The organism is Streptomyces sp. NPDC127177 (genome assembly GCF_042672475.1).
Taxonomy (GTDB): Bacteria; Actinomycetota; Actinomycetes; order Streptomycetales; family Streptomycetaceae; genus Streptomyces.
Window position 1 is genome coordinate 1 of record NZ_JBHXUW010000030.1, and the last position, 56,448, is coordinate 56,448.

General features: G+C 70.3%; 50 protein-coding genes. 24 read left to right on the forward strand and 26 right to left on the reverse strand.

Annotated elements, in window-relative coordinates:
- Positions 1-70 precede the first annotated feature (70 nt).
- From ACFVJX_RS19650 to ACFVJX_RS19665, 4 genes are all read right to left on the reverse strand, one after another.
- A complete protein-coding gene (locus ACFVJX_RS19650) occupies positions 71-661 on the reverse strand; it encodes a malonic semialdehyde reductase (RefSeq protein WP_384126468.1) in 591 nt (196 codons plus the stop codon).
- Between the two features lie 512 nt (positions 662-1,173).
- Positions 1,174-1,440: an exodeoxyribonuclease VII small subunit gene (locus ACFVJX_RS19655; protein ID WP_384126467.1), complete on the reverse strand. Its 267-nt coding sequence runs from the start codon at positions 1,438-1,440 to the stop codon at positions 1,174-1,176.
- Positions 1,441-1,546: 106 nt separating this feature from the next.
- Complete coding sequence (gene xseA, locus ACFVJX_RS19660; RefSeq protein ID WP_384126466.1) at positions 1,547-2,758, reverse strand: exodeoxyribonuclease VII large subunit; 1,212 nt, start codon at positions 2,756-2,758, stop codon at positions 1,547-1,549.
- A 212-nt stretch (positions 2,759-2,970) separates the two neighbouring features.
- Positions 2,971-4,380, reverse strand: a complete 1,410-nt coding sequence (locus ACFVJX_RS19665; protein WP_384126465.1) for an APC family permease — start codon at positions 4,378-4,380, stop codon at positions 2,971-2,973.
- A gap of 111 nt (positions 4,381-4,491) precedes the next feature.
- On the opposite strand from ACFVJX_RS19665, the gene ACFVJX_RS19670 reads away from it, so the two are divergent.
- Positions 4,492-5,481 carry a 4-hydroxy-3-methylbut-2-enyl diphosphate reductase gene (locus ACFVJX_RS19670; protein ID WP_384126464.1) on the forward strand — a complete coding sequence of 330 codons (990 nt, stop codon included), beginning with the start codon at positions 4,492-4,494 and terminating at the stop codon, positions 5,479-5,481.
- A 107-nt stretch (positions 5,482-5,588) separates the two neighbouring features.
- Complete coding sequence (gene ppgK, locus ACFVJX_RS19675) at positions 5,589-6,326, forward strand: polyphosphate--glucose phosphotransferase (RefSeq protein WP_384126463.1); 738 nt, start codon at positions 5,589-5,591, stop codon at positions 6,324-6,326.
- Positions 6,327-6,443: 117 nt separating this feature from the next.
- On the opposite strand, the gene ACFVJX_RS19680 is transcribed toward ppgK, so the two are convergent.
- A complete protein-coding gene (locus ACFVJX_RS19680) occupies positions 6,444-6,995 on the reverse strand; it encodes a DUF6542 domain-containing protein (RefSeq protein ID WP_384126516.1) in 552 nt (183 codons plus the stop codon).
- A gap of 360 nt (positions 6,996-7,355) precedes the next feature.
- Between ACFVJX_RS19680 and ychF the strand changes: the two genes are divergently transcribed.
- Positions 7,356-8,444, forward strand: a complete 1,089-nt coding sequence (gene ychF / locus ACFVJX_RS19685) for a redox-regulated ATPase YchF (RefSeq protein WP_384126461.1) — start codon at positions 7,356-7,358, stop codon at positions 8,442-8,444.
- A 92-nt stretch (positions 8,445-8,536) separates the two neighbouring features.
- Here ychF and ACFVJX_RS19690 read toward each other — a convergent pair whose 3' ends face one another.
- Positions 8,537-11,131, reverse strand: a complete 2,595-nt coding sequence (locus ACFVJX_RS19690) for an ATP-binding protein (RefSeq protein ID WP_384126460.1) — start codon at positions 11,129-11,131, stop codon at positions 8,537-8,539.
- A gap of 1,664 nt (positions 11,132-12,795) precedes the next feature.
- On the opposite strand from ACFVJX_RS19690, the gene ACFVJX_RS19695 reads away from it, so the two are divergent.
- Positions 12,796-13,212 (forward strand): hypothetical protein, encoded by a 417-nt coding sequence (locus ACFVJX_RS19695; RefSeq protein WP_097910642.1) that lies wholly within the window; start codon positions 12,796-12,798, stop codon positions 13,210-13,212.
- Positions 13,213-13,235: 23 nt separating this feature from the next.
- Complete coding sequence (locus ACFVJX_RS19700; protein ID WP_384126459.1) at positions 13,236-13,766, forward strand: hypothetical protein; 531 nt, start codon at positions 13,236-13,238, stop codon at positions 13,764-13,766.
- 134 nt (positions 13,767-13,900) lie between these two features.
- On the opposite strand, the gene ACFVJX_RS19705 is transcribed toward ACFVJX_RS19700, so the two are convergent.
- A complete protein-coding gene (locus ACFVJX_RS19705; RefSeq protein ID WP_384126457.1) occupies positions 13,901-14,623 on the reverse strand; it encodes a HEAT repeat domain-containing protein in 723 nt (240 codons plus the stop codon).
- A complete protein-coding gene (locus ACFVJX_RS19710; protein ID WP_384126456.1) occupies positions 14,620-15,006 on the reverse strand; it encodes a CPCC family cysteine-rich protein in 387 nt (128 codons plus the stop codon). The genes ACFVJX_RS19705 and ACFVJX_RS19710 overlap by 4 nt, the downstream gene beginning before the upstream one ends.
- A 429-nt stretch (positions 15,007-15,435) precedes the next feature.
- Here ACFVJX_RS19710 and ACFVJX_RS19715 point away from each other — a divergent pair, with 429 nt between their 5' ends.
- Complete coding sequence (locus tag ACFVJX_RS19715) at positions 15,436-15,873, forward strand: NfeD family protein (RefSeq protein ID WP_384126455.1); 438 nt, start codon at positions 15,436-15,438, stop codon at positions 15,871-15,873.
- A 40-nt stretch (positions 15,874-15,913) separates the two neighbouring features.
- A complete protein-coding gene (locus ACFVJX_RS19720) occupies positions 15,914-17,017 on the forward strand; it encodes an SPFH domain-containing protein (protein WP_384126453.1) in 1,104 nt (367 codons plus the stop codon).
- Between the two features lie 262 nt (positions 17,018-17,279).
- On the opposite strand, the gene ACFVJX_RS19725 is transcribed toward ACFVJX_RS19720, so the two are convergent.
- From ACFVJX_RS19725 to ACFVJX_RS19735, 3 genes are all read right to left on the reverse strand, one after another.
- Positions 17,280-18,095, reverse strand: a complete 816-nt coding sequence (locus ACFVJX_RS19725) for an SAM-dependent methyltransferase (RefSeq protein WP_384126452.1) — start codon at positions 18,093-18,095, stop codon at positions 17,280-17,282.
- A gap of 83 nt (positions 18,096-18,178) precedes the next feature.
- Entirely contained in the window at positions 18,179-18,430 is a 252-nt protein-coding gene (locus ACFVJX_RS19730; RefSeq protein ID WP_384126451.1) for a DUF397 domain-containing protein, read from the reverse strand.
- Complete coding sequence (locus ACFVJX_RS19735) at positions 18,427-19,293, reverse strand: helix-turn-helix domain-containing protein (protein ID WP_384126449.1); 867 nt, start codon at positions 19,291-19,293, stop codon at positions 18,427-18,429. Before ACFVJX_RS19735 ends, ACFVJX_RS19730 begins: the two co-directional genes overlap by 4 nt.
- 323 nt (positions 19,294-19,616) lie before the next feature.
- On the opposite strand from ACFVJX_RS19735, the gene ACFVJX_RS19740 reads away from it, so the two are divergent.
- Complete coding sequence (locus ACFVJX_RS19740) at positions 19,617-20,075, forward strand: ATP-binding protein (RefSeq protein ID WP_384126448.1); 459 nt, start codon at positions 19,617-19,619, stop codon at positions 20,073-20,075.
- Positions 20,076-20,173: 98 nt separating this feature from the next.
- Entirely contained in the window at positions 20,174-20,542 is a 369-nt protein-coding gene (locus tag ACFVJX_RS19745) for a hypothetical protein (RefSeq protein ID WP_384126447.1), read from the forward strand.
- 111 nt (positions 20,543-20,653) lie between these two features.
- Here the strand turns inward: ACFVJX_RS19745 and ACFVJX_RS19750 are convergent, their stop codons facing one another.
- The gene (locus tag ACFVJX_RS19750; protein ID WP_384126446.1) at positions 20,654-21,232 is read right to left on the reverse strand and encodes a hypothetical protein; all 579 of its coding nucleotides are present in this window, start codon (positions 21,230-21,232) and stop codon (positions 20,654-20,656) included.
- Positions 21,233-21,356: 124 nt separating this feature from the next.
- Here ACFVJX_RS19750 and ACFVJX_RS19755 point away from each other — a divergent pair, with 124 nt between their 5' ends.
- The 4 genes from ACFVJX_RS19755 (at position 21,357) to ACFVJX_RS19770 (ending at position 25,827) form a co-directional block, all read left to right on the forward strand.
- On the forward strand, positions 21,357-21,944 hold the full coding sequence (locus tag ACFVJX_RS19755; protein WP_384126445.1) for a TetR/AcrR family transcriptional regulator: 588 nt from the start codon (positions 21,357-21,359) through the stop codon (positions 21,942-21,944).
- Positions 21,945-22,329: 385 nt separating this feature from the next.
- Positions 22,330-23,535 (forward strand): hypothetical protein, encoded by a 1,206-nt coding sequence (locus ACFVJX_RS19760; RefSeq protein ID WP_384126443.1) that lies wholly within the window; start codon positions 22,330-22,332, stop codon positions 23,533-23,535.
- Between the two features lie 80 nt (positions 23,536-23,615).
- Entirely contained in the window at positions 23,616-25,169 is a 1,554-nt protein-coding gene (locus ACFVJX_RS19765) for a sensor histidine kinase (RefSeq protein ID WP_384126442.1), read from the forward strand.
- 4 nt (positions 25,170-25,173) lie between these two features.
- Entirely contained in the window at positions 25,174-25,827 is a 654-nt protein-coding gene (locus tag ACFVJX_RS19770; RefSeq protein ID WP_384126441.1) for a response regulator, read from the forward strand.
- 20 nt (positions 25,828-25,847) lie between these two features.
- Here ACFVJX_RS19770 and ACFVJX_RS19775 read toward each other — a convergent pair whose 3' ends face one another.
- The 3 genes from ACFVJX_RS19775 to ACFVJX_RS19785 form a co-directional block, all read right to left on the reverse strand.
- Positions 25,848-26,483, reverse strand: a complete 636-nt coding sequence (locus ACFVJX_RS19775) for an ABC transporter permease (RefSeq protein WP_384126440.1) — start codon at positions 26,481-26,483, stop codon at positions 25,848-25,850.
- Positions 26,484-26,601: 118 nt separating this feature from the next.
- Positions 26,602-27,618, reverse strand: coding sequence for a TetR/AcrR family transcriptional regulator (locus tag ACFVJX_RS19780; RefSeq protein WP_385745217.1), 1,017 nt, complete (start codon positions 27,616-27,618; stop codon positions 26,602-26,604).
- A 52-nt stretch (positions 27,619-27,670) separates the two neighbouring features.
- A complete protein-coding gene (locus ACFVJX_RS19785; protein WP_384126437.1) occupies positions 27,671-28,717 on the reverse strand; it encodes a medium chain dehydrogenase/reductase family protein in 1,047 nt (348 codons plus the stop codon).
- Positions 28,718-28,830: 113 nt separating this feature from the next.
- On the opposite strand from ACFVJX_RS19785, the gene ACFVJX_RS19790 reads away from it, so the two are divergent.
- Complete coding sequence (locus ACFVJX_RS19790) at positions 28,831-29,493, forward strand: TetR/AcrR family transcriptional regulator (RefSeq protein WP_384126436.1); 663 nt, start codon at positions 28,831-28,833, stop codon at positions 29,491-29,493.
- A 90-nt stretch (positions 29,494-29,583) separates the two neighbouring features.
- Here ACFVJX_RS19790 and ACFVJX_RS19795 read toward each other — a convergent pair whose 3' ends face one another.
- Entirely contained in the window at positions 29,584-30,120 is a 537-nt protein-coding gene (locus tag ACFVJX_RS19795) for a MarR family winged helix-turn-helix transcriptional regulator (protein ID WP_384126434.1), read from the reverse strand.
- Positions 30,121-30,159: 39 nt separating this feature from the next.
- On the opposite strand from ACFVJX_RS19795, the gene ACFVJX_RS19800 reads away from it, so the two are divergent.
- Complete coding sequence (locus tag ACFVJX_RS19800; RefSeq protein ID WP_384126433.1) at positions 30,160-31,062, forward strand: DMT family transporter; 903 nt, start codon at positions 30,160-30,162, stop codon at positions 31,060-31,062.
- On the opposite strand, the gene ACFVJX_RS19805 is transcribed toward ACFVJX_RS19800, so the two are convergent.
- Together ACFVJX_RS19805 and ACFVJX_RS19810 are read right to left on the reverse strand one after the other, a co-directional pair.
- The gene (locus tag ACFVJX_RS19805) at positions 31,049-33,733 is read right to left on the reverse strand and encodes a discoidin domain-containing protein (RefSeq protein ID WP_384126432.1); all 2,685 of its coding nucleotides are present in this window, start codon (positions 33,731-33,733) and stop codon (positions 31,049-31,051) included. The genes ACFVJX_RS19800 and ACFVJX_RS19805 overlap by 14 nt on opposite strands.
- Before the next feature lie 386 nt (positions 33,734-34,119).
- On the reverse strand, positions 34,120-35,223 hold the full coding sequence (locus ACFVJX_RS19810) for a threonine synthase (protein WP_384126430.1): 1,104 nt from the start codon (positions 35,221-35,223) through the stop codon (positions 34,120-34,122).
- A 210-nt stretch (positions 35,224-35,433) separates the two neighbouring features.
- Between ACFVJX_RS19810 and ACFVJX_RS19815 the strand changes: the two genes are divergently transcribed.
- From ACFVJX_RS19815 to ACFVJX_RS19840, 6 genes are all read left to right on the forward strand, one after another.
- Positions 35,434-36,186 (forward strand): GntR family transcriptional regulator, encoded by a 753-nt coding sequence (locus ACFVJX_RS19815; RefSeq protein WP_384126429.1) that lies wholly within the window; start codon positions 35,434-35,436, stop codon positions 36,184-36,186.
- A gap of 259 nt (positions 36,187-36,445) precedes the next feature.
- Positions 36,446-38,197, forward strand: a complete 1,752-nt coding sequence (locus tag ACFVJX_RS19820) for a purine-cytosine permease family protein (protein WP_384126428.1) — start codon at positions 36,446-36,448, stop codon at positions 38,195-38,197.
- A 294-nt stretch (positions 38,198-38,491) separates the two neighbouring features.
- Positions 38,492-38,674, forward strand: a complete 183-nt coding sequence (locus ACFVJX_RS19825) for an SPOR domain-containing protein (RefSeq protein WP_384126426.1) — start codon at positions 38,492-38,494, stop codon at positions 38,672-38,674.
- A gap of 103 nt (positions 38,675-38,777) precedes the next feature.
- Positions 38,778-39,182, forward strand: coding sequence for a (deoxy)nucleoside triphosphate pyrophosphohydrolase (locus ACFVJX_RS19830; RefSeq protein ID WP_384126425.1), 405 nt, complete (start codon positions 38,778-38,780; stop codon positions 39,180-39,182).
- A 188-nt stretch (positions 39,183-39,370) separates the two neighbouring features.
- On the forward strand, positions 39,371-39,799 hold the full coding sequence (locus ACFVJX_RS19835) for an ATP-binding protein (protein ID WP_384126424.1): 429 nt from the start codon (positions 39,371-39,373) through the stop codon (positions 39,797-39,799).
- A 193-nt stretch (positions 39,800-39,992) separates the two neighbouring features.
- Positions 39,993-42,563, forward strand: a complete 2,571-nt coding sequence (locus tag ACFVJX_RS19840) for a SpoIIE family protein phosphatase (RefSeq protein WP_384126515.1) — start codon at positions 39,993-39,995, stop codon at positions 42,561-42,563.
- Between the two features lie 24 nt (positions 42,564-42,587).
- Here ACFVJX_RS19840 and ACFVJX_RS19845 read toward each other — a convergent pair whose 3' ends face one another.
- The 7 genes from ACFVJX_RS19845 to ACFVJX_RS19875 all read right to left on the reverse strand — a co-directional run bounded on the left by ACFVJX_RS19845 (position 42,588) and on the right by ACFVJX_RS19875 (position 51,923).
- Entirely contained in the window at positions 42,588-43,301 is a 714-nt protein-coding gene (locus tag ACFVJX_RS19845; protein WP_384126423.1) for a PspA/IM30 family protein, read from the reverse strand.
- Between the two features lie 110 nt (positions 43,302-43,411).
- Positions 43,412-45,520: a TPM domain-containing protein gene (locus ACFVJX_RS19850; protein WP_384126421.1), complete on the reverse strand. Its 2,109-nt coding sequence runs from the start codon at positions 45,518-45,520 to the stop codon at positions 43,412-43,414.
- Between the two features lie 161 nt (positions 45,521-45,681).
- Entirely contained in the window at positions 45,682-47,190 is a 1,509-nt protein-coding gene (locus ACFVJX_RS19855) for a glucoamylase family protein (protein ID WP_384126420.1), read from the reverse strand.
- Between the two features lie 266 nt (positions 47,191-47,456).
- A complete protein-coding gene (locus ACFVJX_RS19860) occupies positions 47,457-48,659 on the reverse strand; it encodes a glycoside hydrolase family 1 protein (RefSeq protein WP_384126418.1) in 1,203 nt (400 codons plus the stop codon).
- Between the two features lie 113 nt (positions 48,660-48,772).
- Positions 48,773-49,684: a carbohydrate ABC transporter permease gene (locus ACFVJX_RS19865; protein WP_384126417.1), complete on the reverse strand. Its 912-nt coding sequence runs from the start codon at positions 49,682-49,684 to the stop codon at positions 48,773-48,775.
- Entirely contained in the window at positions 49,681-50,673 is a 993-nt protein-coding gene (locus tag ACFVJX_RS19870) for a carbohydrate ABC transporter permease (RefSeq protein ID WP_384126415.1), read from the reverse strand. The genes ACFVJX_RS19865 and ACFVJX_RS19870 overlap by 4 nt, the downstream gene beginning before the upstream one ends.
- 5 nt (positions 50,674-50,678) lie before the next feature.
- Positions 50,679-51,923: a sugar ABC transporter substrate-binding protein gene (locus tag ACFVJX_RS19875; RefSeq protein ID WP_384126414.1), complete on the reverse strand. Its 1,245-nt coding sequence runs from the start codon at positions 51,921-51,923 to the stop codon at positions 50,679-50,681.
- Between the two features lie 268 nt (positions 51,924-52,191).
- Between ACFVJX_RS19875 and ACFVJX_RS19880 the strand changes: the two genes are divergently transcribed.
- Positions 52,192-53,187 carry an acetylxylan esterase gene (locus ACFVJX_RS19880; RefSeq protein ID WP_384126412.1) on the forward strand — a complete coding sequence of 332 codons (996 nt, stop codon included), beginning with the start codon at positions 52,192-52,194 and terminating at the stop codon, positions 53,185-53,187.
- A gap of 18 nt (positions 53,188-53,205) precedes the next feature.
- On the opposite strand, the gene ACFVJX_RS19885 is transcribed toward ACFVJX_RS19880, so the two are convergent.
- Positions 53,206-54,285 (reverse strand): LacI family DNA-binding transcriptional regulator, encoded by a 1,080-nt coding sequence (locus tag ACFVJX_RS19885; RefSeq protein ID WP_384126410.1) that lies wholly within the window; start codon positions 54,283-54,285, stop codon positions 53,206-53,208.
- A 158-nt stretch (positions 54,286-54,443) separates the two neighbouring features.
- Here ACFVJX_RS19885 and ACFVJX_RS19890 point away from each other — a divergent pair, with 158 nt between their 5' ends.
- Both ACFVJX_RS19890 and ACFVJX_RS19895 read left to right on the forward strand, forming a co-directional pair.
- A complete protein-coding gene (locus ACFVJX_RS19890) occupies positions 54,444-54,920 on the forward strand; it encodes a MarR family winged helix-turn-helix transcriptional regulator (RefSeq protein WP_384126408.1) in 477 nt (158 codons plus the stop codon).
- Positions 54,921-55,123: 203 nt separating this feature from the next.
- Positions 55,124-56,446, forward strand: coding sequence for an MFS transporter (locus tag ACFVJX_RS19895; RefSeq protein WP_384126407.1), 1,323 nt, complete (start codon positions 55,124-55,126; stop codon positions 56,444-56,446).
- The last annotated feature ends 2 nt before the right edge of the window (positions 56,447-56,448 follow it).

Consider the following 56,448-nt stretch of genomic DNA (forward strand, 5'->3'; position numbering starts at 1 on the left):
GCCCTGGAGCGCGTGCTCCAGGGCCTTTCGCATGGGCCTCGGCCCGCCCGGCCGGAGCCGGGGCGGGGGCTCAGACGCTCTTGATGACCTCGTCGTAGGCCAGGCGCGGCAGACGCGGGAACCAGGCGTCCTCGCCCGGCTTGCCGATGTTGACGACCATCAGCACGTTGTGGTCGCCGTCCAGGAACTCCTTCTCGATGCCCGCGGCGTCGAAGCCGGTCATCGGGCCGGCGGCCAGGCCGGCGGCACGGACGCCGATGATGAAGTAGGCGGCCTGCAGCGCGCCGTTCAGTGCGGCGGCGGACTCGCGGACCGGGCGCTCGGAGAAGAACGCGTCCTTGGCCTGCGGGAAGTGCGGGAGCAGGGCCGGGAGCTCCTCGTGGAACTCGTTGTCGGTGGCCAGGATCGCGACCAACGGGGCGGTCGAGGTCTTGGGCCGGTTGCCCTCGGCCATGTGCGGGACGAGGCGGGCGCGGGCCTCGTCCGAACGGACCAGGATGACGCGCAGCGGCGACTGGTTGAACGCGGTCGGGCCGTACTTGACCAGGTCGTAGATCGCCTGGACCTGCTCCTCGGTCACCGGCTCGTCGGTGAAGGTGTTGGCGGTGCGGGCCTCACGGAAGAGGAGGTCCTGGGCGGCGGGGTCAAGAACGAGGGACATCTTGCGTATTACCTTCCGGACGAACGCGGGGGATCATGCAACACGGCCACGGTACGGGAGAGGTAGGTTAACTTTCAACTAAAATCAGATCCGAGTGATTCACTCCACAACGAGCACGCCCTGCCTCCGGCCCAACGGCCCCGGCCCCGGTTTCTGTTCCCACGGCCTCCGGCCCCGGTCCGGCTCTGCTCCGGGCCTGGCGCTGTGCAGGGCCCGGTGTCCGGCCGGCGGGGACGACTCGGGCCGACTTAGGACATTCATCCGGTGCTGGAGTCACCCACCGGACTCACCCACCGGACTCATCCACTGGACGCGGCCGACGCTGTTGGACGCGGCCGGCCTCGGGCTCATCATGCGTCGGTTCATGCGGCCTAGGCTCATGCCTCGGCTCACGCGGCCTCGGGCTTTCCCGACACCGGCCTCGGCTCACGCGGCCTCGGGCTCTCCCGACACGGACACCGGCCTCGGCTCACGCGGCCTCGGGCTCTCCCGACACGGACACCGGCCTCGGCTCATCCGGCGTCGGTAGCCGTGCCCTCATCGCTGTCGTCCCCGGGAGCGGCCGGTCCCGCAAGGGCCGCGTCCAGCCGGGCGCGTGCGCCCTCCAGCCAGTGCCGGCACACCTTCGCCAGCTCCTCGCCACGCTCCCACAGCGCGAGGGACTCCTCGAGGCTCGTCCCGCCCGCCTCCAGCCGGCGCACCACCTCGATCAGCTCGTCGCGTGCCTGCTCGTACCCGAGCGTGCCCGTGGCCGCAGCCGTCGTCCCGTCGTCCGTCATGTGATCCACCTTATTGCGTGAGCAGGTCCGTCAATACGGGCATGGGTGGCCGCGCCGATACCGCGTGAGCACGCCGGCCGGTTGTCCGGTCCGCCGGTGGCCGCCCTCACTCGGAGACCCGGACCACGAACTCGCCCCCCGACACCCGGGCCCGGAGGGCGTCCCCGGCCGCCCCCGCGTCGGCGGGATCGCGCACCACGTGTCCGTCCGCCCGCTGGAGCACCGCGTAACCGCGCTCCAGCGTCGCCGCGGGCGACAGCGCGACCACCCGGGCGCGGGTGTGGGCGAGCTCCGAGTCGGCGCGGTCCAGGAGGTGCCCCAGCACCCGCCGGCCTCGCCCGATCAGCGCGTCGACCTCCGCCGCGCGCTCGTCCACCATCCGCTGGGGATGCTCCATCGAGGGCCGACCCAGCGCGTGGGCCAGGCCCCGCTCCTCCCGGTCGAGCAGCCCCCGTACGGTCCGCAGCGCCCGGTCCCGCAGCTGCTGCACGCGGTCCAGCTCCTCGCCCACGTCGGGCACGACCTTCTTCGCGGCGTCCGTCGGCGTGGACGCCCGTACGTCGGCGACCAGATCGAGGAGCGGGGAGTCGGGCTCGTGCCCGATCGCCGAGACCACGGGGGTGCGGCACGCCGCGACCGTACGGATCAGCTGCTCGTCCGAGAACGGCAGCAGGTCCTCCACGCTGCCGCCGCCGCGCGCCACGACGATCACGTCGACGTCCGGGAGGTCGTCCAGCTCCTTCACGGCCTGGACCACCTGATTCACCGCGTGCACGCCCTGCACCGCGGTGTTGCGCACCTCGAAGCGGACCGCGGGCCATCTGCGCCGGGCGTTCTCCAGAACGTCGCGCTCGGCCGCCGAGGCGCGGCCGCAGACCAGCCCGATCAACTGTGGCAGGAAGGGCAGCGGCTTCTTGCGGTCGAGGGCGAACAGGCCCTCACCGGCGAGCGACTTCTTGAGCAGCTCCAACCGGACCAGCAGCTCACCGATGCCGACCGGCCGTATCTCGGTGGCCCGCAGCGAGAGCTGGCCGCGCGGTGCGTACCACTCCGGCTTGGCGAGGACCACGACCCGCGCCCCCTCCGTGACCACGTCAGCGATCCGGTCGAAGACCTGCCGGAAACACGTCACGCTCACCGAGATGTCGTGGGAGGGGTCGCGCAGCGTCAGGAACACCACTCCGGCACCCGGGCGCCGCGACAGCTGGGTGATCTGCCCCTCGACCCAGACGGCACCGAGCCGGTCGATCCAGCCGCCGATGAGCCGTGACACGTCACCGACGGGCAGCGGAGCTTCCGCGGATGTTTGGAGAGCCATGCGAGCGAGCGTATCCGCCAGGACCGACAACGAGCCGCTCCATGACGCCGGTACCCACCGAGGCACTTGACCGCCGAGGCTCACCGGCGATCCTCACCGCCAGGACGCACCGAGCGCACTCCGCTGCGGGGCCCTGACACCATCCCGTTCCCGGCCAGTCCGCTGCCGTGCGCTGAAACCCTCCAGCGCCCGGCGAGTCCGCTGCCGTGCGCTCACGCCGTCCCGCGCCGGCGACTCCGCTGGAGTGCCAGCACGACCAGTCCCACCACGAGCCAGCACGCTCCCACCACCTGGGCGCTCGTTGTCGCCTCCACGATCACCGCGATCAGCACCCCCGCGCCCACCACCGGGATCAGGACGTGCCGCCACCAGCTCGGCTGCCCCTCCATCCGGCGTACCGCGAACCAGCCGACCACCGAGGCGTGCAGCAGGACGAACGCGGTCAGCGCGCCCACGTCCACGACCGACACCAGGTGGTCCAGGCCGTCGTCGCGCCGGGCCGCCCAGACCGCCGCCACCAGCGTCACGACCGCCGCGATCAGGATCGCGATCCGCGGCACGCCCGAGCGCGGGTCGACCTTGGACAGCACCGCGGGCAGGCGGCGCTCCCGGGCCATCGCGAACAGCAGCCGGCCCGCGGCCGCCTGCCCCGCCAGGGCCGCGAACGCCGCCCCGATCGCCTTGCTCACCGCCACCAGGTCATGCAGCCAGGACCCGACCGCGGAGTCCACCGTGTCGTAGAAGGCGGAGCCCTGAGCGACCGGATCGGCGACCAGCTCCGCCGACGTCATCGGCTCCAGCAGAGCCGCCAGGTACGACTGCGCCACGAACAGCACACCCGCCAGCACCAGGCAGAACAGCAGTGCCCGCGCCACCTTCGCCGAACCGCCGGTCACCTCTTCCGCGAACGTGGCGATGGCGTCGAAGCCCAGGTACGACAGGACGGCCACGGACACCGCGCCCAGCACCGCCGTCGTCGAGAACCCCGAATCGCCGGTGAGCGGGGTCAGCCAGCCGCGCTGCGCGCCGTCCCGCACGAGCACCACCACAGCTGCCACCAGGAACACCAGCAGCACCACGATCTCCATGGCGAGCACCGCGAAGCCGACCCGGGCCGCAGCACGTACGCCCCAGAGGTTGAGCAGCGTCGTGAGGACCACCGCCAGTGCGGTCCACACCCACCGCGAGACCTCCGGGACCAGCGAGTTCATCGCGATCCCGGAGAAGAGGTAGGCGACCGCCGGGATCAGCAGATAGTCGAGCATCGCCATCCATCCGGCGATGAACCCCGGCCCTTCCCCGAGACCCTTGCGCGCGTAGGCGAAGACCGACCCGGCCAGGGGGGCGACCCGCACCATCTGGGCGTAACTGAAGGCGGTGAACGCCATCACGACGGTCGCGACGACGTACACCAGCGCCACCGCGCCGTCCGATTTCGCGTCGAGCGTGCCGAAGACACCGACGGGGGCCATCGGGGCGATGAACAGCAGTCCGTAGACCACCAGATCCCGGAAGCCCAGTGTCCTGCGCAGCCCCGCCCGGTCGGTGGTGCTGCCGGAACCCCCGGTGGTGCTGCCGGAATCCGTGCTCTTGCCGGAATCGCCGATGCCGCTGCCGGCCATGAGTCCTCCGTTTGTCGCGTGGTGATCAGTCGTACGGTGATCACTCCCCGATCGCGTGGTGATCAGTCTCCCGACCCCGTCGGCCCCGCGCCTGTTCGGTACGGCCTTACGATGGGACGCATGACTGCTACGACACCCCGACGCGTCCTGCTCGCCGCTCCCCGTGGCTACTGCGCGGGCGTGGACCGTGCCGTGATCGCCGTGGAGAAGGCCCTGGAGCAGTACGGCTCACCGGTCTACGTGCGCCATGAGATCGTCCACAACAAATACGTCGTACAGACCCTGGAGAAGAAGGGCGCGATCTTCGTCGAGGAGACCGCGGAGGTCCCCGAGGGCTCGATCGTGATGTTCTCCGCGCACGGCGTCGCGCCGACCGTGCACGAGGAGGCGGCCGAGCGGAAGCTCGCCACGATCGACGCGACCTGCCCCCTGGTCACCAAGGTCCACAAGGAAGCCGTCCGCTTCGCGCAGGACGACTTCGACATCCTCCTCATCGGCCACGAGGGCCACGAGGAGGTCATCGGCACCTCCGGCGAGGCTCCCGAGCACATCACCCTGGTCGACGGCCCCGAGGACGTCGAGAACGTCGAGGTGCGCGACCCCTCCAGGGTCGTGTGGCTCTCCCAGACCACGCTGTCGGTCGACGAGACGATGGAGACCGTCGGCGCGCTCAAGGAGAAGTTCCCGCTCCTGATCTCGCCGCCCAGCGACGACATCTGCTACGCCACGCAGAACCGCCAGATCGCGGTGAAGCAGATGGGCGCGGACGCCGACCTCGTGATCGTCGTCGGCTCCAAGAACTCCTCCAACTCGGTCCGCCTGGTCGAGGTCGCCCTCGGTGCGGGTGCCGGCGACTCGCACCTGGTCGACTCCGCGGACGAGATCGAGGAGGCCTGGCTGGAAGGCGTCTCCACGGTCGGCGTCACCTCGGGCGCGTCCGTACCCGAGGTCCTGGTCGACGGTGTGCTGGCCTGGCTCTCCGAGCGTGGCTTCGAGGACGTCGAGATCGTGAAGGCGGCCGAGGAGTCCATCGTCTTCTCGCTCCCCAAGGAGCTGCGCCGGGACCTGCGCGCGGAGGCGGCGGCACTGTCCGCCGAATGACGCCCCCGCGCCGGGCCCCGGAGGCGCGCACCGCTTCCCGCAGGCTTTCTCGTACGGTTTTCCGCTCCGGGAAGTGAGCCGGGCCGCCTGCCCGTACCGTGGATCACATGGAGATCTTCGGCGTGGACATCGGCGGATCCGGGATCAAGGGTGCTCCCGTGGACCTGGACCGCGGAGACCTGGCGCAGGAGCGCCACAAAGTACTCACACCGCACCCGGCCACACCCGAGGACGTGGCCGGGTGCGTGGCGGAGGTGGTCGGCCATTTCGACTGGTCGGGGCCCGTGGGCATTACGTTCCCGGGCGTGGTCACCGGTGGTGTCACCCGATCCGCGGCCAATGTCGACAAGGGCTGGATCGACCTGGACGCCCGCACCCTGCTCGGCGACAAGCTGGGCCTGCCGGTCACCGTGCTGAACGACGCGGACGCGGCCGGTATCGCCGAGATGACCTTCGGCGCCGGGCGCGACCGCAAGGGCACGGTCATCGTGCTGACACTCGGTACGGGCATCGGCAGCGCGCTCTTCATCGACGGCAGGCTCGTGCCGAACACCGAGCTCGGCCACCTGGAGCTCAACGGCCACGACGCGGAGAAGCACGCCTCGACCAAGGCCAAGGAGGACGAGGACCTGAGCTGGCACCACTGGGCGCACCGGGTGCAGAAATACCTGGCCCACGTGGAGATGCTGTTCTCGCCCGAGCTGTTCATCATCGGCGGCGGTGTCAGCCGCAAGTCGGACAAGTTCCTGCCGCTGATCGAGCACGTACGGGCCGAGATGGTGCCTGCGGAACTGCAGAACAACGCCGGCATCGTGGGCGCGGCCATGGCGGCGGCCGGCCACTGACACCTGGGACCGGACACGCCGCAGGTGGAGTCCTGATGCCGGGACGGCCGGGACGACGTGGGGTGCGTGGTGTCCTGATACCCGAGGGACGGGACCACGTGGCGCGGGAGCGGCGCCCTAACGCTGGGACGGGCGCCGCGGTGCCCGTCCGGCGGTCCGGGCAGCCTGCGGCTGTCCTGCCCCCGCCCCGGCGCCTGCCCCGGCCGCACGCGCGGTCTGCGCGGCCAGCAGCATCCGCCGCTGCCGGGCCCGCATGAGCCGGACCTTGCGCACGGTCGCGATGAGACCGGCGATGAGCGTTCCGCCGTACAGCCAGCCGGCGTGGACGGCGAGCGCGGTGACGACGGCCATGGCCTGCCCGCCGAAGCCGCCCGCGCCGCCCGAGATCGGGAAGATGCCGACGGCGAACGCGATCGGCACACTGATCGGCGCGGTCACCAGGTCGGCGGGCCGCACCCAGAACGCGGTCAGCGCACTGACGGGCAGGAACAGCACGCCGAACACGATGGCGGAGCCGTCGAACAGCAGCCAGTCCGCACAGGCCAGTACGAACATGGTGACGGCCGCGAAGAGCCCGGCGCCGATACCGGTCAGCCGAGGGTTCGGCAGCCGTCGCAGGGCGAGCACGGCAGGTGCGACCGGGCGGCCCCGGCCCGAGGGCGCGCTCATCACCCGATAGACGGCGGCGCCTGCACCACCGGTGCCCTTGGCTCCCTTGACTCCCTTGGTCCCGAGCGGGGACACCGGGGCCTGCCGGGTCTGGCTGCGCTGCTGGGGACGTGTCCTGTGCTGCTCCACCGGGACAACGTAGGTCGCCGGGCGGCAGGAATCACGTGCGGGACACGCGTTTTGGCCGACCTTGGGGATGAGTTCGATGCCACACGGCCCAATGGGAACCGGATCGGGGGCCCACGGGACGCCCGGCGGGACCCGTGACCGGGCGCTCGCCCCCGCCCGTAAACTGGAGAATCGGCCCACCGGGGCCGGAACGTCATTGCGAGCCCGCCCACCCCTCAGGAAGTCGCCAACGTGTCGCTCACGATCGGAATCGTCGGCCTGCCGAATGTCGGCAAGTCGACCCTGTTCAACGCCCTGACCAAGAACGACGTGCTGGCGGCCAACTACCCGTTCGCCACGATCGAGCCGAACGTCGGCGTCGTCGGCGTCCCCGACGCACGACTGAACACGCTCGCGAAGATCTTCGGCTCCCAGAAGCTGCTCCCGGCGACGGTCGACTTCGTCGACATCGCGGGCATCGTGCGCGGCGCGAGCGAAGGTGAGGGCCTGGGAAACAAGTTCCTCGCGAACATCCGTGAGTCGGACGCGATCTGCCAGGTCATCCGCGCCTTCAAGGACGAGAACGTCGTCCACGTCGACGGCAAGGTCTCGCCCAAGGACGACATCGAGACGATCAACACGGAGCTGATCCTCGCCGACCTCCAGTCCGTCGAGAAGGCCGTCCCGCGCCTCACGAAGGAGGCCCGCCTCCAGAAGGAGAAGGTCGCGGTCCTGGCCGCCGTCGAGGAGGCCCAGAAGATCCTCGAAGCGGGCGACACCCTCTTCCACGCGGGAATCACGGCCTCCACCGAGAAGGGCCGCCTCCTCCACGAGCTGCACCTCCTCACCACGAAGCCCTTCCTCTACGTCTTCAACGTCGACGAGGACGAGCTGGTCGACGAGGACTTCAAGAACGAGCAGCGCGCCCTGGTGGCCCCCGCCGAGGCGATCTTCCTCAACGCCAAGATCGAGTCCGAGCTGATCGAGCTCGACGACGACGAGGCCCTGGAACTCCTCCAGTCCATGGGCCAGGAAGAGCCCGGCCTCGCCACCCTCGGCCGCGTCGGCTTCGACACCCTGGGCCTGCAGACGTACCTCACGGCAGGCCCGAAGGAAACCCGCGCCTGGACGATCAAGAAGGGCGCCACGGCCCCCGAGGCAGCCGGTGTCATCCACACCGACTTCCAGAAGGGCTTCATCAAGGCTGAGATCATCTCCTTCGACGACCTGGTCGAGACCGGCTCGGTCGCCGAGGCCCGCGCCAAGGGCAAGGCCCGCATGGAGGGCAAGGACTACGTCATGCAGGACGGGGACGTGGTGGAGTTCCGCTTCAACGTGTGATCGCCTTCCCGGAGGGGCCTTGACCTGCGACGACGCAGGTCAGGGCCCCTTCCTGTCCGCAGCAGTCCGCAACTCAGCGCCGGATGCCTTATTCACCCCTGCGGATTGGTAGCGGCTGCCAGGGTGGCCGAGGTGGCGAGTGCCCGCGCGAATTTGGCTATCGCCGCCTCGTCCAAGCGCGCGAGCACCCCACTGAGGCGCTCCTCCCAGTCGAGGCGGAACTCGTACGCGAGCAGATGTCCCTCTCGATGCGTGGCGGGTCTGAAACCGAGCAGAGAGCCCAACCCGGGCGCCGGTAGAACGGCAGGGGCCCGGAAGATCTCATGCTCTGCGGCGCCAGGGCCGAATCGGCTCTGGCCAAGGAGCAGCGCTGGGTCCACCAGTCGACCGGCGTCTTCGCACCAGACGACCATGTGCCCCAGGATCTCCCCATTCGCCGTGACCGTCGGAGGGAGCCCCCACTCGGGTAGGGGCAGGGACTCGCCGTTGCCGCGGGTCACTCGCAACATCGACGGGATTACGCGACCCTCCAGACCCATGGAGCGCAGGGCGGTGGCGAAGGCGTGGCAAAGGAAGGCGGGGGAGGGAGCCTCTTGGCCACCCAGGTGGTAGGCGGTGGCTCCGATCAGGCCGTACAGCAGGCGCGCCTCCGGTGGAACAGCCTGAGTGAGCGTCACTGCTCTGGGCCATGGGAAGTCGGAGATTCGGTACGTGCCGCCCCCACCCGAGGACGGCAGCGGGAAAATTGCCGGGGCATCAGCGCTGATGGTCTCGGAAGGCTTCTCCTGGGTTTCCTGTTCCATCAGCTCCAGGTACCGGCGTGCCGTGGTCGCGAGTGCTACGTGGCCCTGCCCTGCCGCTTCGAACAGGTCAAGGCTCTGTCGCATCAAGGTGCGGCACCTCTCGGTCCCCCCACCTGAGTGTCCTACCAGATGCCGGGTCATTTCCAGAACTGCGCGTCGCTGCAAGACAGGGGCCAACATGTCTGGCCCAGCTTCGGTATGTGCTCGCAGTAGGGCCTCACCCCGGTCGACCATTGACTCTGCGGCCTGAAGGATCCAGCCCTCCGTAGTGAGCCCCTTCTCGTGACGGGCCAGACTGCCGACCATCACGGCATGCGCCGCCTCAATCACGTGGTCCGCATGTTGCCGCATGACGCTCACGGCCGTCCGCTCGGTGGGCTCGGGAATGGCAGCGGTGATGCTGAGGGACTCTTCCACGCGGCCCGTGGAAGCTTTGATGGTGGCGTCCAGGAAATGCAGGTCCGTGTTCGTCTCGGCCTCTGTCGGAGCCTCGGCTCTGGCCTGGCTGATGACCATTGCCGCGCTGTCCCAGTACTGGATCCACACCAGCACCTGCGCTTGTTGCAGCCGAGTTCGCAGGACGGTCGCAGGCGGCACTTCCTCGCGCCGCAGCACCTCTTCGATCCGAGTGCTGGCGCGAGCGACATCGGCAAACCGGTCCTGAGCAACGGCCGCGCGCATGTCGGACTCGTGGGCCAAGAGGAGATGCTCCACTCCCTCCGCGCCGAGTGAATCCATGCCTTCCAGGAGGGTCCAGCTGGTCCGCGCGGCCTTCGCCGCCTCCTCAAACCTTGACTGATTTAGCAGGCATTGAGCTAGCGTGCCTGTTGTCGCGGCTCGGCGGTAGACCGGATTGTCCACGTCTCTTTCCTCCGCGATCTCCAACGCTTCGCGCAACAATCCCTCACTGCGCAGGAGATCGCTCTGTACGTTCATGATGGCTCCAGCCACATTGGCCAACAGAGCGACGGTGTTGCCGTTCCCGGAGCCGCTGTTCCGGACGTTGTGCGCGACATGAACTGCGTGCTCGATCAGGACCGCGGCCTCCGTCCAGGTGTGCTGCTTCTGGCACTCCACTAGCTGCCTCACCAGCTCGTACTGGAAGCGACCCTGCATATCGTTCACGGCATCGCCGTCCAGCATCGCGCGGATGACCTCCTGGACTATGCGGTGGATCGCCAGTACGCCGTCTCGAGGGTCGACCAAGGAGAATCTGCGCAGCTCTGCCACGGCACCGTAGACGGCAGATCCGGCCGGAAGGTCGAGTGTCGCGAGATGGAGCGGAATGGAGTCCGGTGCGAGCAGGGAGCATCGGGCGAGCAGTTCCGCGGCGAGATGCTGTCCCGTTCCCTCGGATGCCCGCAGCGCCTGATCGAGCACCTTCCTCACGCTCAGGGCCACCGCCGCTGTCAGCGTCACACCCTGCCGATAGTCGAGCGGCACGAATCCGGAATCATCGAGCAACCGGGTTCGGGATTGAGCGAGTTCCGCCAGGTAGGTGTCGACCGGGCACTGGGTCGCCGCGATGTAGCCGGTGGCCTGGGCGATGGCGAGCGGGATACCTTCCACTGCGTCGACCAGCGTGGTCACCTCAGTGTCGGAGATCGCAGGCAGCCGCTCCCCGGCCCAGGCGGTGGCCTCGTCGGCCGTCATCCGTTCGACAGCCAGTCCGCCGTCCGCCGCGCCCCAGGCTGAGTCACGGGTGGTGACAAGTACATGCGCGCCGTCGCAGGAGGGCAGCAGCCCATGCAGATGCTGCCGGTCCGCGACGTTGTCGTAGACCAGCAGCAGACGGGGGCCGAGGTTCGCCAGGCGAACGCCGACCTGGGCGATGATCTCCTCCTCGGCCCCCGTCCCGACCTCCTGCTGCTCCTCGGTGACCATTCGTCGGTATGCGGCAAGGACGTACTCCCGGGTGTCGGATGGGATCCACCAAACGAACTCGTACGTGTGTCGGTACCGATGGGCGTACAGCCGGGCGATGCTCGACTTGCCAATCCCCCGAGGCCGGACACCACAGCTCGGACCATTCCCGCATCGGGCTCCCCCAGGAACCGCTCCCTGAGAGCCGTCAGCTCGCGGTCTCGGCCACGCACGCCGGCGGCCGAGGGGACGTCGCGGAACAGCGCTCGGCTAGGCCCGGGCGGCGCGTCCGCGCCTGCCTCGAGTGTGCCCCGGCGGCCTCGCAGGATCCGGGGAAGCTCGTCCAGCTGGACCGTGCGCTGGGCGAGCCGACGGTCCCCGGACCACTGGAACATCTTCACGAACAGTGCATCGACGGTGCCGTCGACCTCGGCTGCCGCTACGGCAACGGGGGACAGTCGCAGCAGCTCCAGCCGGGCCTGGTCGAGGATCTGCTCCCATGGGCCGATCCGGGTCTCGATCTCCAGTCGTCGCAGCAACTTGTGGTCCTCGAAGGTGAGTCCCACCGAGGCCGGCACCTCATCCTCGCACTCAGCCAGCCACCGGTTGGGGTCCGGCACTGCCCGGGCCCTCGTTACCGCGTCCCGCAGGGCTTGGCCCGACGGGTGCACGGGGGCGTCCGAGAGAAACCGCAGCACTGCCGTGGCGCCGGGATCGGCGGCCCCCCACCGGCGGGCCAGCCGCACCAGCTCCGGGCCGGACCATGATCCCGGCTCGACGCGGGTCTTCGCCTGCGCGAGCAGCAGCGGCCGCCCCTGCGCGTCGCGTACCTCGAAGTCGATGGCCTCGTCGGCGCCCTCCACCCGGAAGATCTCGGCTTCCGGGTACTCCTCGGTGGTGCGGATGAGCTGCAGAATGGCGCACGCTGTCTGGAACCCCATTCCCCGTGCCGTATCGACTCCACCCATGTGGTGCATCCCCCTTGGTCTCGGCTCGCCCTAGCATGCAGCGCGCCACTGACAGCCCCCTGCCGCAACCATTCATAAAGTGCCGTGCAGGCGCCGTCTGGACATGACAGAAGATGTGTTGTGACTGCCTGAGTTGCGCGCCCCGTGCGCGCGGCGAGGCGCGGGGCGTGTCGTCGGCTCAGCGCCGGGGGTGAGCAGGTTCGGGCGGCTCGGTGAGACCGTGGCTTCGAAGCGGTCGGCGGCCTCGGCCTCGCCCGCAGTGCGCAGGTGCTTCAGCAGGTTCGTGTGCGTCATCACCTTGCCCAGGTCCGGGTGCTCGGGGGCTGGCTCGATCAGAGGCCTGTGCGTGGGCGTCCAAGTCGTGCGCGCGCAGAATCCGCAGCAGATCGAGGAACGACGAACCTGTCAGCGAATTCGCGGTGGCGATCGCGCGGACGGCGTGCCGGTCGAGTGCTTCCAGCTGGTCGTGCAGCCGCGACGAGCGGGCCATGAAGCACCCTCGGGGATATGGGAGAGCGGGACCTCCTCGGGGGGATCACGGTCCAGCATCCGGGTTCTCCAGAACGGCCTGGGGCACGGCCCGCTCCGCGTGACGGCGACAACAGGCCTGTAGCGAGTCGTCAACTGTGTGCTATAGCTGATGGCTTGCTGTACGTGCCCCTAGGTCACGACAGCAAGAGGACTCACGAGATCATCCCGCGTCTTCAGGGGGAATGTGTGGACCCGCAGATCGTCGCAGTCGCCGGTGCGGCTGGCACCGCCATCGTTTCGGCGATGGCCACGGATGGCTGGCAGCGCGCGAGGGACGGCGTCGTAGCGCTCTGGCAACGGTTTCGGCCCGAGTCCGCCGAAGCGATCCATGAGGACTTCGAGGAGAACCGTAGGGTTCTCGTCGGCGCTCTACAAGCGGGTGATGAACACACGCGCGCCGCACTCGTCGCTGCATGGAACGGGTACTTGCTCGGATTACTCGTAGCACAGCCGCATGCCATTGACGACCTCAGGCAGCTCAACGCAGTGCTCGAGCAACAGAACACCAGCGGTCCCCGCCCCTCACTGAATATGACTGCCCATGCGAGCGGCAACGGGCAGGTGTTCCAGGCCGGGCGCGACCAGAAGATCACCCAGTCGTGACTCCGCCCCGTCATGACGGAGAGATGAACGAGCCCTGGTCGATGTGGGCCGATGCCTCCGATGCCGCCCAAGTGCATCAGGCGGGTAGAGATCAGCACTTCGTTCAGAACCACTACCACTTTGACCCCGCGGCATCTCGCCTTCGGGAGGCGGTTCAGGGTGATGACGAGGACGACGATGGCGAGTATGTCTTCTATATGGGGCCGTGGCACATCCCGATCACGGTTCTGCTCTATCTACTTGCCCCGGTGCCCTTGCTTGTAGGTGGCACTAGTCTGCAACTTGTGTTCGAGGCTGAGCCTGGACCTTCAATATGGTGGGTGATGGTCTACACGGCATGCGCCACGATCGTTGGCGTGGCCATTGAGGTCTTCATGCTGAACAAGGCACTTCTCCGCAGCCCATGGAGCTTCAACACTGACACGTACGTCAGGGTTCTTCACGGGTTGGTCGCCGCTGGGCTCTTCATCTATTCCTTGATCCGATCCCCTGGTGAAGCCGGAAGCATCGGACGCCTCGCCCTTGATTGTGCGGAGGTTCTGGGGCCGTTGTAGCTCCAGCTTTCCGGGGCGATCGGCAGTAACGGCGTGCGCGGTTGGTTGCAGCCGTTGCGACGAAGTCCTGCAGGCTTTGGTTCCTTGCCGCCGCTGCCGTAGCCGGTCTCCTCGGGGTGCTGGGATGGCATCGGTCACCTCTCGGGGCACAAGTCGGTACGGTCTATCCAGGTGGGGGCAACGAAGATATTGTCGGCGGCGGGGGCTTCGGTGGCTTCCAGGAGGGACCAGGCGCGGGCTTCCTCGACCAGGTGCTCCCAGGGCGCGGTCCAGTCGAGCTGCCAGTCGAGGCCGGTGCCGGAGACGCCGTACGTCTGGCTGGCGTCCACTCGCCAGAACTGGGAGTAGAGGACCAGTTGGGAGTGGTCGGCCAGGTCGTCGATGATCTCCGCGAAGTGGGCCGAGGGCCAGCCGGGGCTGTCCGGTCCGGTACCGGCTTGCAGGCGGGCGGTCAGGGAGGGGACGACGGGGCTGCGGGCGCCGAGATCAGTTAGGGCCCAGCGGATGGCGACGGGTTCGGACTCGTCGGGTGGAGTCCGCCGCTCCAGGCAGACGCGGTAGGCGCGGCGCAGGGGCTCAATCGCGTCCTCGATCTCCAAGCTCGCCAGGGCCGAGGCCGCCCAGTGCCGGACGGTGGGGTTGTCGCCGTCGAGCAGGGTGATCAGGGCGGGGCCGCAGCGGGGGTCGGCGACTTCCTCGAAGACCTCGATGGCGGTCAGCTGCCCGAAGCCCCCGAGGGAGGGGAGGGCGTCGAGGATGGCGGGGGTGGCGACGGATCCGATGTGGATCAGTTCAGCGCGGGCGTCGTAGGACTCGCCGTCGAGCTGCTGGGCGAGCCTCTCGATGTGGGTGGTCATGACGCCGGGTGGTCGCGGCGCCAGAAGCTGGGGAGCCACCAGCAGAGCACTGAGTGGTCATCAGGCCACGGAACGCGGTCCTCGGCTCCCCAGTCCTCGAAGGAGTCGCGCGTCAGGTCGGTGGGGCGCCAGGCGGGGTCGAGCAGTTCGTCCTCGCTCGGCGGGCGGACGTACCGCCGGCCGTGCTGGTCGCAGGCGCCGAAGTCCTGGTAGTTGCGCTGGGCCTCGATCAGGGAGACCTTGTTCGCCCCGCCGGCCATGGTCGGCCAGCGGAACTGGACCCCGTCGTCCTCCCAGAAGCAGACGGGGCAGATCTCGTACGAGCCGGGCATCGCGTCCAGCACGCGGTGTCCGCAGCACGGGCAGGGGTAGGAGTTGCTCACCTGCGCAGTCTCCTTGGAGGCCCCGCCGGTGAGCCATGCATTTCTCTGCCTGGGGTGCCCGGCCAGTCCGCAGCCAGTCCGCAGGACACCCGTAAACGGCCGCCGGGAGCCAACACGTGCCAACCAGTAAATCCCAGTTCAGAGCCCTGGAGGGGGCTCCGCCGCAGGTCAGGATCTGGCTTCAGACATTCCGCTTCAACGTGTAGGCGGTGGCTGAGCGCTGCTTCGCTGACCTGGCAAACATGCTGATCAGAAGGGGTCTGGCCTTCCGAGGTCGGGCCCCTTCTCGTATGCGACAGCCTCATCCATATGCACAGGGGTCGTGGACCCGCGAATGCGTACCGAGCGCGGCTCAGTGGCGGGGCTCGTGGTTCCGGCCCTGCCTCGGGGGGTAGGAAACGGGTAGACCCCATTGGGGAGGCTGATTCGATGTCGTGGCTCGCATGGTTGCTCGCCGCCGCGGCACTCGGTGTCGCGGAGTTCTTCACCCTGACGTTGGTTCTCGGGTTGCTGGCCGGCGCCGCGCTGGTCGCGGCCGTCGTGGCCGGTTTGGGCGTTGGTGTCGTGGGTCAGCTTGTGGCGCTCGGAGTGGCGGCGGTCGCGGGCCTCGTGCTCGTGCGGCCTGTCGCGCTGCGGAGTATGGCGCAGTCACCCCTCACTCATGAGGGCAGCGATGCGCTGCTCGGCAAGCGGGCCGAGGTCATGCAGGAGGTCACGGCGACACACGGTCTGATCAAGATCTCCGGCGAGGAATGGTCCGCTCGCGCTCTCGACGAAAGCCATGTGATCCCGGTGGGAGCGCTGGTGGACGTCATGGAGATCGAGGGAGCTACAGCTGTCGTGTACCCCCGCGAGCTTCTGCCGTGATCGACTTGTGATCGGCTGAACACGTAGCGAGGGAGGAAGCGTGGATCCGTTTGTCATCCCGATTCTTGTGGCGGCCATCGTCGTCGTCTTTCTCGTGGCCGCCACTGTGCGGATCGTTCCGCAGGCGCGCCGCTACAACATCGAGCGCTTCGGCCGATACCGACGCACGCTGCAACCAGGGCTGAATTTCGTCCTGCCGGTTGCGGACCGCGTCAACACCAAACTCGACGTGCGTGAGCAGGTGTACTCGTCCGACCCCAAACCGGTGATCACCGCGGACAACCTCGTCGTGAACATCGACACCGTGCTCTATTACCAGATCACCGATCCGCGGGCGGCGGCCTACGAGGTCGCCGACTATCTGCAGGCGATCGACCAGCTCACCGTGACCACACTGCGTAACGTCATCGGCAGTATGGATCTGGAGGGCACGCTCACCTCGCGTGAGGAGATCAACGCCCGGCTTCGCGCCGTCCTCGACGACGCGACCGGAAAGTGGGGTATCCGGGTCAACCGGGTCGAGATCAAGGCCATTGATCCACCGAACACCATCAAAGAGGCGATGGAGAAGCAGATGCGGGCCGAGCGTGACAAGCGCGCGGCCATCCTGCACGCCGAAGGTGATCGGCAGGCCAAGATCCTCACCGCCGAGGGCACGAAGCAGAAGGACATCCTGGAAGCGCAGGGCAGGCAGCAGGCCATGATCCTGCGGGCTGACGGCGAGGCGAAGTCGGTCGAGCTCGTCTTCCAGTCCGTGCATCGCAACAACGCCGACCCGAAGGTCCTGGCCTACAAGTACCTGGAGACGCTCCCGCATCTGGCGAGCAGCGAGAACAACACGTTCTGGGTGATCCCCGGTGAGCTGACCGAGGCGATTCGTACCGTCACCGGCGCGTTCGGTGATGATTCGAAGACGGGGGCTCCTCCGTCCGCGGAGGGCGAGGAAGCACCACCCGCCGCCGACACGTCGGGCGAGGCCGGGGTGTCGGAGCTCGAGGCGGGTTCGGCTCTTTCGCTGAATGCGTCCGCGGCTGCCGACGAGGTTGCCAAGCAGGCCGCCGCCGCGGTGAGCGACGCGAAGGCCGAGGCCGAAGCCGCCGGGACGGCCCAGCTGCCGGATCGACAGCAGACGTCCGGCGATTGAATGAATTGACGGCGGAGGTAGAGGGATTAGGGATGAGGGATTAGGGATGAGGGATTAGGGACTAGCGCTTCGGGAGTGACTCTGGGTGCTTTGTGCTTTGTGCTTCGTGCTCGTGCTTCGTGCGTTGTGCTTCGGGGGTGCCTCGGTTGCGGGCCCGTTCCGGGGGCCACGGTGTGCGGTGCTACCCGGGCACTGCCGGGTAGCCGCTTCGGGTGCGGCCGCCCGTTGCGCCCCCCTCGACAGGCGCCCTCCATGCGGGGCGCTAGCGCTTTATTCCTACGCCCGCCAGCAGGCTGATCTGCGCGTCCGCGATGTCCTCCGCGCCCGGCGTCGGCTCGGAGCGCCAGCGGTGGCAGCAGCAGATGCCGGGGTCGACCAGGTCCAGTCCGTCGAAGAAGCGGCGGACGTCGCTGTGTGAACGGAACTGCACGGGAGAGCCGGACTTCGTGTAGACCTCCGCGACCTTGTTCCAGGTGACGGGGTCGAAGTCGGGCGTGCAGTGGTTCATGGCGAGGGCGCTGCCCGCCGGGAGCGGGTCGAGCAGTCGGCGGACGATGGCGTACGGGTCGTGCGGGTCGGTGATGAAGTGCATGAGCGCGTTGAGGGAGAGGGCGATGGGCTGGTCGAAGTCCAGGACCCCCGCGTCCTCCACGGCGCTCATCAGCGCATCGGGGTCGGTGACGCTGGCCTGGACGTACGCCGTGCGTCCCTGGGTGGTGCTGCGCATGAGGCGTTCGGCGTACTTGAGGACGAGCGGGTCGTTGTCCGCGTACACGACGCGGGCGTCGCGCGTGACGGACTGGGCGACCTGGTGCAGGTTGGGCTCGGTCGGGATGCCCGTGCCGATGTCGAGCCACTGGCGGATGCCGTGCTCCTGCGCCAGGACCCGGGTGGCCCGGTGCATGAACGCCCGGTTCTCGCGCGCGGTCACGTAGATGCCGGGGTGGGCCTGGGCGGCGACCAGGGCCGCCTCCTTGTCGATCTCGAAGTGGTCCTTCCCGCCGAGGAAGTAGTCGTACATCCGGGCCGAGTGCGCCTTGCTCGTGTCGAGGTCCTGGCCGGCCTGCCTGGTGGTCATGTTCTCCCTTTCGTATGTGTGTCTGACGGCCCGCGGGCCAGGGACGGGACGGGTTGCCGTCGTCCCTTCTGCTCACCGTCGGATCACCCGGTGGCCAGGTGATCGGCCAGGCCCTCCTTGACCCCCCGGACGAACGCGGCGATCTCCTCCGGTGTGTAGATCAGTGCCGGCCCTGCCGGGTCGGTGGACTGCCTCATGGCCACGCGGCCGTCGGCGAGTTGCTTCGTCTCGACGCACTGACCGCCGTTGGGCCCGCTCCAGGGACGCTCCCATCCCTGGTCCCCGAGATTGCGGGCCGGCATACCGTTGTAGACGCCCTCGTCGGTGATCGTCATGAGTACTCCTTGCGCATGCGGTTCAAGAGCGCCTTGCTGTCGTCGGACGACGTCAGCAGCGCCATGCGGGAATGTGCCTCGAGATGGGAGACGACGTCGGCGCGCTGGTCCAGGTAGACGGAGGCGGACAGGAGTTCGCTGTAGACGATGTCGGGCAGCTCGGGTTCCTCGAACCGGAAGTAGGTGAACGGGGCGCACGCTCCGACATGGGCGCCCGCGGTGAACGGCACGATGTCGAGGCTGATGTGCGCGCGCTCCGAGACGTCCAGGAGTCGTTCGATCTGCTCTCGCATCACCTGGGGGCCGCCCACCACCCGGTGCAGGACGGCTTCCTCCATGACCACCCACAACGTGGGGGCGTCCTCCCGCTCCAGCAGGCTCTGGCGGCGCAGCCGCAGCTCCACGCGTCGGGTGAGCTCTTCCTCGCTGCCGTTCGGCAGCCCGCCGCGCAGCACGGCATGCGCGTAGTCAGGGGTCTGCAGAAGCCCGGAGACGTACTGGGGCTCGTACGTGCGCAGGGTCTTGGCGTCGGTCTCCAGGCTGACGTAGGCGGTGAACCAACTGGGAACGGCATCGCGATAGGAGTGCCACCAGCCGGGCTCGTTGGCCTGCTCGGCCAGTTCGACGAACTCGTCGATCTCCTGGCGGTCCGCTCCGAAGGTCTCCAGGAGCTTCTCCACGTAGAGAGGCTTCAGCGGGACCTCGGCCTTCTCCAGCCGGCGGATCGTCAGCGACTTCACGCGCAGTGCCTTCGCCGCGTCCTCCAGTGAGGCACCGGCGCCGAGCCGCATGTCCTGCAGCCGACGGCCGAGGATCATGCGCAGGACCGTCGGCGCGCTGGCGCTGGAACGGGCTTCGCTCACGCCCAACCTCCTGAAGAACCGTCAACAACAGCATTCTTACAGTGATTTGATGTTGGCGCCAGGGTGATACCAGAGCTGCTGAAATTATCAGGGAGTCGGTTGCAGCGTGTGCTCTATCGCGCGCATAGTGGATGTGTGAGAGGTCAAGTCGCAGCAGTGACAGCAGGATCCGGTCCGGAGAGGTGCGTGATGTCGATGCCGTCGTCGGTACAGCACCCCGCCGCCGGGCGCTGCCTCGGCGTACGCATCTCACCGCTCGAGTTGCAGTCCCTCACCCCCCACACACCGCGCCCCGCCCCGAATGGCGCTGGAAGGCGACATCCGTGACTCTGTCCACGCCATCGGCTACGGCCGCGACTCCCGTCTTAGCCGGGGACGCGTCGCGCCGGGAGTACTGGTTCGGCCTGCCCGCCCTGCGCACCAGCGCGAGAGCGGCCCGCGACACCGTGCGTGAGCGGCTCCAGGCCTGGAAGGTGCCCGGCGACACGTGCTGCGACGCGGTGCTGCTGGTCTCCGAGCTGACCACGAACGCGGTGCTCCACACCGGCAGCGGCCGTGTCCTGTGCGGACTCACGCTGACCGGTGACGAGCGGCGCCTGCGTATCGAACTGCACGACGAGGGCAGTACCCCGGTCCGCCCGCCCGAGCACCGAGCCGGCCCCGGCGAGGAGAACGGGCGAGGGCTGTTCCTCGTCTCGCAACTGGCGGACAGCTGGGGCTCCGCACGCTCTACGTGGGCCGAAGGCAAGGTCGTCTGGGCGGAGTTGACGGCACACCCCTGAAGCCGCGGAAGCCGGACGACGCCGAACAAGGCCCGCCGTATCCCCTTCGCGCGGCGGACCCCTTCCTCTCCTCCCCGATCCGTTCACAGAAGGCGGCCATGACTCCCCACGTTGAAACCGCTTCTCCAGTCGTGCTGTACGTGTGTGCCGACCGAACCCCGGGCGCGTCCCGGGAAGCCTCGCAGCGTGCGCAGACAGAAGGCCGGACGTTCGCCGAGGAACGAGGGCTGACGATCGCCGAGGTCGTCACCGATACGTTCGGTGAGCCCGACCCGGCCCGGCGCAGGGGGTGGCGGCGGGTGCGGCAGCTGGTGCAGACGGGGCACGTCGCCGCGGTACTCGTCCGCTGGCCCAGCGCCATCGCCCCGGAGTCCGCGCGCGAACTCCGGCACCGCGAGGCCGCCTGGCTCCACGACCAGGGCGTGCGCGTCCGGTACACCTGGGCGCCCCTGTCGTCGAGGAGCTGAGGGGACCGCTGATCGGAGCCGCCCCGGGGGCGTCGGCCGGACCCGGCGGCACACGCTCGGGTCCGGCCGGCGGTCCTGGGACGGCTCCGCCGGCACTCCGGGGGTCATACGTCAGGCGTCCGTGCCGGTGCGCTTGAGGCGGAGGGCGGAGACGAGGAAGAAGACGCCTCCGAGGAAGGCGTAACCGGCCAGATTGCTCAGGGTGGCGCCGTCCTTGCCCGCCTGTGCGAAGAAGGACGCGCCGGCGAGCGTGGAGATGCCGCCGCTGATGATCATCGCCCACTGGCCGCCGAGCCGGCGTCGGACGGCGCCGACGACGAGCTGGACGATGCCCGCGGTGACGGCCCAGATGCCCCAGACGCGCAGGACCGCCGGGATGCCGGACGTGGCGGCGACGGCGAGGCCGATGCCGGTGAGGGTGCTCAGTGCGATGTTCGCGTACAGGCCGCGGACGGGGCCGCCGAGCGTGCGGGCCGACCGGACGTCGACGACGGCGCACGCCACGTCGAACAGGGGATAGATCACCAGCAGGGTCGCGCTCAGCGGTCCCAGCGTGTCGGCGGTCGCGAACAGCAGTCCGGCCCATACGGCGGCGAACGCGAAGCGCAGGAAATACAGCTTCCGCAGGGCGGCGGGAGCGCCGCCGGAGGTGGTGCGGGCGGCGTGGGAGGTGTCGACGAGGGCGTCCATGGGAGTGCCTTCCGGTCTGGAATGAGGTGAGGGAGAACGTTCGGTCTCCTATCTATCTAAAGGGGCTCCGCGACCGCTGTCAAGACCGAACGTTCTCCCTCATCGGTTTGGTAGCCTCGGGCCCATGAGTCGGGACACAGATGGCGGCAGCACGTCCGAGGCGCGAGCCAGGCTGCTCGGTACGGCGACGAGGATCTTCTACTCCGAGGGAATCCACTCCGTCGGCGTCGACCGGATCATCACGGAGGCGCAGGTGACCCGGGCGACGCTGTACCGGCACTTCGCGGGCAAGGAAGAGCTCGTCCTCGCCTATCTCGACCAGGCCGACCAGGGGATCCGGGCGCAGGTCGGGGCCGCCGTCGCGAGCGGTGAGCCTGTGGCCGACAGGGTCCGGGCCGTCAGCCGGTCCATCGCCGAGGGCATCAGGTCGCCCGGGTTCCGTGGATGCGCCTTTCTGAACGCGGCGGCCGAGTACCCCGATCCCGCCCACCCGATCCACCAGGCCGTGCTGGCCCACCGGCAGTGGTTCCTGGACACGGTCACGGAGCTGATGGCGGAGGCCGGATTCGTCCCGGCGGACGCGGCCGGCCGGCACCTCGTCATGCTCCGGGACGGCGCCATGGCAGCCGGCTGTCTCGCCGACGCGGACCTGGTCTGCGAAACCTTCCTGCAAGGTGTCGAGGGCATCCTGCGGTCGCGTGGGCCCGAGTGACTGGGGCCCGGGTGGGCGCGGCAGGGGTGGGCGCGACCTGGGTGACTGCGGCCTGAGCGGGCGCGGGCCGGAAGCGTGCGTACGGCCTGGACGAGCAGGTATGACCGCCTGAGGTTTCTTCCTGCGCGGTGAACCACCGGGGGCCTCCCGCGTCGACCGTCCGCCGATCTCGGATGGAGAGTCCGGCCGATCGGATGGAGAGTCCGGCCGATCGGACGGGGAGTCCGGCCGATCGGCAGACGCGGCGGCGTGATGTGCACGCCTAGCGTCGTTCGGACCAGGCCACCACGCAGTGAGGGGAACGTTCATGGGACCGCGAGGGACGACCAAGCCAGCCGGCCGAACAGCTGACCGCGCATCCGTCCGTACCGCCGGCCGGACAGCCGTGACCGGGGCGACCACCGAGTTCGAGCCGGATGTCGTGGAGCTCCTCGTGGCAGCCCTGCGCCACGCGGAACGGCGGGAGTTGGCCGTCGTGGGGACGGACACGCTCTTGGCCGAGCTCGTGATGGGGGACACGGACGCCGGTGCCTCGATCGCCCCGGGCATGCGGAAGGCCGGATCGCTCAGCGGTCTGGTCTCCGGCCGGTCGGGCTGCGGCTGGGTGAGCGGTGACGAGGCACCCGGCACGCCGGACGGACCAGGCGCCGCCGCGGAAGCCCAGGACGCCGACGTGTGCGAGGTGGATGCCGCCTGGCGTGAGGCCCGGTGGCGTACTGCCACGGCCTCGGACGGTTCGGCGGCGGACAGCGGCTCGGCGCGGATCGAGATGAGCGCTGCCCTGCGGGCGTGCCTCCTGCTCGCGCTCGGGTCGGCCCGCGCCGAAGGGACGATCTCCGTGCGCTGCCGCCACGTGGCCCGTGCGCTGCTGGACCTGCCGGACACCAGGGCACGGGAAGCGCTGCTGCTGCGACGGCTGGATGTGGCGTCCGCGTCGTCCGCGCTCGACCGCCTGGACGCGGGCGCCGCCGCCGAGACCGAGGGGCCGGAATCCCGCGGCGTCACTCTTCTGCGCCGGGCCGGTCTGCTGGGCAGGAGCGGTAACCGCCTCACCCGCGCGCTGACTTCATGGACGTCCGGAAGCGCCGTGAACGGCTCACCGGTTCTGTTCGCGGTGTCCGTCGAGGCCATGCGGCAAGCGGCCCGGTGCGGGCGTGCCGTGGTCGAGCCGGTGGATCTCCTGCTGGGGACGCTGGCGCTCGACCGGGCGCTGTCCGTGGCCGGCCGCTCGCTTCCCGGGACTCTGGAGCACGCCAACTCCGCTCCGGACCTGCTGCGCCGGCACGGCGTACGGCAGACGGCACTGGTCCGGGGGGCCTCGGCGGAGCTGTCCCCCGACGCGCCCCTCAGCAGCCGCGTGCGACGGTCCGCCGCCGCCGAGCGGGCCATGGCGGCGGCTCAGCTGTCCGCCGCCGAGCACGGGTCGCCCACGGTCGGCACGGTCCACCTGCTGTCCGCACTGCTCGACGAGCCGGCGACGGGTGCGGGTGCCGGAGTGGGGGCCGGTGCCGTGCTCGCCCAGCTGCCGGCCGCCGACCAGGTGGACGTGGCCGGGTTGCGGGCGGAGCTGGACCTCCGGCTGGGTGCATGATCCCCCGGGCCCGAGGGGTGGCGACCACCACGGCTACCGTTCGCACCGGGGAGGATCCCGAGGCGGAGCGGAGGGGGACCATGAGTCGTGCGACCGGAGACACCCGACTCCCGGGCCGCGGAGCCGGCGTACGCCTGAAGCGCGCGGCGGCCGATGCGGCGGGGCGGTCGCGCCGTGAAGTGGCGGAGACATGGTCCGCGGTACAGGCCGCCGGGCGTCGCACGGTCGTGGCCGAGACGCTCCTGTGCGCCCTGGTGGCAGCCGTTGGCCTGGTTCCGCTGCTGCTGGCGCCCCCGCACCGGGTGGCCCCTGCCGTCCTGGAGGCGTTGTGGGCGGCGCTGATCGTTCCCGCCCGCCGCGGCCGTCCGGGCGTCGCCGTCCTGGCCTCCTCGGTCCTGGTCGTGGGGGACAACGTGTGGACCCTGGCCGTGGCGCCGTTGGTCGTCCTGTCCGCCGCCCGCCGTATCGAACCGTCGCGGCGTGTGTGGCGGTTCGTCGGGGCGGCCTGCGCGGGTGTCGTCGTCCTGACCCTGGCCCGCGCCCTGGTCCGGCCCGGGGGGCTGCTGCCGCTCCTGGCCGAGAGTGCGGTCTCGGCGGTGCTGCTCCTGCTGCTTCCTGCTCTGGCCGGCACCCTGCTGGGGCGGCGGCGGCCCCTCGTCCGTCTGTTGCGGGAACGCAACGCCTATCTGGAACAGGCCCGTGCGCTGACCGCCGCGACGGCCCGGCTGGAGGAACGGACCAGGATCGCGGGAGAGATGCACGACCTCCTGGGCCACCGGCTGAGCCTGATCTCGGTGCACGCCGGGGCGCTCGAACTCGGCGCCGCACGGCAGGCACCCGCCCTCGCCGGACAGGCCGAGCTGCTCCGTACGACGGCGGGTACGGCCATGGAGGAACTGCGAGAGATCCTCGGTGTCCTGCGGCACAAGGACCTCGCCGACCGGGCGCATCGGACCGATTGGGCGGATGGGACGGACGGGGCGCGCAGTTCGGGCCGGTCCGGCGACGAGAGGGGAACGCGTGAGGACATCGCCGCCCTCGTGGAGGAGTCCAGACGGACAGGCGGCTCAGTCGAGTTGGACTGGTCCGTTCCCGACACCGCCGACGTCGTTCCGCGCACGCGACAGGCGATCCACCGGGTGGTCCGCGAGGGCCTGACGAACGTACTGAAACACGCGTCCGGCGCGCCCACCACCGTGGTGGTCCGGAGCACGGACAGCGCTGTCGAAGTGTCCGTCACCAACGGGGCACCCGACATCGGTGGCCACTCCCGCGGCGGGACTCACAGCGGTCTGGCCGCCTGTCAGGAGCGGATCTCGTTGCTCGGTGGCACGTTCCGGTCGGGCACCCTGACGGACGGTGGCTTCCGCGTCGCGGCCTGGCTGCCCCTCCGGGGGAGTGAGCCCCCGGGATTCGTCGAGCCGGCGGAAACGCTCCCCGCTGAGCCCCTCCCTGTTCCTGGACCGGGACGGCGGCAGGCCGACGGTGGTGAACAGAGAGGGGCCCGAGCTCCTCTGCCGGACGAGATCCTGACCTGGCCGCGAGTCCTCGGATCGGGCTGCGTGACACTGCTCGTCATCCTCCCCACGGCCGTCTTCCTCGGCGCCCTGCTTGTCTACGCGGCCCTAAGATGAGCTGATGATCCGAGTCCTGGTCGCCGACGACGAGGCGCTGATGCGCGCGGGAATCCGGCTGATCCTGGAGAACGCCGAGGACATCCGGGTGGTCGCCGAGGCGGGCGACGGTCGTGAGGCCGCCGCGGCCTGCCGTGCCCAGGACATCGACGTGGCCCTGCTCGACATCCAGATGCCGGGCCGGGACGGGATCGCCGCCGCCGAGGACATCACCCGGCTCTCACCCCGCACCTGCGTCGTGATGCTGACGGCGTTCGGTGAGGAAGAGAGCGTGACGCGAGCCCTGCGGGCCGGAGCGAGCGGATTCCTGCTGAAGGACACCGGTCCCGCCGAACTGATCCGCGCCGTGCAACGCGCCGCCGAAGGCGAACCGGTACTGGCACCCAGGATCACCCGGCAGCTGCTGGAACGACACGTGAAGTCCGGCCGGAACACCGAGACCGCGCTGCGCCGGACCGGGGTACTCACCCCGGCCGAACACGATGTGCTGCGGCTGCTGGGCACGGGCCTTTCCAACGCGGAGATCGCGGATCAGCTGTATCTGAGCGCCGGTACGGTCAAGGCCCACATCAGCCGGATCCTCACCCGCACCGGCTGCGCCAACCGCGTCCAGGCCGCCGTCCTGGCGCACGACGCCGGGCTGCTCACCGGCCACTGAGCCCGCGTCGCGGCCGTCCGTCACGCGAGGCGGCGGCGTTCGAGCATCGCCGCCAGGGCGTAGGCGCCGCCACCGGCGATGGTGAGGACCCAGTAGAGGCCGGGGGTGCCGAAGAGCAGTGCCGCCGTCGAGGTCAGGGCGAGCCAGGTGCCGAGGCCGTAGTGCAGCAGGTTGCGGCGGGCGGCGCCTTCGGCGAGGTAGAGCAGGCCGACGACGAGTCCGGAGCCGGTGGGCCAGAGCATGGACTGCAGGTCGGGCAGATCGAGGCTGTTCGTCAGGCCGGTGATGGCGAGGAAAAGGGCGCCGAAGGCGATGACCCAGGCGGCGCCGAGCAGTTTGCCGGACAGGATGTCGTCGGCGCCGGTCGTGGCGCGCTGGGCGCGCAGGGCCGCGACGGTCGCCTGGACCGTTCCGGCGGCGAGGCCGATCCCGAGGAGTGTCATCGGCAGCCAGTCCGGCAGGTCGAGCAGGGGAGTGCTGCCCCGGGAGACCGCGGCGCTGCCGTGGCCGAGCACATAGGCGAGTCCGAAGCTGACGTAGGTGGCGCGGTTGTCGACTTCGGTCGTGTTCGCGGTCGCGGTCGGGGTCGCGGGACGCCGGGTGGGCGTGGATCCGGGGGCGAACGGTGCGACGGGGGCAGGTGCGGTGGCGGGCATGGCGGGAACCTCCGGGGTGGGGCCGAGAGCAAGTTCACGGCCGTGAACTCACTTGGTTTTCGGGCGACTTGTGTAGACGGGCTGGGTCTGGGCCCTGGCCTGGGGCTGAGCCCCAGGCTCAGCCGGGGGTAGGGGGCGGGCCACCCGCTGCCGTGTCGAGGTGGGACAGCGAGGCCACGAAGGGACGTACGAGACCGGCGGGCCAGGGGAAGGCGCGGGATATGGCGCGTTGGTGGGCGAGCCCGTGCAGTCCGAGCCAGAGTGCGATCGCGTCGGCGCACGGGTCGTTGCTGGTCGAATGTCCGGCGGCGACGCAGTCGGTGAGGCCGAGCGTGAGGACCTTCAGGGCGTCCGCGCCGAGGGACGCCAGATCGTCTCCGGCGTCGCCGCCGTCGGTGACGGCGACAGGGTTGGCGCGTTCACCGAACATGGCGCGGTAACGCTCCGGGTGGGCGGCGGCGAAATCGAGGTAGGCGTGGCAGGCGGCGTGCAGGCGCTGCGCGGCGTCGCCGCCGGCGGCGTCCGCAGCCGCCCCGAGCCGGCCGGCCAGATCGGCGAAGGCCTCGCGGACCACGGCGAGCAGGATGGCCGTCCGGCCGGTGAAGTGCGGGTAGATCGACGGGGCGGTGATCCCTGCCCTCCGGGCCACGGAGCGCAGGGTGACGTCCCGTTCGTCGCCGCGATCGAGCAGATCGGTCGCCGCGGCCACGATCTCGGCGCGCAGATGATTGCCCTCGCCCCGACGGTTCCGCGGACGGTGAGCTCGGCGGGGCGGCGCCGTGTCGGTGGTGAGGTGGGCGGTGTTCTGCCCGGGGGTCGTGTCGGTGGTGAGGTGGGCGGTGTTCTGCCCGGGGGTCGTGTCGGTGGTGAGGTGGGCGGTGTTCTGCCCGGGGGTCGTGTCGGTGGTGAGGCGGGCGGTGTTCTGCCCGGGGGTCGTGTCGGTGGTGAGGCGGGCGGTGTTCTGCCCGGGCGTCGTGTCGGCGGTGAGGTGGGGATTGCTCTGCCCGGGCGTCGCGTCGGCGGTATGGAGGGCGCTGTCCTGTCCCGGGGGCGCGTCGGCGGCGGGGGGCGTTCCGGCACGTTGCGGGGAGGCGCCGGTGGTGACGGGCGCTCCCCGGTCCGTGTCGGTGGTCACGGGCGCCGCGTCACGCAGTCCCCGGCCCCCGCCGGCGGCGAGGCGCATCCCGTCACGTCCCGGGGACGAGGACGACCTTGCCGAGGACGGTGCGGGACTCGGCGAGCGCGAGCGCGGAGGAGGCCTCGGTCAGGGGCATCTCCGCGGCGATCTGCGGGATGAGAGCGCCGTCGGCCACCAGCCGCAGCACCTGCGTGAGGTCCTCGCTCAGCCGCTGCTGCCACACCGCCCGACGGCGCCGGCCGGCCCAGTAGTTGTAGAAGTGCGCACTCTTGCCGTTGGGCAGGGAGTTCCACGCCGCCAACCGCGCGAACAGCTTCAGGACCGGCAGTTGCGAGCTGCCTTCCTCGTCCTTCGTCGCGGCCGTGCCGTAGGAGACCAGCGTTCCGCCTCGGCGCAGCAGCCGCCAGGACTCCTCCACTCCGGCGCCGCCGACATGGTCGAAGACCGCGTCCACACCGTCCGGCGCGAGCTCCCGGATCTTGGCGTACATGTCGGGGTCTCGGTAGTCGACGGGGCTCGCGCCCAGCTCGCGCACGGTGGCGTGGTGGCGGGGCGAGGCCGTGCCGATCACCGTGATGCCCGCGTGCCGGGCCAGTTGTACGAGTGTGGAGCCGACTCCGCCGTTGGCGCCGAGGACGACGATGATCCCGCCCTGCCGGACATCGGCCAGCCGGTGCAGCATCTGCCAGGCGGTGATCCCGTTGACGAGCACCGCCTCCGCCGCCGCGGCGTCCACATCGCCGGGTACGGGCATCAGGTCCACGGCGTCGAGGAGCAGGTGGCTGGCCCAGGCACCGGTCTTGGTGACCGCGGCGAACCGGCGTCCGGTGAGCGCGGCGTCCACGCCGGGCCCGGTGGCGGTGACCGTGCCCACCACGTCGTAGCCGGGCACGAAGGGGAACGGCGGCTGGTCGTAGTACTTCCCCCGCCGCATCTGCTGCTCGGCGAAGGCGACCCCGGTCGCCTCCATCCGCAGCACGACCTGGCCCGCGGCCGGCGCCGGCAGTTCGCGGGTGCGGACCTCGAGACCCTCCGGCTCGACCGCGCCCGGCAGGACGATCTCGGTGGCGCGAGTGGTGACGGTACTGGCGGTCATGGTTTTACCCCTCAAGGCTTCGCGTCGTTTGCTTACGGGTGTAACGCTACAGCCGTAATTGGAGCGTCCGCAAGAGGGATACGCCCATAAACTTCACGGCGTAAGGTGACGGCATGGAAAGTAATGGAGAAGCGGCCCCGGAGGCGCCGAAGCGGGCCCGTGCGCGTAATCGCCGCGGTGAGGGCGGTCGTCTGCGCGAGGACATCGTCGCCGCCGCGGTGGAGCTGCTGGACGAAGCGGGCGACGAGCGGGCCATCACCCTGCGATCGGTCGCCCGGCGGGTCGGAATCGCCGCCCCGTCGATCTACCCGCACTTCCCGGATCAGCCGGCCATCATGCTCGCCGTCGTGCAGCGGGAGTTCGCCGGACTGCACAACAGCCTGCTCTCGGCGCTGGAAGGGGTGGGCGCCGATCCCCGGGATCGGCTGTACGCCGTGTGCAACGCCTATCTGGGCTTCGCCCGGACCCATCCCGAGCGCTACCGCACGATGTTCGGCGGCCTCTGGGTGCCGGACCTGGGTGACAGCTCCCTGACCGCGTCGGATCTCGCCGAACTCGGCGCCGACACGATGCGGATCCTCGTCGACGAACTCGCGGGCTGTGTCGCCGCCGGGTGGTCCACCAGCACCGATCCGTCCAGCGACGCGGTCGCGCTGTGGCTGGGCCTGCACGGACTGGCGCATCAGCGCGCCGTGACGCGCGCCTTCCCCTGGCCGGAGGACATCGCCGACCGCGTCATCACCGCGCTCGCCCGCCTGGACGCCCCGGCCGGCTGAGGTCTTCGCCCCGGTCGGATGGGGTCTTGGCCCCGGCTGGATGGGGTCTTCGCCCCGGTCGGCTGGGGTCTTCGCCCCCGCCCGTGGGGATCAGCCTCCGCGTGGCGGTTCCACCCGCGCCAGCCATGCGGTCAGCAGTGGCTCCAGTGCCGCGGCCTCGTCGCCGGTCAGGGCGTCGAGGAGGCGGCGTTCGTTGCGCATGTGCTCCGTGAACGCCTGGTCGATCAGCTCCCGGCCCGCGTCGGTGAGGGCGACCACCCGCCCCCGTCCGTCCCCGGCGGCCCGGCGGCGGGTGACCAGGCCGGCGCGCTCCAGCCGGTCGACGCGCTTGGTCATGGCGCCCGTGGTGACCATGGTGTGCGTGGCCAGTTCCCCGGGGGCCCGTTCGAACGGCTCCCCGGCCCGCCGAAGAGCGGCCAGTACGTCGAACTCGCCCTCGCTCAGGCCGAATCGCCGGTAGACCACGCACAGCTCCTCCGTGAGCAGCCCGCCGAGCCGGTGCAGCCGTCCGATCACGCCCTGTGGGCTCACGTCGAGATCGGGGCGTTCGCGGGACCACTCGGCCTGGATGCGTGCGACGTGGTCCGGAGGCTGCGGGGCGGAGGAGGAATCCCAGGAATCCTGCATGTCCTCACTATAGCTTCCAAGGAAGGCATAATAGTTTCCATGGAAGCTACATTGCGGTGGGTGCTGATCACGGCGATCGCGCCGGTGGCGTGGGGCACCAACTACTACGTCACCCGCGCCTACCTGCCTGCCGAGACCCCGCTCTACGGGGCCGCGATCAGGGCCCTGCCCGCCGGACTGCTGCTCCTGGCCGTCCGCCGGCAGCGGCCCCACGGCTCCTGGTGGTGGAAGGCCGCGGTCCTCGGTGTCCTCAACATGGGCGGGTTCTTCGCCCTCGTCTACGTCGCCGCGCAACTGCTCCCCACCAGCACCGCGTCGACGATCATGGCGGCCTCTCCGGTGGCCATGATGCTGATCGCCTGGGCGCTGGTCGCGGAACGGCCGGGCCTGCTGCCCCTGCTGGGCGCCGCCGCGGGCATCGCCGGGGTGTGCCTCATGCTGCTGACCGGATCGGTCTCCGTCGACGTGCGTGGAGTGCTGGCGTCGGTGGCCGCCATGCTGATGTCGTCCCTCGGCTACGTTCTCGCCAAGCGCTGGGGTGCGGGCGCCGACGTCCTTGCCTCGACCTCCTGGCAGCTGATCGCCGGTGGTCTACTGCTGCTGCCCCTCGCCGCCGTGGTCGAGGGCGCGCCGCCCGCGCTCGACGGGCCCGCCGTCCTCGGATTCGGTTACGTCACCGTGGTGGCGACCGCGGTCGCGTTCGCCGCCTGGTTCACGGGCCTGCGCCATCTGCCCGCCGCCACCGTCGGACTGGTCGGACTGCTCAACCCGGTGACCGGGGTGCTGCTCGGCACCGTGATCGCGGGGGAGTCCCTCACTCTCCGGCAGGTGTGCGGGCTCGTCCTGGTGCTGGGCGGGATCCTCCTCGGCCGGCCGAGGAGCCGGCGGCCCGCCGCGATCCGCACACCGGTGGACGGGAAGGCCCCCACTACGGCTGGGTGACCCTCAACTCCCGTACGCCCGTCGGCTCGTCCGCATCCGCAGACCGGACCGTCACCCGCACCTCGCGGGCCACCGCTCCCGCCCGGTACGGTTCCCAGCGCTGCCCGTCGGCTGAGGTCTCCAGCCGGTGCGAGGCCGGCCGCACATCCGTCCACTCCGGTGTGATCGCCGTGACCGCCGCCGTCCGCCCGAGATCCACGGTCAGCGTGCCCGTCGCCCCGTCCGGGGACCAGGCCGTCGCCGTACTGCCGTCAACGGCCGCGGCCGCGTACAGCCCGGGCGTCTCGGAGGTGGCCGTCACCGGACGGCACCGGGACGCGTCGGTGGTCGGAGTCAGATCGGGGCGGCGGGTGGGCAGGGTGAGCGTGGTGGACAGAAGACGTGAACCGGCGGGCGTGTGGAGCGTGAACGGGGCGCCCGCGGTCAGCCGTACCTCCGTCGTGCGCGGGCCGATCGCGATGTCGTACGTCCGCCCTCGATAGCGCAGGCCCGTCAGCGTGACCCCTTCGCGCAGTTGCGGCGGCAGTGTCGGATCCAGCCGCACCCCGTCCTCCCGCAGCCGCAACCCCGTCAGCCCGTGCGTGAACACCTGGAGGAAGCCGCCCTTGCCGGTGACGAAGTCCTCGGCGGGGAAACCGGACAGGGGATCCTGCGCGCCCGCCTTGGCGCCCCGCGCCTCGCTGAACAGGGCGTACGGGCCGCGCAGGAACGGGCGCACGGACCGCTGGAGATAGGTGTACGTGGCACAGCCCGGCTCCCCGATCGCGGCGGCGTCGACCGCGTGGACGGCATCCGTCATCGCCGGGCCGTCCGGATCGGTGTGGGAGGCGTAGTAGTCGAGCGTGGCGGCGGCCGCACCGGACTCCATCGGCCACTCCAGCGGATAGATGAGCAGGACGGTGTCGGCCTGTTTGATCGTCGAGCCGTCGTAGCCCGCGTACTGGAGGAAGAGCTTGCGTTCGGGGTCGTACGGGATGCGCAGTCCGTTCGCGACCTCGTTCCACTCGGCCGGAGCGGGGTGGCCGAGCAGCCGCGCCGCGCGGGTGGCGTTGCGCAGGGCGGTGGCGGCGACGGCATTGGTGAACACCCCGTCCGTGACGCCGTTGCTGTACTCGTCGGGACCCGCCACCTCCTTGACGGAGTAGCTGCCGTCGTCGTTCTCGGTGGCGCGCGAGGCCCAGAAGTCGGCGATGCCCTGGAGGAGTTGCCAGCCGTGGCCGGCCAGCCAGTCACGGTCGCCGGTGGCCAGGTAGTACTGCCAGACGGCCAGCGAGACATCGCCCTGGAGGTGGTTCTGGGTGACGCAGTGCGGCGGGTCCCAGCTCTGGCACTCCGACCAGAGGTTGCCCCTGCTCGCACTCGTCCACGGGTAGAACAGCCCCTTGAACCCCAGCTTCCCGGCGTTGGTACGGGCCTCGTCGCGGGTGCGGTAGCGGTACTCGACCACCGAACGGGCCAGCTCGGGGCGGGTGGCGAGCAGCCCCGGGTACATCCACGTCTCGGCGTCCCAGAACACCATGCCCGCGTAGTTGTCGCTGGTCAGTCCGGCCGGGGCGATGCTGTCGCGGGAGCCGGTGCGGGTGGAGGCGAGGAGCCCGTACTGCGCCGAGCGCAGCCACTTCTGCAGATCAGGACTGCCCGGTACCAGCACGTCCGCTGCCCAGTCCCGGTGCCAGGCTGCGGCGTTCTCGTCGAGGACGCCGGACCAGCCGAGCCGAGCCGCGCGCCGGGACGCCTCACGGGCTGAGGTGCGCGGGGCGCGCGAAGTGAGCGCGGTATCGACCCCGACGTACTTCTCGAACGTATACGTGCGCCCGGCGCTCACCCGCGACGTCGCCGTACCCACCGCGCTCCGGTGCGCGACTCCGGGGTCCCGGAGCGCGTCCTCCAGGTTCTGGTGCACGCTCCCGGAGGGCAGGCGCATCGTCTGCACGATCGCGCCCTCAGTCCCGGTGCCCGTCGTGCGGAACGTTCCGTCGTCGTCGAGTGCGATCCGGCGCGCGCCGCGTGGGTCGAGCCGGCCGGTGACCGTCGCCGTGCCGCTCCAGTGCGGAGTCAAGCGCAGCCGTACGGCGCCGGTGTGCACGGCGGCGCGGTCTGCCAGCACCTCGTACGTCAGGTCGGTCGCGCGGCCGTCGGCGGTCGTCCAGCGCAGCGACGTACGCACGAGTCCGCAGCGCAGGAACACCGTCTGGCGGTACCGGGAGATCCGGCCCGCCGGAGTCGCGGAACCGTACGTCTCATCGCCCACCCGCACATCGAGGTTCGTCCAGCTCGGCAGCGCGGCCGCCACCTCGCGGTCGGCCGACAGGTCAGGGTCGCGGCCGAAGAGCCCGGAGACGAAGGCCCCGTCGTAGCGCGGGGTGAACAGCGGCCAGCCGGTCTTCTCGGTCCGCTCCGCGTACCCGGCGCCCGCGGCGGGCACCCGGTGGCCCAGATAGCCGTTGCCGACATAGGGGTCGTAGCCCTTGGCCTCGCCGAACGCCGTGGACGTGGGAGCCCAGGCGGGGTCGGTGTCCCTGCCGCAGGCCACATCGTCACCGCGCCCCGCGGCGGGGCCGGGTGAGGCGGCGGGCGACGCCTGGCCGGAGGCGTGGGCGACGGGCGGCAGGGGTGCGATCAGGGCGCACGCGAGCAGTGACGTGAGGAGAGTGTTACGCGAGAGGCTCACGGTACGAACGTAGAGAGACGGCCCCGCCGCGCCGGCGCACGGCGCGCGGGTGAACGGCTGACGCGACAGCGGCCGGGTGCCGCCTCAGCGGCTGCGAGTCCCGTCTCGGACCTGCCGGGGCCGCCTCGGATTTGCTGGCGGGGCCGCTTCTGGCCGGCCCGGGCCCGCCTTGGACTTGCCGGGCCACCTCGGCATTCCCGGGCCCGCCCCGGACGTGCCCGGTCCCGGGCCCGCCCCGGACGTGCCCGGTCCCGGGCCCGCCCCGGATTTGCCGGGCAGGCCGCGTGCCGCGTGCTCCGGCTCAGGCCGTGAGGCGCGCCTCCGCGGTGCACCGCCTCCGATTCGCCGGCCCGCCACGGAGACTTGCCCCGGCCCCCAAGTTGCTCTCAGGCGGACGCGAGGCCCGTCTTGAGCCCCGCGCCGCACAGCGGCACGACGACGCTGCGGTCCGTCCAGCCGCCGACCGCGGCCCAGCAGGCGACCCCGGTCGTCTCCACGTAGAAGCCGCGAGTGGCCAGATCCAGCTGTGCGCTGCGGATCTGATCCTCGGTCACGGTCAGGAAGGTGCCGCCCGACTCGCGTACCGCCGCCAGGATCGCCCGGGCCCGGGGCGGACGCGGGATGGCGATGCCCTCGGCGAGGGTGGGGGAGACCGGTGCGGCCGGGGCGTCGAGGAGATCCTCCGCCCCGGCCCGGAAGGCGGCGGCAAGCGGGGAGACCGCATCGGACTGCACGGCGATCAGGGCCGGACGGGTGCTGATCAGGCCCTGGGCATGGAGTTCCGTGATGGCCAGGGCCGCGCCCAGGAGCAGGGTGCCGTTGCCGACCGGTACGGCGATGGCGTCCGGGAGCGTGCCGCCGAGGTCCTCCCACATCTCGTAGACGTAGGTCTTCGTGCCGTGCAGGAAGTACGGGTTGAAGACGTGCGAGGCGTAGAACGTGCCTGGCGCGTCGGCGGCGGTACGGGCGGCCAGGGCCGTCGACTCGCGGTCTCCGGGGACGATTTCCAGCCGGGCTCCATGGGCCCGGATCTGCTCGGTCTTCTTCGCGGACGTGCCCTCGGGGACGTACACCGTGCAGGGCAGCCCGGCCCGCGCGCAGTATGCCGCGACGGCGGTGCCCGCGTTGCCGCTGCTGTCCGCCACGACACGGTCGGGGGAGAGCCGGCGGGCCAGTTCGGCGAGCATCACGGCTCCGCGGTCCTTGAAGGAGAGCGTCGGCATGAGGAAGTCGAGCTTGGCCGAGACCGTGCCGGTGAGCGGGACGAGCGGTGTGCGGCCCTCGCCCAGGGTGGTCGTGGGGGACGCGAGCGGCAACACCTCCTCGTACCGCCACAGGGAGTTGACCCGGCCGGGCAGGGCGCCGGGGCGGAGGGGGTCCGTGATCTCGAAGTCGAGGTCCCACGGGCCGCGGCAGACCGGACAGCACCATGCCGGGGAGGTGAGGTCGGCGCGGGTCCCGTCCTGCGGGCAGCGGTATGCGGTGGCCATGGCAACCAGCATGTCAGGCGGCCGGCGGCGGGCAGGGGCCGGCCGGATCGGTCCGGGCCGCCGTGCGGAGCCCGGCCGCGTGCTGCTACCGCGGGTATGCGCACGTCGGCAGCGAATCATCACTTCGAGTGAAACCTTGGCCTGTGCTTGCGGTTCTGAACCCACGGTTGCGACGCTGTTGCAGTCTGTCAACCTCTTGGGGAGTGGCTTGTGACTTTCGGTGAGCAGCCCGCCTATCTGCGCGTTGCGAGCGATCTGCGAGAGAAGATCGCCAATGGTTCGCTGCCGCCGCATACGCGCCTGCCGTCGCAGGCGCGTATCCGCGAGGAGTACGGGGTCTCGGACACCGTCGCGCTGGAGGCGCGCAAAGTGCTGATGGCCGAGGGGCTGGTCGAGGGCCGCTCCGGCTCCGGCACGTATGTGCGCGAGCGTCCCGTCCCACGCGGCATCGCGCGCTCCGGTTTCCGGTCGGAGACCGGCGCCAGCCCGTTCCGGCAGGAACAGACGGCGGAGGGCGCGCGGGGGACCTGGGAGTCCCGGAGCGAACAGGAGGGGGCGAGTCCGGAGATCGCCGAACGGCTGGGAATCGAGCCGGACGACCGTGTGATGCGTACGCGCTACGTCTTCCGGGAGGCCGGTGAACCCATGATGCTCTCCACCTCCTGGGAGAACCTCGCGGTCACGGGGCGCACGCCCGTGATGCTGCCCGAGGAGGGCCCGCTCGGCGGTTGCGGGGTGGTCGAGCGGATGGCCGCGATCGATGTGGTGGTGGACAACGTGGCCGAGCAGGTCGGCGCCCGCCCGGGGCTTGCGGAGGAGCTCCTGGCGCTCGGCGGGGTGCCGGGGCACGTGGTGATGGTGATCGAGCGGACGTACTACGCGTCGGGGCGGCCCGTCGAGACCGCCGATGTGGTGGTGCCCGCCGACCGATACCGGATCGCCTACCGCCTCCCCGTCAGATGACCGGTCCCCGCGAGAGCCGTCCCTGTCGGGTGGCCGGTGCCCGGAAGCACCGTTCCCGGCAGCCGGCCGGTACTCGCGAGCACCGCCCCCGGCAGGTGGTCGATAGCCGGTGGTGCGCGTCCGGCGCCCGTGACGACAAGTTAACGCCCGCCCGGAACCCGTAACAGCCGGGCAATCGCCGCCCGTGATGGCTTGTCATGTCCTGCTCCTAACTTCCCGTTCGAACCCGCACACCGGACTGACGAACGGGAAGTCGCCGATGACGGACACAGCCATACCTGAGACGGCCGGGGCTCTTGAGGCGGACACCGCCCCAGGGGCCCCGGCGGGCGGGGCCGGAGCCCCGCCGCCCAGGCGCAGTTACGCGAAGCTCGCCGCCGACGAGAGCCGCGAGGACTACTCGCTGCGCTACGCACCGCACTCGTTCCGGCGCTGGTCCCCCGCCGTGGTCGCGGGCACCGCGCTCGGCGGGATCGCCTATCTCGCCGACTTCGCGATCGGTGCCTCGATCGTCTTCACCTACGGTTTCACCAGCGGATTCGCCTCGATCCTGGCCGCCGCGACGATCATCTTCCTCACCGGCATCCCCATCGCCCGGGCCTGCGCGAAGTACGGCCTGGACATGGACCTGGTCACCCGGGGCGCCGGGTTCGGCTACTTCGGCTCGACGCTGACCTCGCTGATCTACGCGTCCTTCACCTTCATCTTCTTCGCCCTCGAAGGCTCGATCATGGCGCAGGCCATGCACCAGGCCATCGGTCTGCCGGTCGAGGCGGGCTATCTGATCACCACGCTGATCGTCATCCCGATCGTCTTCCGGGGGATGGGAGCCCTCGCCAAGGTGCAGGCCTGGACCCAGCCGATCTGGATCATCGGCATGGTGCTCCCGTTCGTCGTGCTCGCCTTCGAGGCGCCGGACGCCTGGGGCGCGTTCGGCTCCTTCGGCGGTACGGAAGGCGCGGGGCCGGGCTTCTCCTGGATCGGGTTCGGGCTCGGTACGGGCGTCGCGCTCTCGCTCATCGCCCAGATCGGTGAGCAGGCCGACTACCTGCGCTTCATGCCCGCGAAGACCGAGGCCAACAAGCGCCGCTGGAACATCGCGGTCATCGCCGCCGGCCCCGGCTGGGTCATCATCGGCGCGGCCAAGCAACTCGGTGGTGCGCTGCTCGCCTTCGTCGCGCTGGAAGCGGTCGGCAAGACACACGCGCTGGAGCCGATCGCGCCACAGATCGAGGCGCTGAAGCCCTGGCTGGGCTCGTTCGCGCTGCCCGCCGCCGCGCTCTTCGTGATCGTGTCGCAGATCAAGATCAACGTGACCAACGCCTACAGCGGCTCGCTGTCCTGGTCGAACTTCTTCTCCCGCATCACCCACCGTCACCCGGGCCGGGTCTGGTACATCTTCCTCAATCTCGTCATCGCGCTGACGCTGATGGAGATGAACATGTTCGCGGCCCTCAACAAACTGCTGGGCTTCTACTCGAACGTCGGCATCGCCTGGATCGCCGCCGTCGCGGCCGACCTGGTCATCAACAAGCGGATCGGGCTGAGCCCGCCGTACATCGAGTTCAAGCGCGCCTACCTGTACGCGGTGAACCCGGCGGGGTTCGGCGCCATGCTGATCGCCTCGACCGTATCGATCCTCGCCTTCTTCGGGCTGTTCGGTACCTACCCGGAGGCCTTCTCGACCTTCATCGCGGCCGGCCTCTCGCTGACCCTCTGTCCGCTGATCGCGTGGGCGACCGGCGGCAGGTACTACCTGGCCCGGCCCAATCCGGTGAACGGTCCGGGGGTCGAGGTCGCGGACATCACCGCCACCCACACCTGCTCCGTCTGCGAAACGGCCTACGAACTCCCGGACATCGCCGACTGTCCCGTGCAGTCCGGCCCGATCTGCTCGCTGTGCTGCTCGTTGGACGCGGAGTGCGGGGATGTCTGCCGCAAGGAACCGGCCAACGGTCCGGTCCTCATGCCGGTGCCCGTGCTGCGCCAGGGGGCGGGCGAGGGCGCGTAAGCGACCGCGGGCCGGGCGTAGAACCTACGGTTCCGGATCTGCCCGATCCGATCCGGGCAGGTCAGGCGAGATCCGTGCCGGATCGGCCCGAATCCCCCTGGGGGCGCATCCAGTTGGATGCGCCCCCAGGGGGTTGGTCCACACCTGGCCGGATCGGTATCTCTTTGTGCAATTACGTATTCGTTGTGTGAAGGTCAGGCGTACGCTCGGGCATATGCGTACTGCGGTTTCCTGGGGATCCTTAGAGACGTGCACGCCGTTCAGGGGAGGGGCGCAATGCTCGGGAGGGACACGATGAGCGACAGCGGTGCCGTGCTCCCTTGGCTGGTGATACGGCAGGACGACAACGGCAACCGCTACCGCGTGGGCAGGTACGCCACGCAGGACGAGGCCCAGCGGACCGCCGACAAGCTCGATGTCCGCGGCCCCGAGCGGCTCTACTGGGTGGAGCGCGTAGGACAGACCACCCGCCCGTAGCGTGTGTGCCCGGCCCTGGCCGGCCGGCGTGGTCGTAGTGGGCGCGTCGGCCGCGGGGCCTTCATCCTCCGGGGCGGCCGGGCCGGGCATTACGCTCCGGGGCATGACTGATCGTGTGGTGGTGGCCGGAGCCGTCTACGACCGGGGGCGGTTGCTCGCAGCGCGCCGCAGTGCCCCGCCCGAGCTGGCCGGCCGCTGGGAACTGCCCGGCGGCAAGGTGGAGCCGGGGGAGAGCGGCGAGCAGGCGCTCGTGCGCGAACTCCGGGAGGAACTCGGCGTCGAGACGGAGCCGCTGGAGCGCATCCCCGGTGAGTGGCCGCTCAAACCCGGCTATGTGCTCCGGGTGTGGACGGCCCGCCTGGTGTCCGGTGTGCCCGCGCCTCTTGAGGATCACGACGAACTGCGCTGGCTCGGGCCGGAAGAGAGCGACACCGTCGACTGGCTGGAGCAGGACCGGCCCGCGGTCGCCGAGGCCGTACGGCGACTGTCCGGCGGCGCACACCACTGAGCAGAGTGCCCGACCCGCGGCGCGCCGAAGGGGCCGTGCGCCCTTTCACTACACGCACACGCTTTCGTGCGCATGCCGTTACACCCGTACGCCCCACGTGTCGAGTCCGGCGGTATTTAGCGACGAATATCGGGTATGTGCTGTTTAGCCCCCGTAAACAGGACGTCCCCCGTTGCTGGTCTTGGGAAGTGATCGGCGTGATCGATACCGAAGGCGACTGCGCCGAGTGGAGCTTTCCGGCTGCGCCCGGCGCCGTACGCACGGCCCGGCACGCCGTCCACGATGCGCTGCGCGGCTGGGGGATCGATCCATCGGTCGGGGATGTGGTCGTACTCCTGGTCAGCGAGCTGGTGACCAACTCCACGCGCTACGCGTCGGGCCCCATCGACGTACGGCTGGTGCGCCCCCGAGCCAACGGTGACGGCCTCTGCGCACACCCCGGTCTTTTGGTGGAGGTCTCCGATCCGCTTCCGGATCCGCCCACCGAACGTGCGGCGGGGCCCGATGACGAAGGCGGCAGAGGGCTGCAGCTCCTGGCCTGTTCCGCCCGGCGCTGGGGGATCCGGCGTGGAAAGAGCGGCAAGACCGTGTGGTTCGAGCTCGCCCTGCCTGGTTAGGAGTGGGATGGGACGGACAGCGATCACCGAAGGACGGGCAGAACCTGGCTGAAAGGTACTGAGACCGTGCTGTGATCGTGAACGCCGTGTCAGTGAGGGCCGTAGTGCTGAATACTGCGGGCAGGACCGGTCCGGTGTGTGAGCTGGAGGGGACGGTCGCGTGAGCGAAATACCTGGGACAGCGGGCGACGTCGTGTGGCAGAGCAGTCCGCCTGGCTCGATCTATGACTACATCAGGGTCGCCTCCTTCTCGGTCGGCCCCGATGGTCTGATCGAGCAGTGGAGCCGCCGGGCCGCCGGCCTCTTCGGCGTTCCCGCGCACGAGGCGGTGGGCAGGGACCCCGTCGAGGCCTTCCTGCCCGGTGAGGTGCGCGGGGAAGGGCACCGCCGGATCGGCGAGGTGCTCGACGGCAAGGAGTGGACAGGCCTCGTCCCCTTCCGGATGCCGGGCGATGAGGACCTGCACGGTCTCGCCGAGATCTATGTGATGCCCAGTGAGACCGCCACCGGTGAACGGGCCGCGGTCTGCATCGTCGTGGATGTCCGCGCGCTCCGCGGCATCGAGACGGACCTCGCGGCCTCGCAGGCGATATTCGGCCAATCTCCTTTCGGCTTCGTACTGTTCGGTACCGACTTCACGGTCCTGCGGGCCAATCAGCGTTTCGCCACCGTCTTCGGCGGCCGTGCCGACGACCACCGAGGCCGCACCGTCCACGACTACCTCGCCGGTACGGAGGCCGACCGGCTGGCCGCCACCCTCAGCCGGGTGCTGGAGACCGGTGAATCCGTCACCGACCTCCAGCTCGTCGGCACCGTCCCGGACGACACGGCGCGCCGCCACTGGTCGATGAACCTCTACCGGGTGCACAGCGGATCGGGCCGTCCCATCGGCGTCGCCGGACTGGCCACCGACGTCACCCGGCGCCATATCGCCGCCCGCGAGGCCGCCAGCGCCAGGCGCAACCTCGCCCTGCTCAACGAGGCCAGCGCACGCATCGGCAACTCCCTCGACCTGGAGACCACCGCCCGCGAACTCCTCGACGTCGCCGTGCCCGGCTTCTGCGATCTGGCCTCCGTCGACCTCTACCAGGCGCTGCTCACCGGGGAGGAGGCCCCGCCGGGCAGCTGGAGCCCGCTCCGTCAGGAATCGGTCGGCGGCTCCGCCGAACTGCGCCGCGTCGCCTTCGCCAGCGCCGTGTCCGACGCCATGCCCGAGGCCGCCCCGGACGACGCCGGCGAGATCACCGGGGGCCGCACGGCCGCCGGGCCGCCCGCGCTCGGCGCGGTGCACCGCTATCCGTTCAACTCGCCCTGTGCCGTGGCCCTGCGCAGCGGCCACGTCGAGGACGTGCCCGGCGACGACCGCGGATTCGTCCAGTCCACCTTCGCCGTCCCGATGGTCGCCCACGACACCGTCGTCGGTCTCGTGCAGTTCTCCCGCACCAAGGGCAGCGAACCCTTCGGCGAACGGGACCGGGCCCTGGCCACCGAGCTCGCCGCCCGCGCCGCCGTCTGTATCGACAACGCCCGCCTCTACCGGCGCGAGCACGAGCGCGCCCTGATACTCCAGCGCAGCCTGCTGCCCCCCGGGGACCCGGAGGCCGCCGGCCTCGACATCGCCTGCCGCTATCTCCCCGGCAACACCGCGACCGAGGTGGGCGGCGACTGGTTCGACGTGATCGAACTCCCCGGGCACCGCACCGCCCTCGTCGTCGGCGACGTCATGGGACGCGGCCTGCGCGCCGCCGTGGCCATGGGAGAACTGCGCACCGCCGTGCGGACCCTGGCACTCCTCGACCTGGAGCCCGCCGAGGTCCTCTCCGCGCTCGACGAAGTCGCCCGAGGACTCGGCACCCCAGGTGGCAGCACCTCCTCCGGCGGGACCGGCGGGGCCCAGTGGCCCTCGCGGGCCGCCCACAAGTCCCGCGAAGCGGATCTCTCCGAGGTCTATCTCGCCACCTGCGTCTACGCGGTCTACGACCCGGTCACGCGGCGGTGCACCTTCGCCAACGCCGGTCATCTTCCCCCCGCCGTGGTCGAACCGGGCGAACCGGCGCTGCTGCTCGACGTCCCGCCCGGCATGCCGCTCGGCGTCGGAGGCGAGCCCTTCGAGGAAGTCGAGGTCGAACTCAAGGAGGGCGCCCTCCTCGCCCTCTACACCGACGGCCTCGTCGAGTCGCGCGATCACCCCCTGGACGAGGGGCTGGAAGCGCTGCGCGGCGCCCTCGTCGAACCCACGCGACCTCTCGAGGACGTCTGCGACCACGTACTGAGCACGCTCGACACCCGGCACGGCGAGGACGACATCGCCCTGCTGATGGCCCGTATCCAGGGGCTGCCGACCGAGGCCGTCGGCGACTGGCGGCTGCCCCGAGAGCCCCGGTCGGTCGGCCGCGCCCGCGAACTCGCCCGCGGCCAGCTGCTCGCCTGGGACCTCGACGACCTGGTGGACACCACCGAACTGCTCGTCAGTGAACTGGTCACCAACGCCCTCCGGTACGGCGAGGGGGAGATCCGGCTCAGGCTGCTGCGCGACCGTACCCTCGTGTGCGAGGTATGGGACGCGGGTCTCGTCCAGCCGCGGCGACGGCGGGCACGTGACACGGACGAGGGCGGCCGGGGCCTGCAACTTGTCGGGCTGCTGAGCGCGGCCTGGGGATCGCGGCGGACCCCGCGCGGAAAGACGGTCTGGTTCGAACTGTCCCTGCCCGACGGCCGGCCGGCCGCCGAGCGCACGGTCGAGGAGCTTCTCAGCATGTTCTGAACAGGGGCCGGAGCGCGGCCATGATCATGAGGTCGTCTTCAGGGCGGCCAGGCGCGCCTCGACCTCGGCACTGTCTCCCAGCGTGTCCAACTGCTCGAACTGGGCGTCCAGGGACGACGCGGCAAGCTCCTGCTTCCCCACCGCCTTCGCCTCCTCGCGCCGCACCTTGTCCTCGAACCGGCTGATCTCACTGGTCGGGTCGAGGACGTTGATGTTCTTGACGGAGTCCATCATCTGGTTCTGTGCCTGGGCGGACTTGGCCCGTGCGACCAGCTCGTCCCGCTTGGACTTCAGCTCCGTCAGCTTGGCCTTCATCCGGTCCAGCCCGGACTTGAGCTTGTCCACCACCTCCGTCTGCGAGGCGATGGTGGGCTCCGCGGTCCTCGCCTCCTTCTCCGACTGGAGCTGCCGGCCGAGCGCGACCTTGGCCAGGTTGTCGAACTTGTCGGCATCGGGCCCCGAACCGCCCGCACGCAGCTCATCCGCCTTACGGCTGGCGGCCAGGGCCTTCTCGCCCCACTCCTTGGCCGCCTCGACGTCCTCGCGGTGGTCCTGCTCCATCAGCCGCAGATTGCCGATCGTGGCCGCCACGGCCTGTTCGGCCTCCGAGATGTTGGACGTGTAGTCGCGGATCAGCTGGTCCAGCATCTTCTGCGGGTCCTCGGCCTGGTCGAGCAGCGCGTTGATGTTGGCCTTCGCCAGCTGGGTGACGCGTCCGACGATGGTCTGCTTGGTCATGGCACCTCTCCTGTGTCTCCGTTGCTGCTCCACGGCACTGCGGATGCCGTGTACGCCTGTCGTCCCCGTGTACGCGGGTGGCCGGAACCGCCCGCCGCGCATCGGGGCGGTCAGAACCGGCCGCCGCCACCACGCCGGCCACGGGTGCCCCCTCCGCCGAAGCTGCCCGGCCCGCCGCCCCCGCCGAACCCCCCTCCGCCGAACCCGCCGCCCCCGAATCCGCCTCCTCGGCCGCCCCCGCCCAGCAGCCCGCCGAGGAGGATTCCGCCGAGGACCGCGCCGCCCATGCCCCCGCCCTGCACACCGCCCGGACCACCTCGGTTCCCGTACGCCCGCACGTCCTGTTCCGCGAGGCTCTGCGCCTGCCCGGCCAGCGAGTCCGCCCGGTGCGCCTCGGCCAGCGCCCCCTGGGCGTCGTCCGTCCCGGCCAGCTCCCCGGCCCGCTCCAGCCGGCGCTGCGCCTCCGCCAGCCGGGTCCTGGCCTGGCTGCCGACGGCCCCTCGATGGGTGCCGATGTAGTCGGCGGCGGCACCGATCGCGGACCGTGCGGTGAGCATCGTCTGGTCGAGGAGCGAGCGGGCCCGGCGGTTGCCCTGCTCCTGCTCGCGCGCACCGGCCAGCGCCTCGTCCAGTGCGGCGTCCGCCTCCTCGACCCGGCGCAGCGCGTCGATGGGGTCGTACGGGCCGGCCCGCACCTCTCCCCGCACGTCGCGGGTCACGGACCGCGCACGGGCGATCCGGCCCCGGAGATCCGCCGTGGACACCCCCTCCGCGGTGCCTTCCAGCAGTCCGCCCGCGTCCGCCAGGTCCGTGTCCATCTCGGTGAGCGCGGCCGGCAGCTTTCCCGCGGCCTCCTCGATCTCCCGCGCGCGCCGGTCGACGGCGTCGACGAGGGTGGTCGCCTGGCCGACCGCGCCCTCGGCGGCCCGTACGTAGACCGCGGCGGCGGCGCTGTCCCCGCCGTCCACACCCTGCCGGGCCCGGTCGAGCGACGAGCTGGCGAAGGCGAGCCGGTCCTCGGCCTGTGCGATGTCACCCGCCACGGGCGCCGAGGCCGACTCCGCGTAGTGACCGCGCAGGGAGGCGAGGGTCGCCTCGGCGTTGGAGAGGCGGGCAGCGAGCGCGTGGAACGCGGTCTCGGCCGCGGCGAGTGCCTGCGGGGCGTTGCGCTCCAGCGCGCGCAGTCGGTCGAAGTCCTCCGAGACCGCGTCCAGCCGGGCGTTGGCGTCCGCGCAACGGCTGATGATCTCGTCCAGCATCCGCCGGCGGGTGGCATCGTCCTCGGGAAAGGCGTCATCGAGCTGCTGGCGCAGCCGGAACGCGGCCGTCAGCTCGCCCTTGGCATGGGCGACCGCCTCGGTGAACGGCGCCGCGGCCTCCTCGCCGAACTGTGCCGTGGCGAACCCGAGCTCCTCGTCACTGGTGCGGACCGCGTCGTCCGTGTCGACCAGCGTCTCCTTGGCGCGGGCGTCGAGTTCCGGCAGCGGAGCCGGGGGCTCCGGCGGATCGTTCCGGCCGGTGCCGCCCGGCCCCCAACCGGTCGCACCGGGCGTGGTGCGGGTCGCGGTGCGCCGCCTGCGCCGGGTGTAGGCATAGGCGGCGGCCGCCCCGGCCCCGCCGACCACGACGACCGGCAGGACCAGGTCCCCGACGGTCGTGCCGCCGGAACTCCCCGTCCCTGGGTCTTCGGCGCCCGGCGTGATGGCCGGCGTGGGCACGGCCGCGCCGGTCAGGACGGCGGAGTACCCGTCGGCGGCCCCGATCGCCGCGCCGGCCCAGTCGTTCTCCTTGAGCGCGGGCTCGACGGCGGTGCTCGCCACATCCTGGAGCTGGGCGTCGGTGAGGCCGGAGTCCTGGTCGACGGAGTACGCGTACTGCCTGTCATGGGTGGCGACGGCGAGCAGGACGTCGTCGCGCCCGAGGCCGTTGCGGCCGGCTGTGTCGTCGGCCCAGCTCTGCGCGGACCGCCCGGAGAAATCACGGACGTACGCCACGAAGAGCTGGATGCGATGTCTGTCGTACAGCTGGTCGAGTGCGGAGGCCACCTGCCCCTTGCGGTCTCCCAGCGCGCCCACCTTGTCGGTGATCTGGCCGGCGCGGGACAGCGTGACGGGGTCGTCGGCGCGAGCGGTCAGCGCGGCGGGGAGGGCCAGCCAGCACACTGTCAGCAGGACGGCGAGCAGGGCCCGGCCCGGTATGAGGATCCGGGGTCGGCTCACAGGCGGCATCACGTTTGTGAGGCTATGTCCGGGTTCTGTGACCCGCGACCCGGCGAGTGGACGGGCCCGCGGAGGCCGTGACGGATCAGCCTCCGCGGTGTGGGGGGACGGTGTACGGCCGGCGCCGGGCCCGCCGTACACCGTCCCACGACCGCCCCGGCTCAGATGCTGAACCGCTCCTTGGCGAGCAGCGGCCGGACCCGGGAACGGAAGCCACCGGTCCGGAACGGCTGTTGCAGCAGCCCGGGGCGGAGCGCCTGGGCCAGGGCCGCGGCGATCATCCCCTGGTCGAGGGCGAGCAGATAGTCGCTGACCCGCCCGGTGGAGACGTTCACGGAGTCCCGGAACCCGTAGCCGTCGTGATAGGCGCCGAAATCGCGGTCCAGCGCGCGCAGGTTCGCCACCGCCTCCACCGGTGCGTAGGGCAGAGCCAGGAACGAGGCGTGCGGGGTGACCACACCGTTGGTGAACGCCGACGCGGGAGGCAGCGGGGCGCCGTCGGTGGTGTACGTGCGGTCGGTGTTCGATGCGTAGCCGTCGACCTGCATGCCGAGCGCGTCGACCCCGTACTCCTGGTACCCGCCCTCGGGAACGCCGGCCGGCGAGAAGCCCCAGTACCCGTACTCCGCCTCTGCCGTGCCGTGCTCGATCTGGCCGCGCACGTACCGCTGGTGGGTGCGGCCCCATGACCGCGGCGACCACTCCGGCTCCGGCACGAACAGCGGAACCATCAGCGCCTCGAACATCGACCCGCCCCAGGTGGGAACGAGCTTGCGGCCGCGGTGCGTGTAGTGGCCCTGCCAGACACGGATGCCGTCCATCGCGACGTAACGGCCCTGCGGCTGCTGCTCCTGCTCGTTTTCCGGAAGCATGGTGCGCAGCAGGTGCCAGTAGTGGTCGGTGGGCAGGGATCCGTCCGCGATGCCCAGGTAGCTGGCCATCCGGGGCTCGGTGTTGAGGGCGCCGTAGTGGTGGTCGGTGGGCTCCTCGGTGTCGGTCCAGAACCCGCCGCGCAGCTGGCCGGGTCCGGCGACGGGGTCCGCCGGATCGAAGGGCGTGTAGTAGTAGGACCAGTCGGCGTCCGCCAGGATGCGGGCGATGCGGGGGCGCAGTTCGGGGGCCGCCTCCGCGGCGATGCGCAGTCCGGTGATCAGCCAGGCGTTGTCGACGGACGAGAGGAACGGCCGGACCGGATCGCCGGTGTCCGGCCACTCGGTGAGTACCGAACCGTCGTGTGCGTCGTACCAGTTGAGCCAGAACCCGTGATGGCGCTCCAGCTTCTCCACGGACCGGACCGTGCGCTCCAGCCTGCTCCGCATCGTGGCGTCGCTGATCACCCCGAGCCCGCCGGCCGCGACGGTCGACCACAGGCCGCAGCCGATGTTGGTGGGCGACGTCTGGCGAGCAGGCACCGGCCCGCCCGGCCCGCTCACGTCGATCTTGTCTACGGCGAGACCGAGGTCGGTCGTCATTGCCTCGATCGAGTGATACGTATCGCGGAACCAGCGCAGCAGCAGTGGTTCGTCAGGGGCGTGAACAAGCCGAGCGGCGTCCGCGGAAGGCGAGGTGCGAGCGGTGGGAACGGCGTTCGTCGGGGATGCGGATACGGCTCCGAGGGACAGAGCGGCAGCCCCGGTCCCGGTTGCGGTGAGAAACGTGCGACGGTCCATGAAGGTCCAGCTCCCGTTGGCAGAAGGGGGATGGCGGAGTTTCGTGGCGTGCTCGATGCGGCGGAGGAGAGCCGCCCGGGGTGGTGCTGCGCCGCCGGCGCCGTTCCCGGCCATGGCGGCCGTGGCGGCTGTGGTCGCGGTTGTCGGTACGGTCCGGGGCGCGGACCGCGCCGGGGCGGTTCGGCGCGGGGCCCGGCGGATGTCAGGTTCCGCCGGTCCCCGCACGGTCGGGAGCTGTCAGGGGGCTCCCGGTCAGGGGGCCGACGTCAGTCGGCGATACGCGGCAGCTCGCGGGTGCGGCCCATCTCGCCCAGCCAGACGGCGGACGGCTTCGGGAGCCGCTCGAAGGTCTCCGGGTCCCATCCGATGAGGCCGAAGGTCGGTGCGTAGGAGCCCCACTCGTAGTTGTCCAGAGCACTCCACGCGAGGTATCCCTCGACGCGAAGACCGTCCTGGATGGCGGAGGCGACCTCGTTCAGGGCACCGGTGTAGTAGTCGATCCGGCGGCTGTCCACGTCGGTCGCGATGCCGTTCTCGGTCACGATGAGCGGCACGTCGCCGCCCACGACCTCGGCGGTGTGGCGCAGCGCGTGGCCGACGGCGGAGGGGTAGTACTCCCACTGCGTGAGGGTGCGCTCCACGTCGTCGGCGGTGGGGATCGGGCCGTCCGGTCCGATCCTGGTCCGGGTGTAGGACTGCACGCCGATCCAGTCGTCGCCGCGGGCCGCCTCGATGAAGACGTCCTCACGGGGGTGGCGGTAGGCGGCGGTGACCTCCTCCGCGCCGGGAAGGGCCTGGTAGACCTGGTTGGCGATGGTCCAGCCGACCTGGATGTCGGCGTTGATCGCCTTGACCTCCTTGACGGCGGCGTGGTGCGCGGCGATGACGGCCACGGTCGTCTCGTCGTCGGGGGTCGGCAGCCCGGCGGGCGGGAAGCCGATGTCGCCGCGCTTGGCCTGGCCCGCCATCACGGCGATCATGTTCGGCTCGTTGATGGTGCAGACGTGGCTGACACCTTCACCGATCACCGGCGCGCAGGCGGCGACGTAGCGGGCGAAGAGCTCGGTCGCGCCTTCCGAGGTGAAGCCGCCACGGGCCTCGAACCACTGGGGCACGGTGAAGTGGTGCAGGGTGACCATGGGGCGCAGCCCGCGCTCGACGGCGCCCTCGACCATGCGGCGGTAGTGGGCGAGCTCGGCCCGGGAGAACCGTCCCTCGGCGGGCTCGATACGGGCCCACTCGATGGAGAACCGGTAGTCGGTGAAGCCGAGCCCGGCCAGGACGTCCATGTCCTCGTGCCAGCGGTGGTAGCTGTCGCAGGCGTCGAGGCTGGGCTCCTGGATGTGGGTGCCCGCGGTGTGCTCCTTGACCCACCAGTCGCTGTTGGTGTTGTTGCCCTCGATCTGGTGGGCGGCCGTGGAGGCGCCCCACAGGAAGCCTTCGGGGAACGGGACCTGGGTGTGAGTCATCGCAAACTGTCTTTCTGGTGCGTGAAGGGGGGCGGCCGGCGGGTGTGCGGGGTGCGGGCCGCGTGCGTGTCGGTGGGGCGGCCGGGGGTGGGGCAGTCCGCCCCCGGCGCGGACTACTTCATGCCGGCCGTGGCGATGCCCTGGGTGAAGTGCCGCTGGAGCGCGATGAACACGACCAGGACCGGCAGCACGATCAGGAAGGAGCCGGCCATCAGCATGCCGTTGGATCCGCCCGACTTGTTCGGGTCGGTGGCGAAGGTGGCCAGGGCGACCGGCAGGGTGTACTTGTCGGGATCGTTGGTCGCGATGAGCGGCCAGACGAAGTTGTTCCAGGAGCCGAGGAACGTGAAGATCGACAGCGTTGCCAGAGCGGGCTTCACCAGCGGCATCACGATGCGCCAGAAGATGTACCACTCACCGGCGCCGTCCATCCGGGCCGCTTCCAGCAGCTCGTCCGGGATCGACTGCATGAACTGCCGCATCAGGAAGACGCCGAAGGCCCCGGCCGCGAACGGCAGCACCAGACCGGCGTACGAGTCGATCAGCTGGAGCTTGCTCATCAGGACGAAGAGCGGCAGCAGCATGAGGTTGCCCGGCACCATGAGGGCGCCGAGGACCAGGCCGAAGATCTTGTTGCGGCCGGCGAACTTCAGCTTGGCCAGTGCGTAGCCGAGCATCGAGCAGAACACCAGGTTCGAGACGGTCACGAGCACCGCCACGATCACCGAGTTCATGAAGTACAGCGGCAGATCGAGCTTGTCGAGCAGGTCCCGGAAGTTGCCGAGGGTCCACTCGGTCGGGATCCAGACGGGCGGACTCGCGGTCAGTTCGCTCGACGTCTTGAACGAGGAGAGGGCCATCCACAGGAACGGCGCCGACATGATCAGCAGGCCGAACGAGAGCAGCACGTAGACGAGGACCCGCTTCACGGACCTCGGCTTCCCGGCCCTGTTCCTCCGCTCGGCGTCCCCGGGCTTCTTCGACGGCGCCGTCGAGACGGCGCCCGGTGCATTGGTGGCGCTCATTTCGTGTTGTCCTTCAGCAGTCGGAGCTGCAGCACCGTGATGCCCATGATCACTACGAAGAGGACATACGCCATGGCGCTCGCATAGCCCATGTGGAAGAAGTTGAAGCCTTCGCGGTACATGTTCAGCGAGACGGTGAGCGTCGAGTCGGAGGGGCCGCCCTGCGTCATCACGAAGGGTTCCTCGAAGACGTTGAGGTAGCCGATGGTGGTGATCACCGTGGCGTAGAGCAGCGTGGGCCGCAGCAGCGGGACGGTGATGCCCTTGAACTCCTGCCAGACACTGGCCCCGTCCAGCCGTGCTGCTTCCCGTACTTCCGTGGGAATGGCCTGCAGGCCGGCGATGAAGAGCACCATGACCGTGCCGAGGTTGCGCCAGACCGCCATCGCGATCATCGAGGGCATCGCGAGTTTCTCGGAGCCCAGGAAGTCCGGAGAGGTGAGGCCCACTTCGGAGAAGAGGCCCGCGATCAGACCGTCGCTCGGGTCCAGCACGAAGCGCCAGACGACGGCGACGGCGACGATCGTGGTGACGACCGGGGCGTAGAAACCGACGCGGAAGAAGGTCCGGGCCCGGTCGATGCCGTTGTTCAGCAGTACGGCGACGACCAGCCCGAGGAAGATCGTCAGCGGGACGCCGATGACCACGAAGTACGCCGTGTTGAAAAGCGACTTGAGGAACTTCTCGTCACTGAACAGCTTGGTGTAGTTCTCGAATCCGATGAAGTTCGCGTCCAGCGGGTGCGTCACGTTGCGCAGCCCGAAGTCCGTGAAGCTCATCACCAGGGTGGCGATGATCGGGACGGCCATGAAAACGAGGAAGAGAACGAGGAAGGGAGTGGAGAACAGCCAGCCGGCCATGTTCTGCACACCCAGCGAGGGCTTCCCGCGCATTCGCGAACCCTTGGGCCCGGCGGCCGGGGACGTCGGGGCCCCCGGTCCGGGCTGCACCTTGGCCGACTCCGCGGCCTTTCCGGTCGTGGTGCTCATGGCTCCTACTTCACGAGGCCTTCGATCTGGGACTGCGCAGTCTTCAGCGCGTCCTCGGCGGACGCCTTGCCCTGGGTCACCTTCGCGACGGCCTGGTCGACCTTGTCGGTGACCTCGGTCCAGTTGGGCAGCGACGGGGAGGACTTGGCGGTGTCCATCTGCTTCTTGAAGACCTGGAGGTCGGCATCGTCGGCGAGGTCACCGGAGGTCCAGGCGGCGGTGTTGGCCGGCAGGTCCTTGGTGCGCTTGTACCAGTCGGCCTGGCCCTTGGTGTCCGTCAGGTACTTGATGAACCGGGTGGCGGCGGCCTTGTGCTCGCTGTCCTTGGAGACCACCAGGGAGGAGCCGCCGGCCATGGAGGTGGAGGACTCGTCGGCGGGGACCGGGGCCACCGCCCACTTGCCCTTGAGCTGCGGCTGCCCCTCGTTCAGCAGGGTGACGTGCCAGGGACCGCCGAAGAACATCGGGACGCGGCCGTTGCCGAAGTCCTTCACCACGTCGTAGCCGGGCTGCACGGACTTGTTGGAGAGCCCCTTGCTGAAGTAGGAGCCGTACTCCTTCAGAGCCTTGACGGCCGCCGGGCTGTCGATGACGGTCTCGCCCTTGGCGTTGACGATCTCGCCGCCGGCCGAGTACAGGAAGGAGTAGAAGTTCTGCACCGTGTCCAGGCCGCTGGGCTGGATGGACAGGCCCCACTTGGTGTCCGCCTTCTTCTGGTAGGCGGTGGCGAGGTCCTGCATCTCCTTCCAGGTGGTCGGGGCCTTGGTGATGCCGGCCTTCTCGGCCAGGTCGGTGCGGTAGTAGAGGACACGGGTGTCGACGTACCACGGCACGCCGTACGCCTGGCCGTCCACCTCGCCCTGCTTCCAGCCGGCCGGGAAGAAGTCCTTCTCCTGGAAGGTCTTGGTGTCGACCGGCTCCAGGACGCCGAGCTCGGAGAACTCGCCCATGTAACTGCCGCCCATCTGCGCCACGTCCGGCATGCTGCCGGCGGCGGCCGCGGAGACCAGCTTCTGGTGGGCGACGTCCCAGCCGACCGGGGTGACCTTGATGGTGATGTTCGGATTGGCCTTCTCGTAGACCTTGGCCACATCCGCGAGCTTCTCGCCCTCGGCCCCCATGGCCCAGACGGTGATCGTCTGCTTCTTGTCCGCGGCGACGTCGTCGCCACCGGAGCTGCCGCACGCGGACAGACCGAGAGCGAGCGCGACTGCGATACCGGCGGAGGCGGTTCTGGCGGTGCGGGGCATGGAGGGCTCCTCCTTGAGCAATCCGAATGTATGCGCTGCCTGTAAGCGCATACATCACTCTGCGGCAGGGGTTCGGGAATCCGCAAGAGGGTGCTTGGTCACACTCGTGCAACGCATTGGACATCTGAATGTTCGGCTGAATGCTCAGCTTGGAACGGTAAGTGTGCCGTTTGCGGAAAAGGGGGCCGTGTGACCGATTACGCATGTTTGGGGCGAGTGGTCGCGAGCGGGTGGGGGGCGGGGGCGGGGGCGGGATATTGTCGTGATCATGGCTTCGTTCGTCCATGATTTCCCTTTTGACCCGTCCTACGGGTGCACCCTCGATGACCTGTCGGCCATTCCCGCGCCACGGCCACCGGACGGGTTCGCGGACTTCTGGCGAGCGCGTTACGAGGCGGCTCGCAAGGTCGCGACGGAGCCGGAGATCGGGCCGATCGAGGACGAGCGTGACGGTGTCCGGATCCACGGAGTGGCCTACACCTCGGTGGGCGGGGCACGGCTGGGAGGCTGGCTCGCGCTGCCGTCCGACGGGGTGGTGCGCCAGGGGTTCGTCATCGGGCACGGTTACGGCGGCCGGCAGGAGCCCGGTCCGGATGTGCCGCTGCCGCTGGCCGCGTCGGCGGCGATCCTGCCGTGCGTGCGGGGGATGGGGGCGCGCGGTCTGCGGGCGGGCATCCCCGATGCGGCCGACGGCCACGTGCTGCACGGCATCGAGTCACGGGACAGCTATGTCATCGGTGACTGCGTCGCCGATCTGTGGTGTGCGGCGTCGGCGCTCCAGGCGCTGGTTCCGGAGCTCGGACCCGGGGGCGGGGCGGGGGCTCGCGGGCTGGGCTACCTGGGGGAGAGCTTCGGTGGAGGGCTGGGCGCGCTGGCCCTGCCGTGGGACGACCGGTTCGGGGCGGCGCAGCTGACGGTGCCGACGTTCGGGAACCATCCGCTGCGGCTCACGCTGCCGTGTGTGGGGAGCGGGGAGTCGGTGCGCAGGTACCACCGGGAGCACCCTGGGGTCACCGAGGTCCTGAGGTACTTCGATGCCGCTACGGCCGCGGGGTTCCTGGAGCTGCCGACGCTGGTGGCCGCGGCGCTGTTCGACCCGAGCGTGCCGCCGCCGGGGCAGTTCGCCGTGCACAACGCGTTGGCGGGGGAGCGTGAGCTGGTGGTGCTGAGTGCGGGGCACTTCGAGCACGCGGGGCTGGGGGATGAGGTTGCGGCGTTGGGGGCCGGGCGCACGCGGTTCTTCGGGAAGTGGCTGGGGCGGTGACCTCGCGTGGGGGCGGGCTCAGCCGTGGGTGGGCTTGAGGGGGGAGCCGCAGCCGCAGCTGGTGCGGTGGACCGGGGATACCGGGAGGGTGAGCGATACCGGGTCGCGGGTGCTGTCGCCCAGTCTCTTGATCAGCAACTCGACTGCCTGTTCGCCGAGTTGACGGATCGGCTGGCGCACCGTCGTCAGCGACGGCTGGACGATCCGGCTCAGGGGGATTCCGTCGAAGCCGGTCACCGCCATGTCCTGGGGCACGCGGATGCCGCGCCGGGCCAGTGCGCGCAGGGCGCCCACCGCCATCTGGTCGTTGGCGAACAGCATGGCCTCCGGCCGTTCCGCGGACCGGTCCAGCAGGGCTTCGGCAGCCTGGGCGCCCTCGGCCTGTTTCATCATCGTCGTCCGCAGATCCGGTGCGTCCGGCACCGGGAGACCGGCGTCCCGGCACGCCTCCTGGAAGCCCCGGAACCGCGCCTCGGCGTCCGGTGAGTCCGGGTCGCCGCCGATGAACGCGAGCCGGCGCAGGCCGTGGTCCTCGATGAGGTGCCGGGTCAGTTCGCGTTCGCCGTCGGCGTTGGCGACGACGATGTGGTCGAGGTGGTCGATCTCGCGCGGCCCGGCGAGCATCACGACCGGCAGCCGGCGCGATATCACTTCCAGGTCCTCGGTCGGTACGGTCTGCGCCAGAACTGCGAAGCCGTCGACCCGCCCCGCGACCTTCGCGACCAGGCTTTCGGGCCCGCCCTCCAGTGAGGCCGCGATCAGCAGCGCGTAGCCGTGCCGCCGCGCGGCCCGCTCCATGCCCCGGATGATCTGGTCGGAGTAGAGCATCACCGCGTCGTCGGCGTCGCTGTCCGCCTCGGCATCGGCCTCGGCGTCCGGGTCGGCGTAGTCGGGGAAGCACAGGCCGAGCACGCCGGTGGTGCGGCTGGCCAGTCCCCGCGCGTTCCCGCTCGGAACGTAGCCGAGCTCCCGTGCCGCCTCCAGGACCCGCTCACGGGTCTGGGCGCGCACCGAATCCGGGTTGCGGTAGACCCGGGACACCGTGGCAATGGAGACGCCCGATCGCTCGGCGACGTCGTACACCGTAGGGGCGCTCACTCGACCGACCGTCCGCTTCTTCTTCCGTACCGACACGTACCGACATACACGTTTTGAAAGCGCATTCACCCTAGGTCGCGGGCCCGGCAGGAGCAAGGTCGCATCGAGTTCGACAGGCTACCTTGCAAGATGGCCTGCGCATCTTTTACGGTAGGTGCATGACGCAATCGTCCGGTTCCGCCCCCACCGACCCCAGCGCCGAGCAGGTGGCGAAGGAAGTCGAGCAGGTGGCGAACGAGCTCGCCGCCGTCGTCGGCAGGCTGCTGCGACGGCTGCGTTCCTCGTCCTCGGAGAGCCTGCTCACGCCGACCCAGCGCTCGGTGCTGGCGCGGATCGAGGACGGGGGTCCGGCCACCACGGCCGCGCTGGCCCGCGCCGAGTTCGTGCGCCCGCAGTCCATGCGGCTGACCCTCGGCGCCCTGGAGGGACAGGGGCTCGTCGAGCGTGCGCCCGATCCGGACGACGGACGCAAGTCCGTCATGTCGATCACCGATACCGGACGCATCACCCTCGCGCAGGTCCGGGCCGCGAAGCGCAACTGGCTCGCCGAGGTGATCGCCGCCGAGCTGGACGGGGCCGAGCGCCGCACCGTCGCCGAGGCGACCGTCCTCCTGGACCGCCTGGTCGGTTCATGACGGGCCGCGACGCGGTCCCCGCAGCGATACCCCAGGAGCCGCCGGTACCGACACCAACACCGGCACCAACACCAACACCGGCACCGGTACCGACACGGGTACCGACATCGGCATCGGCGTCGACATCGGCCGATGAGGCCGCACCGGCGTCGACACGGCCCGGGTCCGCCGCCCCCGGGTTCAGTGCCCGGCTCACCGCTCCGTTGCTGATCGGTTCCCTGCTCAACCCCCTCAACACCACGATGATCTCCACCGCTCTGGTGGCGATCGGGCACCACTTCGCCATTGGTGCCGCCGACACCGCGTGGCTGATCTCGGTCCTCTACCTCGCCAGTGCCGTCGCCCAGCCCGTGCTGGGCAGACTCGCCGATGTGCTCGGTCCGCGCCGTGTCTTCCTCGCCGGTCTCGTCGTCGTCATCGCGTCCGGTCTGGTCGGGACGGTGGCGCCGAGCTTCGGCTGGCTGATCGTCTCCCGACTGCTGCTCGGCATCGGTACGTCGGCCGCCTATCCAGCGGCGATGGCGGTGCTGCGCGACGAGTCCGCCCGGCTCGGCCGGACCACTCCGCGTCCCGTCCTGGCCCGGCTCTCCTTCGCCGCGCTCGGCAGTGCGGCCGTCGGCCCCACGCTCGGCGGACTGCTGGTCATGGTCGTCGGCTGGCGCGGCATCTTCGCCGTCAACGTGCCCGTCGCTCTGGTCGCGTTCGGTGCCGCCCTGCTCTGGATCCCTGCCGACCCGCCCCGGCGGCGGGCCGCCGACGGCAGTAGGCCGCGGCTCGGCCTGGACCCGCTCGGCATCGCTCTCTTCTCCGCAGCCCTGACCGTGCTCGTCTTCTTCCTGCTGGATCTCGCCCACCCGATGTGGTGGCTGTCGGCGCCCTTCGCAGTCCTGACCGCCGCGCTGGTCCGTTGGCAACTGCGTACCGCGCACCCCTTCATCGACCTGCGGATGCTGGCGGGAAACGCCGCTCTCTCACGGACGTACCTGCGGCACGGAATCAGCTATCTGCTGATCTACTGCGTCATGTACGGGTACACGCAGTGGCTGGAGGAGGTCCGTGGCTACTCGTCCGGACACACCGGCCTGCTGATGCTGCCGATGTCCGTCGCCGCCCTGGTCTGTTCGCTGCTCGGGGCCCGGACGAAGGGCCTCCGCGGCCCGCTCGCACTGGCCTGTGTCCTGCTCACCGTCGGGGCCGGGGTGCTGGTGTTCCTCTCCGGCGACACCCCGCTCGCGGTCCTGCTGCTCGCCGGGGCGTGCTTCGGCATCCCGCAGGGGCTGATCGGTACGAGCAACCAGGCGGCCGTCCAGGCCTACGCCCCTGCCGAGTCCATCGGTTCCGCCGCGGGGCTCCAGCGCACCGCCCAGTACATAGGGGCCATCACCGCCTCCAGCCTGATCGCGCTCGCCTACGGGCAGTCGGCCAGCGACCACGGCCTGCACCTGATGGCCGGGGTCTCCGTCGTGCTGGGTGTCGCACTGATCGTCCTGACCCTCACCGACCGCGCCCTGCGTGGCCGCACCTGAAC

Excerpts from the sequence above, each read along its gene's own strand:
- ACFVJX_RS19650 (WP_384126468.1), bottom strand. The coding sequence starts at position 661 with ATGTCCCTCGTTCTTGACCCCGCCGCCCAGGACCTCCTCTTCCGTGAG.
- ACFVJX_RS19655 (WP_384126467.1), bottom strand. The coding sequence starts at position 1,440 with ATGACGGACGACGGGACGACGGCTGCGGCCACGGGCACGCTCGGGTAC.
- xseA (WP_384126466.1), bottom strand. The coding sequence starts at position 2,758 with ATGGCTCTCCAAACATCCGCGGAAGCTCCGCTGCCCGTCGGTGACGTG.
- ACFVJX_RS19665 (WP_384126465.1), bottom strand. The coding sequence starts at position 4,380 with ATGGCCGGCAGCGGCATCGGCGATTCCGGCAAGAGCACGGATTCCGGC.
- ACFVJX_RS19670 (WP_384126464.1), top strand. The coding sequence starts at position 4,492 with ATGGGACGCATGACTGCTACGACACCCCGACGCGTCCTGCTCGCCGCT.
- ppgK (WP_384126463.1), top strand. The coding sequence starts at position 5,589 with ATGGAGATCTTCGGCGTGGACATCGGCGGATCCGGGATCAAGGGTGCT.
- ACFVJX_RS19680 (WP_384126516.1), bottom strand. The coding sequence starts at position 6,995 with ATGAGCGCGCCCTCGGGCCGGGGCCGCCCGGTCGCACCTGCCGTGCTC.
- ACFVJX_RS19690 (WP_384126460.1), bottom strand. The coding sequence starts at position 11,131 with ATGGTCACCGAGGAGCAGCAGGAGGTCGGGACGGGGGCCGAGGAGGAG.
- ACFVJX_RS19700 (WP_384126459.1), top strand. The coding sequence starts at position 13,236 with ATGAACGAGCCCTGGTCGATGTGGGCCGATGCCTCCGATGCCGCCCAA.
- ACFVJX_RS19705 (WP_384126457.1), bottom strand. The coding sequence starts at position 14,623 with ATGACCACCCACATCGAGAGGCTCGCCCAGCAGCTCGACGGCGAGTCC.
- ACFVJX_RS19715 (WP_384126455.1), top strand. The coding sequence starts at position 15,436 with ATGTCGTGGCTCGCATGGTTGCTCGCCGCCGCGGCACTCGGTGTCGCG.
- ACFVJX_RS19725 (WP_384126452.1), bottom strand. The coding sequence starts at position 18,095 with ATGACCACCAGGCAGGCCGGCCAGGACCTCGACACGAGCAAGGCGCAC.
- ACFVJX_RS19730 (WP_384126451.1), bottom strand. The coding sequence starts at position 18,430 with ATGACGATCACCGACGAGGGCGTCTACAACGGTATGCCGGCCCGCAAT.
- ACFVJX_RS19745 (WP_384126447.1), top strand. The coding sequence starts at position 20,174 with ATGACTCCCCACGTTGAAACCGCTTCTCCAGTCGTGCTGTACGTGTGT.
- ACFVJX_RS19750 (WP_384126446.1), bottom strand. The coding sequence starts at position 21,232 with ATGGACGCCCTCGTCGACACCTCCCACGCCGCCCGCACCACCTCCGGC.
- ACFVJX_RS19755 (WP_384126445.1), top strand. The coding sequence starts at position 21,357 with ATGAGTCGGGACACAGATGGCGGCAGCACGTCCGAGGCGCGAGCCAGG.
- ACFVJX_RS19765 (WP_384126442.1), top strand. The coding sequence starts at position 23,616 with ATGAGTCGTGCGACCGGAGACACCCGACTCCCGGGCCGCGGAGCCGGC.
- ACFVJX_RS19770 (WP_384126441.1), top strand. The coding sequence starts at position 25,174 with ATGATCCGAGTCCTGGTCGCCGACGACGAGGCGCTGATGCGCGCGGGA.
- ACFVJX_RS19775 (WP_384126440.1), bottom strand. The coding sequence starts at position 26,483 with ATGCCCGCCACCGCACCTGCCCCCGTCGCACCGTTCGCCCCCGGATCC.
- ACFVJX_RS19785 (WP_384126437.1), bottom strand. The coding sequence starts at position 28,717 with ATGACCGCCAGTACCGTCACCACTCGCGCCACCGAGATCGTCCTGCCG.
- ACFVJX_RS19790 (WP_384126436.1), top strand. The coding sequence starts at position 28,831 with ATGGAAAGTAATGGAGAAGCGGCCCCGGAGGCGCCGAAGCGGGCCCGT.
- ACFVJX_RS19795 (WP_384126434.1), bottom strand. The coding sequence starts at position 30,120 with ATGCAGGATTCCTGGGATTCCTCCTCCGCCCCGCAGCCTCCGGACCAC.
- ACFVJX_RS19800 (WP_384126433.1), top strand. The coding sequence starts at position 30,160 with ATGGAAGCTACATTGCGGTGGGTGCTGATCACGGCGATCGCGCCGGTG.
- ACFVJX_RS19810 (WP_384126430.1), bottom strand. The coding sequence starts at position 35,223 with ATGGCCACCGCATACCGCTGCCCGCAGGACGGGACCCGCGCCGACCTC.
- ACFVJX_RS19820 (WP_384126428.1), top strand. The coding sequence starts at position 36,446 with ATGACGGACACAGCCATACCTGAGACGGCCGGGGCTCTTGAGGCGGAC.
- ACFVJX_RS19825 (WP_384126426.1), top strand. The coding sequence starts at position 38,492 with ATGAGCGACAGCGGTGCCGTGCTCCCTTGGCTGGTGATACGGCAGGAC.
- ACFVJX_RS19830 (WP_384126425.1), top strand. The coding sequence starts at position 38,778 with ATGACTGATCGTGTGGTGGTGGCCGGAGCCGTCTACGACCGGGGGCGG.
- ACFVJX_RS19845 (WP_384126423.1), bottom strand. The coding sequence starts at position 43,301 with ATGACCAAGCAGACCATCGTCGGACGCGTCACCCAGCTGGCGAAGGCC.
- ACFVJX_RS19855 (WP_384126420.1), bottom strand. The coding sequence starts at position 47,190 with ATGGACCGTCGCACGTTTCTCACCGCAACCGGGACCGGGGCTGCCGCT.
- ACFVJX_RS19860 (WP_384126418.1), bottom strand. The coding sequence starts at position 48,659 with ATGACTCACACCCAGGTCCCGTTCCCCGAAGGCTTCCTGTGGGGCGCC.
- ACFVJX_RS19865 (WP_384126417.1), bottom strand. The coding sequence starts at position 49,684 with ATGAGCGCCACCAATGCACCGGGCGCCGTCTCGACGGCGCCGTCGAAG.
- ACFVJX_RS19870 (WP_384126415.1), bottom strand. The coding sequence starts at position 50,673 with ATGAGCACCACGACCGGAAAGGCCGCGGAGTCGGCCAAGGTGCAGCCC.
- ACFVJX_RS19875 (WP_384126414.1), bottom strand. The coding sequence starts at position 51,923 with ATGCCCCGCACCGCCAGAACCGCCTCCGCCGGTATCGCAGTCGCGCTC.
- ACFVJX_RS19880 (WP_384126412.1), top strand. The coding sequence starts at position 52,192 with ATGGCTTCGTTCGTCCATGATTTCCCTTTTGACCCGTCCTACGGGTGC.
- ACFVJX_RS19890 (WP_384126408.1), top strand. The coding sequence starts at position 54,444 with ATGACGCAATCGTCCGGTTCCGCCCCCACCGACCCCAGCGCCGAGCAG.